56 protein-coding genes (2 of these 56 cut by a window edge) are annotated in these 57,671 nt (G+C 40.9%); 11 read left to right on the top strand and 45 right to left on the bottom strand.

Annotation, left to right across the window (positions count from 1 at the left end):
* From I6J03_RS17405 to I6J03_RS17375, 7 genes are all read right to left on the bottom strand, one after another.
* A protein-coding gene (locus I6J03_RS17405) for a hypothetical protein (RefSeq protein WP_232279613.1) crosses the window boundary here: on the bottom strand, window positions 1-110 show its 5' end (the start). 613 nt of this gene lie to the left of the window's left edge; 110 of the gene's 723 nt are visible here — the first part of the coding sequence; the start codon lies at window positions 108-110; its stop codon lies beyond the left edge, outside the window.
* Between the two features lie 180 nt (window positions 111-290).
* The gene (locus I6J03_RS17400; RefSeq protein ID WP_003003637.1) at window positions 291-596 is read right to left on the bottom strand and encodes a hypothetical protein; all 306 of its coding nucleotides are present in this window, start codon (window positions 594-596) and stop codon (window positions 291-293) included.
* A gap of 121 nt (window positions 597-717) precedes the next feature.
* Window positions 718-888 carry a hypothetical protein gene (locus I6J03_RS17395; protein WP_003003639.1) on the bottom strand — a complete coding sequence of 57 codons (171 nt, stop codon included), beginning with the start codon at window positions 886-888 and terminating at the stop codon, window positions 718-720.
* A complete protein-coding gene (locus I6J03_RS17390; protein WP_003003640.1) occupies window positions 881-1,375 on the bottom strand; it encodes a hypothetical protein in 495 nt (164 codons plus the stop codon). The genes I6J03_RS17395 and I6J03_RS17390 overlap by 8 nt, the downstream gene beginning before the upstream one ends.
* 13 nt (window positions 1,376-1,388) lie before the next feature.
* Window positions 1,389-2,180 carry a hypothetical protein gene (locus I6J03_RS17385; protein WP_157600384.1) on the bottom strand — a complete coding sequence of 264 codons (792 nt, stop codon included), beginning with the start codon at window positions 2,178-2,180 and terminating at the stop codon, window positions 1,389-1,391.
* A 111-nt stretch (window positions 2,181-2,291) separates the two neighbouring features.
* Window positions 2,292-2,798: a hypothetical protein gene (locus tag I6J03_RS17380; RefSeq protein WP_003003644.1), complete on the bottom strand. Its 507-nt coding sequence runs from the start codon at window positions 2,796-2,798 to the stop codon at window positions 2,292-2,294.
* A 214-nt stretch (window positions 2,799-3,012) separates the two neighbouring features.
* Window positions 3,013-3,588: a CAP domain-containing protein gene (locus I6J03_RS17375; RefSeq protein WP_003003646.1), complete on the bottom strand. Its 576-nt coding sequence runs from the start codon at window positions 3,586-3,588 to the stop codon at window positions 3,013-3,015.
* A gap of 398 nt (window positions 3,589-3,986) precedes the next feature.
* Between I6J03_RS17375 and I6J03_RS17370 the strand changes: the two genes are divergently transcribed.
* Together I6J03_RS17370 and I6J03_RS17365 are read left to right on the top strand one after the other, a co-directional pair.
* Complete coding sequence (locus tag I6J03_RS17370; protein ID WP_003003649.1) at window positions 3,987-5,009, top strand: LLM class flavin-dependent oxidoreductase; 1,023 nt, start codon at window positions 3,987-3,989, stop codon at window positions 5,007-5,009.
* A gap of 13 nt (window positions 5,010-5,022) precedes the next feature.
* Window positions 5,023-6,105: an NAD(P)-binding domain-containing protein gene (locus I6J03_RS17365; RefSeq protein WP_003003651.1), complete on the top strand. Its 1,083-nt coding sequence runs from the start codon at window positions 5,023-5,025 to the stop codon at window positions 6,103-6,105.
* A gap of 136 nt (window positions 6,106-6,241) precedes the next feature.
* Here I6J03_RS17365 and I6J03_RS17360 read toward each other — a convergent pair whose 3' ends face one another.
* Window positions 6,242-6,937, bottom strand: a complete 696-nt coding sequence (locus tag I6J03_RS17360; protein ID WP_002996408.1) for a DUF3667 domain-containing protein — start codon at window positions 6,935-6,937, stop codon at window positions 6,242-6,244.
* Between the two features lie 105 nt (window positions 6,938-7,042).
* A complete protein-coding gene (locus I6J03_RS17355) occupies window positions 7,043-7,315 on the bottom strand; it encodes a hypothetical protein (protein WP_003003652.1) in 273 nt (90 codons plus the stop codon).
* A gap of 209 nt (window positions 7,316-7,524) precedes the next feature.
* Between I6J03_RS17355 and I6J03_RS17350 the strand changes: the two genes are divergently transcribed.
* Window positions 7,525-7,935 (top strand): hypothetical protein, encoded by a 411-nt coding sequence (locus I6J03_RS17350; protein WP_003003654.1) that lies wholly within the window; start codon window positions 7,525-7,527, stop codon window positions 7,933-7,935.
* Window positions 7,936-7,955: 20 nt separating this feature from the next.
* Here the strand turns inward: I6J03_RS17350 and I6J03_RS17345 are convergent, their stop codons facing one another.
* The 5 genes from I6J03_RS17345 to I6J03_RS17325 form a co-directional block, all read right to left on the bottom strand.
* Window positions 7,956-8,324, bottom strand: a complete 369-nt coding sequence (locus tag I6J03_RS17345; RefSeq protein WP_003003656.1) for an ArsC/Spx/MgsR family protein — start codon at window positions 8,322-8,324, stop codon at window positions 7,956-7,958.
* A gap of 178 nt (window positions 8,325-8,502) precedes the next feature.
* Window positions 8,503-8,904 carry a VOC family protein gene (locus tag I6J03_RS17340; RefSeq protein ID WP_003003658.1) on the bottom strand — a complete coding sequence of 134 codons (402 nt, stop codon included), beginning with the start codon at window positions 8,902-8,904 and terminating at the stop codon, window positions 8,503-8,505.
* 12 nt (window positions 8,905-8,916) lie between these two features.
* A complete protein-coding gene (locus I6J03_RS17335; RefSeq protein ID WP_003003661.1) occupies window positions 8,917-9,366 on the bottom strand; it encodes an SRPBCC family protein in 450 nt (149 codons plus the stop codon).
* 63 nt (window positions 9,367-9,429) lie between these two features.
* A complete protein-coding gene (locus I6J03_RS17330) occupies window positions 9,430-9,816 on the bottom strand; it encodes a DoxX family protein (protein WP_003003663.1) in 387 nt (128 codons plus the stop codon).
* A gap of 35 nt (window positions 9,817-9,851) precedes the next feature.
* Window positions 9,852-10,274, bottom strand: a complete 423-nt coding sequence (locus I6J03_RS17325; RefSeq protein ID WP_002996416.1) for an SRPBCC family protein — start codon at window positions 10,272-10,274, stop codon at window positions 9,852-9,854.
* Window positions 10,275-10,412: 138 nt separating this feature from the next.
* Here I6J03_RS17325 and I6J03_RS17320 point away from each other — a divergent pair, with 138 nt between their 5' ends.
* Window positions 10,413-11,390 (top strand): GlxA family transcriptional regulator, encoded by a 978-nt coding sequence (locus tag I6J03_RS17320; protein WP_003003667.1) that lies wholly within the window; start codon window positions 10,413-10,415, stop codon window positions 11,388-11,390.
* Window positions 11,391-11,421: 31 nt separating this feature from the next.
* Here I6J03_RS17320 and I6J03_RS17315 read toward each other — a convergent pair whose 3' ends face one another.
* From I6J03_RS17315 to I6J03_RS17280, 8 genes are all read right to left on the bottom strand, one after another.
* Window positions 11,422-12,003, bottom strand: coding sequence for a YdeI/OmpD-associated family protein (locus I6J03_RS17315; protein WP_201693865.1), 582 nt, complete (start codon window positions 12,001-12,003; stop codon window positions 11,422-11,424).
* Window positions 12,004-12,029: 26 nt separating this feature from the next.
* On the bottom strand, window positions 12,030-12,425 hold the full coding sequence (locus I6J03_RS17310) for a DoxX family protein (RefSeq protein WP_232279614.1): 396 nt from the start codon (window positions 12,423-12,425) through the stop codon (window positions 12,030-12,032).
* A 7-nt stretch (window positions 12,426-12,432) separates the two neighbouring features.
* Window positions 12,433-12,897, bottom strand: coding sequence for an SRPBCC family protein (locus tag I6J03_RS17305; RefSeq protein WP_201693864.1), 465 nt, complete (start codon window positions 12,895-12,897; stop codon window positions 12,433-12,435).
* A 1-nt stretch (window position 12,898) separates the two neighbouring features.
* On the bottom strand, window positions 12,899-13,219 hold the full coding sequence (locus tag I6J03_RS17300; RefSeq protein ID WP_003003678.1) for an ArsR/SmtB family transcription factor: 321 nt from the start codon (window positions 13,217-13,219) through the stop codon (window positions 12,899-12,901).
* A gap of 224 nt (window positions 13,220-13,443) precedes the next feature.
* On the bottom strand, window positions 13,444-15,504 hold the full coding sequence (locus tag I6J03_RS17295) for a glycoside hydrolase domain-containing protein (protein ID WP_236586195.1): 2,061 nt from the start codon (window positions 15,502-15,504) through the stop codon (window positions 13,444-13,446).
* Between the two features lie 99 nt (window positions 15,505-15,603).
* Complete coding sequence (locus I6J03_RS17290) at window positions 15,604-16,845, bottom strand: YdcF family protein (RefSeq protein ID WP_003003685.1); 1,242 nt, start codon at window positions 16,843-16,845, stop codon at window positions 15,604-15,606.
* A 13-nt stretch (window positions 16,846-16,858) separates the two neighbouring features.
* Complete coding sequence (locus tag I6J03_RS17285; RefSeq protein ID WP_003003688.1) at window positions 16,859-18,379, bottom strand: RagB/SusD family nutrient uptake outer membrane protein; 1,521 nt, start codon at window positions 18,377-18,379, stop codon at window positions 16,859-16,861.
* 74 nt (window positions 18,380-18,453) lie between these two features.
* Window positions 18,454-21,714: a SusC/RagA family TonB-linked outer membrane protein gene (locus I6J03_RS17280; RefSeq protein ID WP_003003689.1), complete on the bottom strand. Its 3,261-nt coding sequence runs from the start codon at window positions 21,712-21,714 to the stop codon at window positions 18,454-18,456.
* A gap of 393 nt (window positions 21,715-22,107) precedes the next feature.
* On the opposite strand from I6J03_RS17280, the gene I6J03_RS17275 reads away from it, so the two are divergent.
* Window positions 22,108-23,442, top strand: a complete 1,335-nt coding sequence (locus I6J03_RS17275; RefSeq protein ID WP_003003691.1) for a GH1 family beta-glucosidase — start codon at window positions 22,108-22,110, stop codon at window positions 23,440-23,442.
* Between the two features lie 56 nt (window positions 23,443-23,498).
* Here I6J03_RS17275 and I6J03_RS17270 read toward each other — a convergent pair whose 3' ends face one another.
* The 19 genes from I6J03_RS17270 to I6J03_RS17180 form a co-directional block, all read right to left on the bottom strand.
* Window positions 23,499-24,017 carry a methylated-DNA--[protein]-cysteine S-methyltransferase gene (locus tag I6J03_RS17270; protein WP_003003693.1) on the bottom strand — a complete coding sequence of 173 codons (519 nt, stop codon included), beginning with the start codon at window positions 24,015-24,017 and terminating at the stop codon, window positions 23,499-23,501.
* Between the two features lie 406 nt (window positions 24,018-24,423).
* The gene (gene tnpA / locus I6J03_RS17265) at window positions 24,424-24,876 is read right to left on the bottom strand and encodes an IS200/IS605 family transposase (protein ID WP_003003696.1); all 453 of its coding nucleotides are present in this window, start codon (window positions 24,874-24,876) and stop codon (window positions 24,424-24,426) included.
* 79 nt (window positions 24,877-24,955) lie between these two features.
* A complete protein-coding gene (locus I6J03_RS17260; protein ID WP_003003698.1) occupies window positions 24,956-25,600 on the bottom strand; it encodes an NAD-dependent epimerase/dehydratase family protein in 645 nt (214 codons plus the stop codon).
* A 133-nt stretch (window positions 25,601-25,733) separates the two neighbouring features.
* Window positions 25,734-26,327 (bottom strand): HD domain-containing protein, encoded by a 594-nt coding sequence (locus I6J03_RS17255; protein ID WP_003003700.1) that lies wholly within the window; start codon window positions 26,325-26,327, stop codon window positions 25,734-25,736.
* 81 nt (window positions 26,328-26,408) lie between these two features.
* Window positions 26,409-27,683 carry a serine hydrolase domain-containing protein gene (locus I6J03_RS17250; protein WP_039989554.1) on the bottom strand — a complete coding sequence of 425 codons (1,275 nt, stop codon included), beginning with the start codon at window positions 27,681-27,683 and terminating at the stop codon, window positions 26,409-26,411.
* Between the two features lie 114 nt (window positions 27,684-27,797).
* Window positions 27,798-28,385: a helix-turn-helix domain-containing protein gene (locus I6J03_RS17245; protein WP_003003704.1), complete on the bottom strand. Its 588-nt coding sequence runs from the start codon at window positions 28,383-28,385 to the stop codon at window positions 27,798-27,800.
* A gap of 103 nt (window positions 28,386-28,488) precedes the next feature.
* Window positions 28,489-29,148: a hypothetical protein gene (locus tag I6J03_RS17240; RefSeq protein WP_003003706.1), complete on the bottom strand. Its 660-nt coding sequence runs from the start codon at window positions 29,146-29,148 to the stop codon at window positions 28,489-28,491.
* Window positions 29,149-29,153: 5 nt separating this feature from the next.
* Window positions 29,154-30,446, bottom strand: coding sequence for a TolC family protein (locus I6J03_RS17235; RefSeq protein ID WP_003003708.1), 1,293 nt, complete (start codon window positions 30,444-30,446; stop codon window positions 29,154-29,156).
* An 11-nt stretch (window positions 30,447-30,457) separates the two neighbouring features.
* Window positions 30,458-33,565, bottom strand: coding sequence for an efflux RND transporter permease subunit (locus tag I6J03_RS17230; protein WP_003003710.1), 3,108 nt, complete (start codon window positions 33,563-33,565; stop codon window positions 30,458-30,460).
* Window positions 33,566-33,574: 9 nt separating this feature from the next.
* Entirely contained in the window at window positions 33,575-34,681 is a 1,107-nt protein-coding gene (locus I6J03_RS17225; protein ID WP_003003712.1) for an efflux RND transporter periplasmic adaptor subunit, read from the bottom strand.
* Window positions 34,682-34,779: 98 nt separating this feature from the next.
* A complete protein-coding gene (mgtA, locus tag I6J03_RS17220) occupies window positions 34,780-37,485 on the bottom strand; it encodes a magnesium-translocating P-type ATPase (protein ID WP_003003713.1) in 2,706 nt (901 codons plus the stop codon).
* Between the two features lie 113 nt (window positions 37,486-37,598).
* On the bottom strand, window positions 37,599-38,303 hold the full coding sequence (locus I6J03_RS17215; RefSeq protein WP_201693862.1) for an MgtC/SapB family protein: 705 nt from the start codon (window positions 38,301-38,303) through the stop codon (window positions 37,599-37,601).
* 829 nt (window positions 38,304-39,132) lie between these two features.
* The gene (locus I6J03_RS17210; protein ID WP_003003720.1) at window positions 39,133-40,509 is read right to left on the bottom strand and encodes a sensor histidine kinase; all 1,377 of its coding nucleotides are present in this window, start codon (window positions 40,507-40,509) and stop codon (window positions 39,133-39,135) included.
* Window positions 40,509-41,189, bottom strand: coding sequence for a response regulator transcription factor (locus I6J03_RS17205; RefSeq protein ID WP_003003722.1), 681 nt, complete (start codon window positions 41,187-41,189; stop codon window positions 40,509-40,511). Before I6J03_RS17205 ends, I6J03_RS17210 begins: the two co-directional genes overlap by 1 nt.
* A 153-nt stretch (window positions 41,190-41,342) precedes the next feature.
* Entirely contained in the window at window positions 41,343-42,614 is a 1,272-nt protein-coding gene (bioA, locus tag I6J03_RS17200) for an adenosylmethionine--8-amino-7-oxononanoate transaminase (protein ID WP_003003726.1), read from the bottom strand.
* Window positions 42,599-43,591, bottom strand: a complete 993-nt coding sequence (gene bioB, locus I6J03_RS17195; protein WP_003003728.1) for a biotin synthase BioB — start codon at window positions 43,589-43,591, stop codon at window positions 42,599-42,601. Before bioB ends, bioA begins: the two co-directional genes overlap by 16 nt.
* Before the next feature lie 67 nt (window positions 43,592-43,658).
* A complete protein-coding gene (gene bioD, locus I6J03_RS17190) occupies window positions 43,659-44,279 on the bottom strand; it encodes a dethiobiotin synthase (RefSeq protein WP_003003729.1) in 621 nt (206 codons plus the stop codon).
* A gap of 36 nt (window positions 44,280-44,315) precedes the next feature.
* On the bottom strand, window positions 44,316-45,428 hold the full coding sequence (locus I6J03_RS17185) for an aminotransferase class I/II-fold pyridoxal phosphate-dependent enzyme (protein ID WP_003003731.1): 1,113 nt from the start codon (window positions 45,426-45,428) through the stop codon (window positions 44,316-44,318).
* Window positions 45,418-46,029, bottom strand: coding sequence for a hypothetical protein (locus I6J03_RS17180; RefSeq protein WP_039989557.1), 612 nt, complete (start codon window positions 46,027-46,029; stop codon window positions 45,418-45,420). The genes I6J03_RS17185 and I6J03_RS17180 overlap by 11 nt, the downstream gene beginning before the upstream one ends.
* 69 nt (window positions 46,030-46,098) lie before the next feature.
* On the opposite strand from I6J03_RS17180, the gene I6J03_RS17175 reads away from it, so the two are divergent.
* On the top strand, window positions 46,099-47,586 hold the full coding sequence (locus tag I6J03_RS17175; protein ID WP_003003735.1) for an aminotransferase-like domain-containing protein: 1,488 nt from the start codon (window positions 46,099-46,101) through the stop codon (window positions 47,584-47,586).
* Window positions 47,587-48,409: 823 nt separating this feature from the next.
* On the opposite strand, the gene I6J03_RS17170 is transcribed toward I6J03_RS17175, so the two are convergent.
* The 4 genes from I6J03_RS17170 to I6J03_RS17155 all read right to left on the bottom strand — a co-directional run bounded on the left by I6J03_RS17170 (window position 48,410) and on the right by I6J03_RS17155 (window position 53,714).
* Window positions 48,410-49,912: an alpha-L-fucosidase gene (locus I6J03_RS17170; RefSeq protein WP_232279616.1), complete on the bottom strand. Its 1,503-nt coding sequence runs from the start codon at window positions 49,910-49,912 to the stop codon at window positions 48,410-48,412.
* An 8-nt stretch (window positions 49,913-49,920) separates the two neighbouring features.
* Window positions 49,921-51,528 carry a beta-N-acetylhexosaminidase gene (locus tag I6J03_RS17165; RefSeq protein WP_003003743.1) on the bottom strand — a complete coding sequence of 536 codons (1,608 nt, stop codon included), beginning with the start codon at window positions 51,526-51,528 and terminating at the stop codon, window positions 49,921-49,923.
* Window positions 51,529-51,741: 213 nt separating this feature from the next.
* On the bottom strand, window positions 51,742-53,178 hold the full coding sequence (locus I6J03_RS17160; RefSeq protein WP_003003745.1) for a dicarboxylate/amino acid:cation symporter: 1,437 nt from the start codon (window positions 53,176-53,178) through the stop codon (window positions 51,742-51,744).
* A gap of 185 nt (window positions 53,179-53,363) precedes the next feature.
* Window positions 53,364-53,714, bottom strand: coding sequence for a 4Fe-4S dicluster domain-containing protein (locus tag I6J03_RS17155; RefSeq protein ID WP_002994041.1), 351 nt, complete (start codon window positions 53,712-53,714; stop codon window positions 53,364-53,366).
* Between the two features lie 161 nt (window positions 53,715-53,875).
* On the opposite strand from I6J03_RS17155, the gene I6J03_RS17150 reads away from it, so the two are divergent.
* The 5 genes from I6J03_RS17150 to dnaJ form a co-directional block, all read left to right on the top strand.
* Window positions 53,876-54,889 carry an acyl-CoA reductase gene (locus I6J03_RS17150; protein WP_003003749.1) on the top strand — a complete coding sequence of 338 codons (1,014 nt, stop codon included), beginning with the start codon at window positions 53,876-53,878 and terminating at the stop codon, window positions 54,887-54,889.
* Between the two features lie 62 nt (window positions 54,890-54,951).
* On the top strand, window positions 54,952-55,155 hold the full coding sequence (locus I6J03_RS17145; RefSeq protein WP_003003751.1) for a hypothetical protein: 204 nt from the start codon (window positions 54,952-54,954) through the stop codon (window positions 55,153-55,155).
* Between the two features lie 7 nt (window positions 55,156-55,162).
* Complete coding sequence (locus tag I6J03_RS17140; RefSeq protein ID WP_002994038.1) at window positions 55,163-55,843, top strand: cell division ATP-binding protein FtsE; 681 nt, start codon at window positions 55,163-55,165, stop codon at window positions 55,841-55,843.
* A gap of 162 nt (window positions 55,844-56,005) precedes the next feature.
* Window positions 56,006-56,551: a nucleotide exchange factor GrpE gene (locus I6J03_RS17135; protein ID WP_003003755.1), complete on the top strand. Its 546-nt coding sequence runs from the start codon at window positions 56,006-56,008 to the stop codon at window positions 56,549-56,551.
* Window positions 56,552-56,562: 11 nt separating this feature from the next.
* Window positions 56,563-57,671: the 5' portion of a molecular chaperone DnaJ gene (dnaJ, locus tag I6J03_RS17130; RefSeq protein ID WP_003003759.1), read on the top strand. 37 nt of this gene lie beyond the right edge of the window; only the first 1,109 of its 1,146 coding nucleotides appear in the window; it begins with the start codon at window positions 56,563-56,565; its stop codon lies off the right edge, out of view.

The raw sequence follows: 57,671 nt of genomic DNA, 5'->3' as shown, positions 1-57,671 counted from the left end.
TTTGCCTTATAAAAATCTCCGGCTGCAGTTTCTTGTTCTACGCCCAAACCTGAGATCCTCCAGAGAAAGACCAAGGTTATTATCATCACACCTACAATGATGAAAATCATCTGCATATTGTTATTTTTGAAATTATCTTTACATGTATCTGAAGCTCATCAGTTCATTTCTCCGAACAGATACCATATTCTGATTTCCCTGTTTCCATTATCTCTAATATAAGATCCTTTACATAATAATCTGTAACATACACCGGAAATAATAAGGCATATGCTGCTTATACGCAAGAATTAATAAACAAACTGAAAAAAGTATCCGGCAAAAAGTATCAATACAATCAAAATCAAACTGATCAGAATCAGACTTGCATTTCGTTTTTTGTTTTCTTTCCTTTTATGAAACTGACAGGCTTCGTATATAAATAGACCAACACTGATAATTGACAAAGCGAGGGTCATCTGAAAGAAAGCAATTACACCTTCAAAATTATAATCTCCGTCATCGACAACCGTATGTTCTTGTATATAGTCACTCACGTAATAGATAACAACTAAAAGCAACAGCAGCAATATTACTCGTATACCAATATATTTCATCGGGTTAATATCTTTGTGTATTTAATTTTTGACGTCTGATACGGTATATTATAAAAATGATTATTATGCTGTATATGGAAACAACGATAGAAAAAAGCTGAAAAAATCCTTCTCCAACAGCTCAGCTCTCTCCGGAGCAATCAATTTCGCTTCCCCATATGTCAATACCTTTTTCTCCCTCATACATACATCCGGTACAGGCTAGATATTCGGGTACCACCAGTCCCAGATAGAAAAGTAATAAAAGAGCATATACTGCCAGCAAGAAGATGAAAAGGATTTTTCTAATCATTCCACCCTACTATGTTATCTGTTTCTATATAACTCGCTTCAGCTTTCATTTTTGGAATTATTTCTATTACCTGTTCATCTGCATATTCTTCCGGATCAAACATCTGCCTCACTTCGATTTCATAATAACCGTTATCCAGATTCATATACCAATCAGCCTGTTGTCTGAGTGGCAAAGTTTCATCATCAAACTGGGCGGCCATAGTGAGATCCGTATAGTTAACAAAATAGATCCTTCCGTTTGTCACTTTTATCTGTCTTTTGAATTCCTTATAGCTTTTCTGAGATGAGGGTTCACCTACAACCCGTAAAAGCCAATCCCCACCTTCGTCACTCACCTTCCACACTATACAATGCAGCCTGTTCATTTCACGAGCAAAGTGCGACTGCAATTGTTCCAGTGACCAGTCTTCATGCACAAAGGACCTGTAGGTATCATTATTCACTATTGCAAAGATGCCATCTTCATCATATACTTTTAGTTCCATTACCAGTTCATTTTTAGCGTTTCGTTTTATTTCCTTGTATTACGATCAGTTCAGGTGTAAAGATTTGTGGTTCAAATCTGATTTTCACTTCTTCTCTTTTGTCAATCCACTGTGCCCGTTTTTCCACGATGAAGCGCAGACGTTGTTCTGTGGTCAGATCAGGCAGTGTATACCATGTGGTATGCTCCCCTTCCAGACCCTCCATCTGTGTATAAGTTCCGGTAATCTTTACCTTATATTTTTTTTCAAACTGATCAATAAATACAGGATATTCCCCGATCAGATCCCACATCGGATCTTTAGGACAACATCTTGAACCATAACTTTCACGCCTGTATACCACCATCATATCAGCAGGAATGGAAGGTTTTGCATACGCTATATTTGGTTCTGCATCACCTGCCAGATAGGCACTGTCTATTTGTATTTTATCTGTATGTCGCGTTATCCTATAATAGTAATGAGCGATTAACGGCTCTGCACATACACCTGTTTCAAAGGTATCTGGTAAGTCCTGATTATATCTGCCATCAGGTACAATCAGGATAAATTGGCGGATAAAAGGATAAAAGCTTAACGGATTCTGAAATTGGGATAAAGGTACCCTTTCATTCAAATAGAATACGTAAGTAGCATCCGGGTTTTCAGCCAACGGAATATCCAACAGATAGTTACCGGATAATTCTGCTATGTCTTTCTGCTCCACAAAGATCACCTGATTATAAGCCTTTGCCAACCATTCCGGACGTGTGCTATCGGGTATGCGATGAGGTATATTATCTATTGTAGCTGTTTCTTTAGCCACAGATTGTGCAGGTGTATCTCTGCAGCTAGCATATATGATAATGATACAGGTACATAGAATGAATTTATCGAACAAGCTCTGCATAGGAAAAAGAATAATTTGCTGATATGTTTATCCTTCTGTATTTATTTTAATTCCGGCTTTATTAAGAAATTCAATCTGAACTTCTTGAGATTTGTCTGCAGCCTTATCAATACTTTCTTTTTTAATAATCAATTCCTTTCGAATAGCTTCTCTCGATACACTATCCTGTTCTTCTATATATTTGACGAGTAACGGGGCATATCCGTCACCAATTTCTGTCATATAAGCAATAGACGCATCGTGAAATTTATTGGCGATTTCACTATGTGTCAGCTCTTGTGCTTCTGCTTTTATTTGATTGGTGTATCTAATAAGACCATTTGCATTTTTCAGAGCCATGTCATAGGAAATCTCGTTATTGGCCTTACTGATATTATATTCTCCGTTCATGAGTTTTTCGTGGCTCTCATCCACTTTTTCCATACAGTTGAGAAACAGGCTGGACATTTTTTCATTGTATCCGTAATCGTATTTACCGCCACATGAGGTCAATACCAATAAAGCAATAATAGCTGAGAATAATGTTATCTTCATAGTTCTTTAAGTTTTATACTGCAAATAACAACTTCTTATGTAAAGTTGTTTAGCTCAATCAAAATTCGTTATGCTTCCTTTATTATTCGTTTGTAAAGAAGCTTTATATGCAATGTAATCGATGCAAAAAACGCACTACCAAATAGTTAGTGCGTTTATTAGATGACAAGCATTTTATATTTTCAGCAGGATACCCCTCTATGCTACTCTCTCTTTATTGTAATTGGGTTCCAAATAATTGTACCCAATAAAAACCGGATCCGGGCGAACGGGCTGCCCCCATTTCTTTGACACCTGACTGCATAATGTTCTTACAGTGTCCATAGCTGTTTATCCATGCTTCCACGACTTCCGCTTCCGTTCGCTGTCCTCTGGCAATATTTTCAGCTGCAAGGCGATAAGTGTATCCGTTATTGTTTAACCGCTGACCAAAGGTTTCCCCTTCGGGGCTGTTGTGTGAAAAATAATTTCTGGTTTCCATATCCTGTGCATGCTTCACTGCCGTACCTGCCAGTTTTTCATTCCAGATCAGCGCAGATACAGCGGGCATTTTGTCCACCTGTTTGGTATCTTTGTCTTTGCATTCACATCCAGCCACTCTTACTTTATTGACCAATTCCAGAATAAGTGTATTGTCAAGATTCGTCTGAATTTTAGATTGGTTTTTGTCTGTCCTGTGTTGGTCTACGGCTGTTTCAGTCTCTATAATATCTGCTGATTTTTCACAGGATATTGTACAAAGCCCCACATAAATACTCCCTAAGAGTATGAATAATCCCCTTTTGTTCATTTTTTATCGTTTTTTATAGTAAGTGTTTTTGTGTTTCAGGTTTACAAACAGGATTTGTATCCCCTTACATGTATATTTTTATGTATAAAATATGGCCATACTCAAATTATATAAGCATACTAACCTCCGGTCCTATCAGCGCCCAGCCCTATTTTTCAGCTGTAGAGATAGAAAGGAGTCTGATAATCCTGAAATAAACAGTTTGTTTTCCTGAATTTTCTCCGATTAGTCAGCTATTCTACAAATATCTATCCAAAATCTAAATCTGGGATTAACTTACTATTATAGCGGCTTTCAAAATTATTTTTATTTACATGCAAAGGACAATCTGCAGAAGCCGCAAAACAATAACATTTGTTAAATTTGACACATAGTTTATCTAATCTCATAGTGGAATCATGAAAAAAATAGGTTTTTTATCCTTTGGTCACTGGGCCAATCATCCTGCATATAGCACACAGACAGCTAGTGATACGCTGCTGCAGTCTATAGATCTGGCAGTAGCTGCAGAAGAACTGGGTATAGACGGTGCTTACTTCAGAGTACATCATTTTGCAAAGCAACTGGCTTCTCCTTTTCCGTTGCTTTCGGCTATCGGAGCCCGAACAAGCAAAATCGAGATCGGCACCGGTGTGATCGATATGCGCTATGAGAATCCGTTGTATATGGTGGAAGACGCCGGAGCGGCTGATCTGATATCGGGTGGGCGATTACAGTTAGGTATCAGCAGAGGTTCTCCCGAGCAGGTTATAGATGGCTGGCGATATTTCGGCTATTCACTATCTGAAGGTGAAACAGATGCAGACATGGGAAGACGCAAAGCACTTGAATTTCTGGAAAGACTCCAGGGTGTAGGTTTTGCCGAACCCAACCCCTATCCTATGTTTCCCAATCCACCAGGCCTGTTACGCCTGGAGCCTCATTCCGAAGGCTTAAGGGATCGTATCTGGTGGGGTGCGGCATCGAATGCCACAGCAGTGTGGGCAGCACAAAACGGGATGCTTCTTCAAAGCTCTACCCTTAAATACGACGAAAGCGGAAAACCTTTTCATGTACAGCAGGCAGAACAGATCAGGTTATATAAAGAGGCCTGGAAAGAAGCCGGACATACACGTGAACCCCGTGTATCGGTGAGTCGGTCTATCTTTACACTGGTCAATGATCAGGATCGTTATTATTTTGGACATGAGGCTGACAGAGACGATAAAATCGGCATGATTGAAGCAGATAAACGTGCTATTTTTGGCAGAAGTTATGCTGCAGAACCGGATCAGCTGATTCGTGAACTGGCACAGGATGAGGCTATACAGGAGGCAGACACGCTCTTGCTGACTATTCCTAATACATTGGGAGTAGAGTATAATGTACATGTACTCTCTTCTTTTCTGGAACATGTAGCACCGGGACTTGGTTGGCGGTAATCCCGAGACGTGTATGGTAAAAAACCTCCGCTTTAAAACTAAAATTGTTGTTATAGGTGCCGGTCAGGCTGGCCTGTCATCAGCTTATCATCTCAAAAAACTGGGTCTGGAAATCGGCCGGGATTTTATTATTCTGGACGAAGCTCCTCATCCGGGTGGTGCATGGCAATTCAGATGGCCTTCGCTTACATTGAGTACAGTCAATAAAATTCATGATCTGCCGGGGATGTCTTTTGAAGAAACACTGGAGACAGATGAAAAGGAAGTACAAGCCAATGTCGCTGTTCCACATTATTTTGATGCCTATGAAAAGAAATTCGGATTGCAGATATATCGCCCTTTGAAGGTCGAAAATGTATATAAATATGAAAATAGATTTTACATAGACACAAGTGAAACGCTTTTCTCCGCCTTGGGTATTATAAATGCTACAGGTACCTGGGAAAATCCTTACATCCCGGAATATCCGGGACAAAGTTCATTTACAGGCGAGCAGTTGCATACCAAAGACTTCCGTAATGCGGATTATTTCCGCAACAAACATGTTGTTATTGTTGGTGGTGGTATTTCTGCCATCCAGCTACTGGATGAGATCTCTAAAGTTACTACTACGACATGGGTTACCCGTCGTCCCCCGGTATTCAGAGAAGGACCGTTTGATGATGCTGCCGGACATGAAGCTGTGGCTATGGTAGATGAGCGGGTAAGGCAGGGATTAATACCACTATCTGTAGTATCTGTAACCGGTCTGCCCTATTCTGAAGCTGTCCGGAATATGGAAAAACGTGGTATTCTACATCGCTTTCCGATGTTTAGTGAAATAACGGCTTCCGGTGTAAAATGGGAAGACGGAAGAGAACAAAAGGCAGATGTCATTCTTTGGAATACGGGTTTTAAAGGATCACTGGAACATTTGAACCCTGTAGTTCCAAGAGAGGAAGGTGGTGGAATCCTGATGGATGGAAGACTGGCAACCAGAGTTGCGAAAGAACCCCGGATTCATTTGGTAGGATACGGTCCTTCTGCTTCTACAATCGGAGCCAACCGTGCCGGGGGTGCTGCTGCCCGAGAACTGATCAAAACATTAGAATTGTAATCTTTATCTAAGAAGAAAGAGTTTAATCCCAATAACTGGATCACTATTTTCTTCTATTTCAGATAGATTATGGAAACATTATACTTGCGCAGGTACAAAATGAGGTTTTATCTCTTTACGTATACTATTACAGTGACTACAATATAAATTTAAGCAAATAAGCGATGCTGACTAATGTTGCCAGATAAGTGGCGTTACCAAGGAAATAAACAAAAAAAGATTTGATATAATTAATTGCTTTTTTCTCTCCAAAAAACTGGCCTATAGCCCATATAATATATACAAAGTAAACAATAATTCCAAAAACTGCCACATTTTCACTCTGAACAATATTAGCAACGATTATAAAAAATGCAAAAATCAATAATGCTTCACCCAAGACAAAAGACAAGAGCACTAAAATCTCGAAAATATTATATTTGTATTTTCTATAAAATACCTTAATCCATAAAGAAATAAAAATACCCATGATCAGTTGAGAATAACCCATATTCTTATTTGTCCATGCTCCGATTTCTTTTGAACGTATCTTTCCTTTTAATATTTCCATTGTATCAATATTAAAAAAAGACAAATGTATATGTAGAAAGCTCATTAACAGTAAAAATACCACAGAAGAAACAACCAAAAACAATACGGGTTTTACATATTTATCTCTATTCTCAAATAAAAACTCTCTAATGGATTTCCCAGGTCTTAATAACAGATTTTTAATTGTAAAAGGAAATCCCTTTTCAAAGTGAATCAGATGCTGAATCTCATGTGAAATATAATTGCTATTAATTCTTTTCAATTTCTGGTCTTCAAAATTGCCAGCCTTTTCCTGTTTCATTAGTTACTATTATGTTTTAAATTGAGTTACTGTTAATGTTTTTACTGTATGTAAAACACCTTCCTGTCTGTGAATGGCGTGATCAGACGCAGCCTATTTACAGTTTTATTTCCATTCATAAGAAAGTGCCCGTACTATATTAGCAATTGCCTTATCTGGCAAATCATAGTGCTTCTCAATATAAGTATGGCTCGCTTTACATCCTAAAGTTAAGTCACTGTACTTCCATAATGCAGCGTCACCTGCCTCTTTCCATATTTTGTTGAACAGATTTACTTCGTCTATGCTTAATATCTTATTATAGGAAACAAATCCGTGAAATGTCCACGGCTGCGACCAGTCATCAAAACTTATTATTTTGTCTTCAAGATTTTTCATAATATGGATAACAACGTATAAATATGCGAAAGTTTTCACAAAACACACAAACTATAATGTATCTGTCCATTTATGAACAACTTATATTTTCAGATCATACAAAATAAGATCGTAAACAATAAGTGTTTATCATCCGGCTTCTTTTTCAATTTGTTTATAATATATTTGAGCATTAATCAGGTTTTTTAAATTAAATCATTTATATATCCATGAAAGCCAGAAGAGCCTTTTTCATCAGTCTTGTATCTGTTATTATCGGTTCCTTACAAATGGCATTTTTTCTACCTGGTGGTGTATCCTGTATTGATGGTACAAGCTCTTTACTGGATGGAATTTTATTCTATATGCCAATCCAGTTTGCTGGTGTTTTCTTACTGAGTCTGCTGAATAAGAAAACAGCAGATTACTTTCTTTTGGTGGGAGTCTTGTTATTTTGGCTATGGGTTAATAAAGTCGAATTTACCAGCAGGTATGCCTGCTGGTCCACCTACACAGATACTGAAATTATCAAAGCCGTATTGCTGAAATCGGCTCTTACCTGCGGGGTCTCCATTGCCTTGTTAGGTGTATTTGTGAACTGGTACAACCGATTATCTATTAAGACCGGAAACAGAGAATAAGAATTGTCCTCTTGATTTTTTTAGGTTAGGTCTCGTTCTCCCCCATCTCTCAGCAAATCAATTACCCGCTCTATCGGACGACCAATCACGGCCTTACCATTTCTGACAACTATAGGCCGCTCTATAAGAACCGGATATTGCAGCATAATATCGATCCATTCATCGTCCGTATACAAAACATCTTTAAACTTTTCCTCAAATACAGTTTCATTACGTCTGATCAGTTCTATAGGTTTGAGTTGAAGCATATCCAGGAGTAGGGTGAGTTCCTCTTTATCTGGCGTATCCGTTATATATTCCTGTACATCTAATTCCGTAGTATAAGCTTTCAACAGGTCAAGTGCAGCCCGGCTTTTGCTACACACATTATTATGGTATATTTTGATCATGATATGATTTAGCAGTATTGAGTTTCAAAAGAAACCTGATTATTTTTTGCTCTCAAATGTACAAAAAAGAGCTTGAAGGTCATCAAAACGGCACAAAATGAACTGGTCCGGAACTATTATCCGAACCAGCTCAGGTATTTTTAGTTAGTGAAAGTGTCTTACTTTATCAGCATCAAAACTAAACAGCCAGCAGCCATCTCACATCATAGCGGTCGGTCACTTCAATAAGAGATATCGCTTCATCGTTCTTTGCATCAGTTTTCTTCTGTCTGGGCATCAGTTTTTCCAAAAGCAACTTTCGGGATTCAGCGCTATTACATAACATAAAAACGGCAAGATAATTACCGGTTTGCCGGCCTTCATCCGGCACCAGATCTGAACCGTAGATAGTAACACTATCAGAAATCAGCGAACCGCTAATGACCGGGATTTTGGCAAAGCCATCCAGATGCTTATCCATCATCTGAAAATGCAGTTCGCCTCCAAAACAGGTTTGGTAGTATGTCAGCGCTTCTTTACAGTTACCTGCAAAAGAGATAAACACGCCACTTTGAAAGCGATTATGCGAGTGATGTAACATCTGTTTTTAAAATTAGGCATCCGGTATCTGTGGCTCTACAAGTCTGATCATCTTGTCCAGCGATTCCTGCCAGCCCAGATAGCACATCTCTACGGGTATCATATCAGGAATACCACTCTGTTCGATATGAATCTCTGTACCACAGGAAACCTGACGCAACGAGACTGTAGTTGTCATTTCTCCCGGCATATTAGGGTCATCAAACTTGTCGCTGTATTTAATAGATTCATTGGGAATAATTTCCTGGTATTCACCACCAAAGGAATGTCCGTTGCCGGTACTGAAATTTATAAAAGTCATCCTGAATTTTCCTCCTACTTTGAATTCCATTTCCTGTACCGTACATAGAAAACCATAGGGCGGTATCCAGGTGGCATGTGCAACCGGATCTGCAAAAGCGCGAAATACTTTTTCGGGACTTGCTTTAATTACCCTGTGCAGGGAAACTTTGTTTGTTTTCATCTTGATTGAGATTTTAATCGTGAATAATCAATTATTTTATCAGATAGCGGGATTAATAAATCATTATCCCGTAACGGCTTTCCTATGAACAATACGCGGATTATAACAGTAGGAAAGAATAAGTATAGCTAATACTGCCAGCGGCATGATCATGTATGCTATTACCTGATCAACATATGCATGACTGATAAATGCAAAAATCAGACTAAAAGTGAGTCCTGCATATGCCCATTCTTTTACCTTTACCGGAACAGACGGCAAAGAAATAGCGATCACTCCTAATACTTTACAGATAATGAGGGTATACGCAAAGTAATCAGGATAGCCTAAAGGTTTTGTTCCGGCATTTACATATTGAGGTGCAAAAAGCAGTGTACCAAGAGGCATAACACCTTCCCATAGAATGAGAATAGTGGTTGCTATCCAGAATATTATTTTGTTCTTTTTCATAAGTATATAATTTTGCTCTCTAAGAGTTCGTAAATCTAATATGCGGATTCTACATATTTTTTGAAATTGCTTAATATAGCCTGCCAACCTTGTTTCTGAAACTCGGGATCGTTCTCCGTTTCTGCATCAAAGGTCGTTGTAATTATTGTTGTGTCTCCTTTGCTGCTGAATAATGTACTGACCTCGCGTCCGTCAGCCATTGTATAACTGATCTTTTCATGCAAGTCGACCTGCTGATAAGTGCCTTCGAAATCAAAGCCAAAACTTCCATCCCTCGCTTCCATACGGTTACTGAATTTACCATTCACGCGCAGATCATTTTTGCTCGACGGGCAGTGCCAGCTTGGATCGGCAGCATTCCACTGCATAATGTCCGCTGGTGTATTCCAGGCTTTCCATACTATTTCTACGGGAGCATCTATTGTCGCTTCTACAGTGATTTGTGGTTGTGTTTTCATTTTTATCAATTTATTGTTTATAATGTTATTACAAAGTTGCGACAGTTTTTGGAATTCCCAACATTGTAAAAACGTCAACTTTAGGGGTAGATTACGACAAAAACTATATGTATCTTTACCTGACTAAATTAACAGATCATGCAAATTTCCGTTTTCGTTCCTCAATACGGTACAATAGAAGGCATCACCCCCGCCTTCCGAACATTTCATACGGCTAACGAATTTCTTACTGTATTTGGTAAAAAGCCGGTATTTGAAGTAGAATATGTAGGGTTGCAGGAATATGTTCCGGCTAACAGCGGAGAATACAGTATCAGAACTAATCGCTTACTGCAGGATGTGAGTCGTACAGATCTCCTTATTATTCCTCCCGTATTTGGCAGTATAGATTCCGGTATAGCTGCTAATGCAGAGGCTATTCCTTATTTCACCAGACTGTATATGCAGGGAACCAGTCTGGCGAGTTTGTGCGTAGGTGCTTTTTTACTGGCGGAAACAGGATTGCTTTCAGGCAAAAAGTGTTCTACCCACTGGGCGTATATCAATGAGTTTAAAGAAAAATATCCGGACATTGAAATCGAAGACGGTGCAGTAATAACAGCACATGATAATATCTACAGTAGTGGCGGTGCGAGTAGTTTGTGGAATCTGATTCTCTATCTCGTTGAAAAATATTCAGACAGAGAAACGGCGGTATTAATCGCAAAATATTTTGCACTCGATATCAGCAGGGACAGCCAGTCTCAGTTTGCTATTTTCAGGGGACAACGTAATCATGATGATGCCGATATACAGAAAGTACAGGATTATGTAGAAAAGCACTATGAAGATAAGATCACGATTGATGATCTCGCAAACCTCAGTAGTATGGGACGTAGGACCTTTGAAAGACGGTTTAAAGAGGCAACCAACAATACGCCTGTTGAATACATCCAGCGCGTCAGAATAGAAGCTGCTAAAAAATTCTTCGAAGCTTCCCGAAAGAATGTATCGGAAGTCATGTATGATGTGGGTTACAGCGATACTAAGGCCTTCCGGGATATTTTTAAGAAGATAACGGGGCTGACACCGATAGAGTACAGAAATAAATTTGCAAAGGTGACCAGTGAGATCTGATGATGATCAGCTCCTCTTAACGATGTCTGCACTAATCATCCAATCCTTTACCATCTAAAATATGCTGGTAGTATTTTTCAATTCTTGATTCCCTTGTTACGGCTTGCTTCGCCTGATTAAAATAAAATAAATATCCCTTTTGTCGTCCGGGTGTCAGGGTATGAAATGCTTTTTTCAGTGCTGTATCTTCTTCCATAGCACGTTGAAATTCATCAGGGACAGGATAATCAGCTGTTTTTTTCATCTCCACTTTTTTTCCTGATTTCTCAATTTCAACAGCTTCCCGTATATAAGCGGTTATAACAGATCGCAGTACTGTAATCTGTTCACTGTTCGTGAATCTGATTTGTCTCGCAGACTGTACATTTTCAGTTTGCTGGATTAAGATATTCTCCGGATCAGTCATCAGAGCTCCTTTATGGAATAATAATGCACAGTATTCTTTGAAGCCATGAATAAGGACAATATTCTTTCCGTTTAAGGTATAACAGGGATGCATCCATTTAAAATCTTCCAGAAGGTCTGTATTTTCAGTGATGATTTCGCGCAGTAAATGGAATTCTGTACTCCATTTTTGGTTGCGTTCAAAAAAGTGATCGGCAGCTGTATTCATAAGAATTGATTTATATTTTGTCTGACTTAAATTTTTCGTTCAGCAGGTCTGAAATACCAGGATATAAGGATTAGCAGTATAAAGATAAAAGATGCAATGGCTTGCGAAAACGCATCTCCCGCAGCAATATGTGAGAGAGTCGCTCCGGACATGGCAAAAAAGAATCCTGCATAAGCCCATTCCTTAAGTAATTTAAATCCCGGAATCAGAATAGCTATGACACCTGCTATTTTCCAGGAACCTAAAATATACATCAGGTAGACCGGATAACCAAGATGAGCTATACCTTCGGCACTTTTTTGTGCGCCGGATAATTGTGCCAGACCACCTGATAGCATTCCTGCAGCCAGTAATCCCGTAGCAATCCAATACAAGACTTTCCGTAATCTTGAAGCTCTGGTAAAGTTTGTTTCTCCTGTCATAATCGTATTATATAAGTTTATTGCATATGTTTTGCAATCTGTCATGTGCCAGACTAATACCCTGAGCAAAAGGCATCTGCAGCAATTGATCCCGATGTGCTACTGACTTAAAAATAATCTGCATGGTAAGCTGACTGCTATCCTCCGTGATTTCTTCAAATGACAGGTATTCTAGCTGAACAGGAAAAGAGCTGTTTTCCATCTCAAAAGTTCGCGTAATCCTTTGATTGGGAATAAACTCGTGAATTGTTCCGTTTGCACGAAAGACCACACTTCCATTATGAGATGTTTCGAAAGCATAGGAACCATGCGGCCTGCTTTCCAGTTTCAATACTTTTGTCCCCATCCACTGTTCCACAATGTGGGCCTCTTCATAAGCCTTGAAAAGCAGACCGACAGGAAGATCAAAGGTCCTTGTAATAATAATTTCCTGTTTACCGTCTTCAGCACTGACTTTTGTTTTATATTCCATTTTATTTGGTTTTATATTGTTTCATAATGGCTTCCAGTTTATTAAAACGTTCCTCCCACATCTGACGAAACGGCTCAATAAAATCAGCTATTTCTTTCATTTTGTCCGGATTAAGCTGATAAGTAATCTCTCTGCCATTTTGTTCTGATGTCAACAGCTCGCACTCGGTCAGGATCTGCAGGTGTCTGGAAACAGTAGGCCTGGCGGTATCAAAGTTGGAAGCAATAGCTCCTGCTGTCATGGATTGTGTTGCTACTAAAAGAAGTATCGCTCTTCTGGTCGGATCTGCAACGGCTTGAAAAACATCTCTTCTTAAGTTCATTATATGGATTATTTAAATGTTACTGTAAAACTTCAGCACTTCAATATGTAGTCAAATGGCTACAAATATAAGCGTAGCCATTTGACTACACAAATTTTTGTGAAAATAATTTTTAGGATATATGGATGGATAAGAGGGTTTTAGACTTAATTTATAAAGAGTAAGGCAGGATTGAGATTTACAAAGAACACTAACACGACTCAAAAGACGTGTTAGTGTCCGGATTAAGGCTGGATATTTTTACCCGTAATCCAGATATTTTCATTACCATACGCAGAAGGTTCGGCACTGGCTTCAATTTCTAAAAGCCCTCCCCGGCTAATCTCTTCATGTGATAACCATAAGCGTTTAATATCTTTACCGTTGAGTTTTACGCCTGCGATATATTTGTTCTGACTGCCAAAATTATGCACCCGGATCTGCAATGTATTATCTGCTCTACGGAGATTGATTTCCGGAAATAAAGGGACACTGAGATAGTATACAGGATGGCCGATCACAGGTTGGTGCAATCCTAAGGCTGTAAGCACAAACCATCCGGACATAGCACCAGCATCATCGTCCATTGTCCGGATATACGCTTTAGGTTCATTCTTATAAATCCGGTCTATAAAAGGATCTATTCCTCTGCTGTTATCATTGAAGTAATATTGGATAACAGTATCTACGGCCAGCTGATGAACCAGAGACTGATATTTCCAGGGTTTTTCACTGGCATAATACAGTGTAGGTGACTGCATATCCGGTTCATTGGCTCTGTTGAAATAATGTTGATCAAAGAATTCATCCAGTTGCTCTGTAAATGCTTTTTTCCCTCCTGCCAAATCTACCAGTCCGCCGATATCAAAGGGTACATTCCAGCGGTACTGTCTGATCGTTCCCTGATACATATTTCTTGCAGACATACGATCTACATCATTTCGGGACAAATCTTTGAATTCCTTCTTCCAGACAGCTTTGTAACTATTGGCTCTATGTTCATAATGTGCGCTGTCTTTGTCAAAAAGCTGTCCCATAGCCCACATATCGTAAGCCGCTTCTAAAGCTTTATCCGGTTTTGAGAAATCAAACCGTGCTGTATCACTGATCAGTGAATCTTTTACAGCATCAAAATGGATATCGTATCCTTTATTCCTTGCATCCAGCAGAACTACCGCCGCATGTTCGGTACGAACTGAATTGGCGGGTTCATTAGGGCCTGCAAAATCATACTTGCCGTATCGGTAAAGGTCAGAAATGGATGATACCACATCCTGATAGAGCTGTGGATAGAGCAGTTCCAGTAAAGGCAACTGTGTTTTATAATTATCCCATATAGCCCAGCCATGATATCGTTTTCCTTTAGCCGAGTGCATCTTTCCATCTGTCCCTGCGTACTGACCGTTTGCTTCTGAGATCTGATAAGGGGACTGAAGCGTACGATAAAACAGCGAATAAAACAGTTTTTCTCTTTCCGGATCACCTTTTACTTTTATGCGGGAGAGATAGGTATCCCATTGCTGCTGAGATGCATTCCTGATATCGCTATATGAACGGTCAGCATTACGCTGAAGCGTCTCTACGGCTTTTTGTACACTGACTGCTGAAAAAGCAATCTGTATCGTGACTTTTTCGCTGTTTTCTTCCAGATGAAGGGTTAGCTGATTACCTTTCCCCTCCCAGATATGAGATGAAGAAACTTTAATGGCATAGTGGATAGTATATATCCCTACTCCGCATGTAGTACGGGCCCTGACTGATCCTTTGAGCATACCCTTTGCATCCATATCGTATGTATTGGATACGAAAGCACCATTGAAAGCATGAGCAAGGTCTATACTGAATCCTTTTTTGCCTTTGGGAAAGCTGTACTCATGAATGCCAAAATTTTCATCTACAGCAAAAGCAGCTTTTATTTTATTCTTTAATCCGATTTCATAAAATCCGGGACCAGCTTGCTCAGTCACTTTTAATAAAGGCTGTTGATCATCCTGCCCGCCCAGAAAAGGCTTGACAAGAATCAGTCCTCCACTCCCCTTACAACCCACTCCTTCAAATCTGTTGTGCGTGAATCCCAGTATTTCTTTTGCCAGATACTCATACCCCATATGCAATGTCGGATAAGTCTGTGGTGCTATACTCATCTGATGAAAAGGAGATGATGCAGCAGGTGACATTTGTCCGTGGTCCCCTGAAGAACCTAAAAATACATTTGTCAGTGATGATTTGGATTGTCCGTATACGAATTGCTGCGAACTTAGGATTAGCAGAATACAAGTAGAAAACTGGCTAAGAAAATTTTTCATAGATACTAAAAGCAGGTCGATCAAGACCTGCAAAATACTTTTAATTTTTTATACTTAATAGCTTATGCGTCAAAAAACTGCTACATGCTACTTTGTTATTCAGGGATCCATAGGTTCATCCGGATCAATAGTCAATGCTTCTTCCCGTGGTTTGAATTCGATAATGACTTCACTGATTCGTTTTCCTAATACATAGGGTACGTATCCCAGCTCCCTTACACATCGGTCTGCCATCTTTTCAACGGCATCGATATGAGGTACACTACTGTTGACGATCGCATACTTATCTGTCGGAAATCCATAATGTAATAAGATACGAGCCGTATTGCGCATATTGGTGGTTGTATGTCTGGCATGTGGATCAATAAGAATAGCTTCTTCCGGCACATTCAATACCTGCATCAGATACTTTTTCATCTCTATAGCTTCTATATAGCGTGTTTTGTAAGGATGTACACAGCCGCCGGATACGACAATAAAAGGAGCCAGCCCCTGAAAGTAACTTCTGGCAGCCATCCGGCAACGCAGCATTCCGCCCGGACTGATAGGCTGATCATATACCTCCGGTCCGGCTCCTAATGTCAAAAGCAGACTATAAGGATAGCGTCCAAAGTCTGTCTTGCGGACTGCATCGTAAGCCTTCTTGTTCTCCAGTTGCATCAATGGTTCTAATTGTGCGGCATCCCAACGTTCATTGACCTCTAATAACCGTACTGCCGTCCACAGGGATTCATAAAAAGCTTCTTCAGGGTTGCGCACATCTTTAAGAATATCCTGCGCTACGTCTTTGAGCAGATACAGATGTGCTTTTTTTGTGACATCAAAAGAGATGGAATCAATCTTAGGATAGTTGGGTTTCTTTGCGCCGGCATATACATCTATTACGTAATTTATTGCATTCAGATCCTGACGAAGTGCTTTTGCCAGATAGGCACTCTCCACGCTTGATACATCCATGCCGTAGGTGCACGAAGGGATCAGCTTATTCTTCACCAGTGCTTTCAATTCCTTATCCGTTTGAAGTCTCTTGCTAAAAACAGTGACAATGGTTTCCACCTCCTGTTCATTCCATCTGAATGCACGGAGAAAACAGGTTACATCTTTGCAATTAGCAGATTCGATATATCGCACATGCCTTTTTTCCAACATACTGTGTATATCCGGATCGGACAAAATACGATTGCTAAGACCGGAATCCTGAGCCAACAGAGATGTAGCATAATAGTTTTTTGCAATTACCCAATCCTGAGGTGTCTGATAAGCCGAAAAATCCTGAGCCCCGGAGACATGACTAAAGCATGTCCCCAGTGTCAGGAGTATTAATTTAAGAATAGTTTTCATAATACAGAAGAACTTAATATCCTTGATTTTGATACATTTTCTCCGGATTCAGCTTGTATTCATCAAACGGAATCGGATAGTAACGGTCTTTGGTAGAGATATTAGATATTTTGGCGTTGCCGTAATCAGCCTGTTCTTTCTTCCTGAAGTAGGTGACCAGCTCCTGAGCATTGTAATTGCGGATCAGATCAAACCAACGGTGATTTTCAAAAGCGAGTTCGACTCTGCGCTCATGCAGGATGGCATCTTTCAAAGTAGGATATTTGGTATTGTAGGTGTTATTAGCTTTCGAAACGGCATAGGAAGGTAAACCTGCCCGTTCTCTCACCTCATCCAGTAATACGATAGCTTCAGCATCTTTTCCAAGGCGCATTTTGGTTTCTGCCAACAGCAGCATGACATCAGCATAGCGGATCAGTATCCAGTCATTACCTCCAAAGCCCTGCTTACCGGCATTATTACTGTTATCTCTGAATTTTGTAATAAACCAGTCATTGACCTGAGTACTTGCAGCAAATTTGATGGAAAAGGCCTTCCGGATATCGTTATCCTCATAGTCTTTTACCAGATCTCTTTTGACATTTCCTCCAATGCCTGTAGATGTAAACTGAGAATTGATCGTTTCACCTCTTGCCTGATTATTACGTGCAATACTGGAACTGTAGTTCTGATCTCCCTGCAGATATTGAACCTGAAAGATCAACTCCTTACATGTATTTTTTTTCGTCACATCGAAGACATCTGCATAGGGTATTTCATTTAGTTTACCAAAGGTACGCATGCCGTATGCTGCAGTCAGATGTTGTTCTGCCTTTAGAAAATTTTCATTGGCATTGCCCGCTAAGGTCGCTCCCATGGTCAGATAGACTTGTCCCAACAGCGCATTGATGGCAGCTTTAGAGGCACGCCCTACGGCATATTGCCCTTGCTGATCAGGCAGATTACTGGTCAGCGCATCGGACAGATCTGTTACTATTTGCTGATAAACTACGCTTTCTTTCTGACGAAAAGCAAGTTCATTTGCCTGCTCTTTGGTTGTAATTTCTACCGTAGACAAAGGGATATCTCCAAACTTGCGAACCATATGAAAGTACAATAAAGCACGGACGAATTTTGCTTCTGCAATATAGCGCTGTTTCAATGCCGGATCAGCAAAGGTCACTTTATCGATATTGGATAATAATGTATTACATCTTGCAATCCCGTCATACATGGTAGACCAATGTGTCTTGAGATAAGAGTTGCTGGCCAGTATCGAAAAATCATTAAACTGAAAAGGTTCCCCTGCATTAGACTGATTGTCATCACGTCCTGTATTATCCGAACGTTCCTCACTATAAAGGGTACTGGATTCACCTATACTGCTCCCCGAGCGCAGTGCCTGATAGAGTCCGTTAACGGCTAACAAGACATCATTCTCAGTTTTGAAATAAGATCCTACGGACACCGCATTCGGATCTTGCTGATTTAAAAAATCTTTTTGACAGGAAGTAATCCCCAAAAGAACAAAAGGTAATAAATATCTCTTTTTCATTAGTATATGCTGTTTTAGTGAATACAGGAATCAGGTGTTTAAAGATTCCTGTATCCATCTCTGTTATATCTTTATTAGAATGTCACTTTTAATCCCAGATTGTACGATCTGACCAGTGGATACAAGCCATAATCTACTCCCGGAGTGAGGTTACCGCGCTGGTCGTAATCCGGCTCGGGATTGTATCCTTTATACTTGGTGATTGTAAACGGATTATCCACACTTGCATAAATCCGGACTCCGGAAAGCATAAGTTTTTGTGCTGTTTCTTTCGGCAGACTGTATCCGAGAATAATATTGGTCATACGCAGAAAAGATCCGTCCTGCAGGTAAAAGGATGAAAGACGTGTACTGTTACTTTGCGTACCACCTCTAGCTGCACGGTAGACAGTACCATTTCCCGGATTAGAAGACGATCTCCAGCGTTGTGCCACGTCAGCATACTGGTTGCCGGATCCTTCCATATTATACAGGTAATAGTCATAACCATCCAATACCTTGTTACCCTGAGAACCATTAAAAGAAGCTCTCAGATCAAAATTTTTATAGCTGGTATTTAAGGCAAATCCATAGGTAAAGTCCGGGTGCGGATTTCCGATAATACGTTTATCCTGATCATTAACAACGCCATTGCCGTCTACGTCTTCAAAATAGAGGTCTCCGGGCTGCAACGGATTTGTGGAGGCCGCTGAAGGTGCTACAGTTTTATAGTTTTCTTCGGTAGCGATTCCGAGTACCTTGAATCCGTAAAACATACCGATCGGACTTCCCTCCTGCGTGATATGGGTAATATAAGAACGTTCTGCTCCGTTAGTCATAATAGTAGAAGCTCCTCCAAGATCCAGCACTTTATTGCGGTTCACATTGATATTACCGCTAAACCCAAGTTCGAAGTCATTTTTACGAATAAGCGTAGCATCGATCTGCACATCGAAACCTTTATTCTGGACCTTACTATCCGGCAGGTTGGTAAAAATTGTTGTCGCTCCGGAAATTGCAGTAATAGGTTGATTAAACAAGAGATTAAAAGAGCGGCTGAGATAGAAGTTGGTCATTACATTCAGGCGTCCGCGCAGTAATCCCAGATCAAGCCCTGCATTATACTGTGAAGTGGATTCCCACCCCAGATTAGGATCCCGCAGATCATCCGGCCACAATGCTGTAGCAACCTTATCAGCAATGATAACTCCGCCCGGTGAATTGTAAGCGGTTATCGCTCTGTAGTCCGGAATATTATTGTTTCCGCTTTTACCCCAGCTTGCTCTAAACTTCATAGTAGATCCTGCTCCTAACCAATTGTCGTAGAATTCTTCATTTGATACTGTCCAGCCGGCAGATACCGATGGGAAAGTTCCCCACTTGCTGTTAGGCCCGAATCGGGAAGAACCATCTGTACGGAAAGAGGCGGACAGGAAGTATTTGGAATCGTAACTGTAGTTGACACGACTAAAATATGACTGTAGGGTCGTGATACGTTTGAAAGTCTCTCCGTTATCCTTGAGCAACCGGAAGTTGGAAGGATCTGCTCCTTTGTTGGTGATCTCGCCTATCGCATCATTCTGGAATCCATTGGCGCGAACGGTCATCTGGTCGATGTCTGTCCGCTGTGCAGAATAGCCCAGCAATACATTTAACTGATGTTTTTCCTGAAATGTCTTGTTGTAATTAAGAGTAGCTTCGACAAGTTTATCAATTTCACTTCTGGTACGTGCATCCGCATACGCAGCTGTTTTTGCAAGATCCGAGTAAGGCGCATTGTTGCCATCCGAAATACTGGTTGGACGGTAGTAATCGTATTTCTCATCGTAAGTGGAAAGTCCCCCGTTGATCTTCAGATTTAATCCTTCAATAATGGAGAAATCCGCAAAAGCATTATACAATCCTCTTTTTCCTCTTTTATTGTTTTTGATTTCGGTAACATAGGCCAGCGGATTTTCAGGATTCTGTATTCCATAGTTGTTAGCTGACAGATTAGCCATTAAGTATTTGGCATAACTGCCATCTTCATTGTATACCGGTAAGGTAGGCAGATAGATCAAAGCTGCCATGGAAGGACTCCGATCGTATCGCCCTGTAGTCACCTCATTATTATCATTGTAGGTAAACGATACGTTGGCTCCTACAGTAAGTCGTTTACTGACTTTCGAATCCATATTGGCCCGGAAGTTAAATACTTTCTGGTCTGTTCCCAGCATGATCCCTTCCTGATTCTGATAAGATCCGCTCAGGAAATAGCGGCTTTTATCATTTCCGCCGTATACGGATAAATTGTGACGTTGGAAAGGTGCATTTCTGTATAAGGCATCCTGCCAGTCTGTATCATATTTAGATGCTTTGGCTGTACCTGTCGCAAAATCATAATATTCTTCAGGAATGGTGACTGAGCCCGCATTTCCTACTGCATCTACTCTGGCCTTGTTATTGTCCAGTCGTCTCTGATCAGTCCAGGTCACACCCTTCGTGGCAAGCAAATCTCTGTAGGTATTATTTCTGCCATCAATCAGCAAATCGATAAATTCTCCAGCATTCAACACATCTATTTTTTTGGATAGCTGGCCAAATCCTCCAAGTACTTCATAATCTATATTGCTACGTCCTTCTTTACCTCGTTTGGTCGTGATCAACACTACACCTCCGGCCGCTCTGGAACCGTAGATCGCAGCTGAAGCTGCATCTTTCAGAACGTCAATTGTCTCAATATCATTGGGATTGATATTGAGATTGTTGCCTGCAGGATAGCCATCAATAACATACAATGGGTCCGAGCCGGCATTGATAGATCCCATTCCCCGAACTCTTATTTTGGTCCCGTCATATGGTGCACCGCTGGTCTGCATCACCTGCACACCTGCGACCTTACCCACCAAAGCCTGTGAAAGTTTGGGTGAAGTCAGATTCAGTTCTTCAGCTTTTACACTCGCTATCGCGCCGGTCACATCTGCTTTACGAACTTTCTGATATCCGATAGATACCAGGACTTCATCTATCTGCTGTCCTTCGGCCTCTAATGTAACTGTTAATCCCTGAAGGGAAGAGACGACCTGACGAACCTCTTTGTATCCGATATAGCGGATAGAAATAGTATCTCCTACTGTACCTGCCAGCGAGAAATTTCCTTTTTCGTCTGTCTGAAAACGTTGCTGTGTACGGATATTCGTGATGGTAGCTCCGGCAACGGGCTTACCATCGATATCTACTACTTTTCCTGAAATCTGTTGTTGATTTTTTAACTCTATTTTCAACAGTCCGATCTTCAGGGCACTTGCTTCAGCGGTTAATGAAACTGTGGTTAATGGCAGTAGAAGCCATAATAGTTTGGTTGATTTAAAGTACATGTTTTTATTTTTTCAACTTAAATAGATTTGTGTCAAATCTAATCCTCTCGTGTTAAGCGAGTGTTGGGTTTGGTTTATAGAATGGTTAACCCTTTGTTACTATATTAATAAATCATGAAAACTGTGTGATCATGAAGTCTGCATAGCGAGCTGAAAACTTAATATTCCCTTAATATTGGATATACAAAAACTGCGTAACTTTATAATGTAAGTATATGTAATACTGTTATTTAAAACATCAGCATTATGAAAACGATCGTTTATTTTTTTCAGAAGATGGTCTTCCGTCTGTTTCTAACACAGTTCAGCTCGTTCTATTCTCCGCTTAGGTTTCATAAAAACTAAACGGTATATTCGAAAAATGTTTGTGTTATTAATTAATCTTCAGTGTAAATGCTTTTGACGAAGGAGGCCTTTGGCAAAGATTTTATCTGGGGAGTATCAACTGCGGCGTATCAAATAGAAGGTGCACATAATCTGGATGGAAAGGGTCTTTCTATTTGGGATAAGTTTGTCCGGAAAAAAAACAAGATTTTTCAGAATCATCATGGGGAGATTGCATGCGATCATTACAACCGCTATGTAGATGACCTGCATCTGATGTACAGCCTGAATATCCGTAACTATAGATTTTCTATCTCCTGGAGCCGTATTCTTCCCAATGGAACTGGTGAAATCAATCAGGCCGGAATTGACTTTTACAACAGACTTATTGATTTGTCTCTGGAGCTGGGAATTACTCCCTGGGTCACTTTATATCATTGGGATCTTCCTCTTGAACTCGAAAAAAAAGGCGGATGGGTAAACCGGGATATCAAAGACTGGTTTGGAGAATATGTAGCTATATGTGTAAGAAATTTTGGTGATCGGGTAAAAAACTGGATGGTCTTGAATGAGCCTACGGTATTCAGTGCTGCGGGTTATTTCTTTGGTGTACATGCTCCCGGCAGAAAAGGTATAGATTGTTTTCTGGCAGCAGCCCATCATGCTGCTTTGGCTCAGGCACACGGTGCGCGTATCATCAAAGCCCTGCACCCGGATGCTACAGTAGGCACTACATTTTCATGTTCACACGTTGAACCTTTCACCAACAGGGAAAAGGATATAATAGCTGCTAAAAAAGCAGATGTATTGCTCAACAGGTTATTTATAGAACCTTTACTGGGGATGGGCTATCCTACGAAAGAGATCAGAGTATTGAGAAGGATTGAAAAATATATCAAACCAAATGATGAAAATAACCTGAAATTCGATATGGATTTTATCGGTATTCAGAATTACACAAGGGAAATCATACGTCATTCTTTCTTCGTTCCCTTTTTACAGGCAAAAATAGTTACTGCTAAAGAGCGTAAGGTAGAAATGACAGCCATGAACTGGGAAGTGTATCCGGAATCCATGTACCACATGCTGAAAAAATTTCAGGCTTACGAGAATATTCCGCCTCTGATCATCACAGAAAACGGCGCTGCTTTTCCTGACTTGCCGGAGAATGAACGGGTACATGATCCTAAAAGAGCACAATATATGCAGGATATATTGCAACAGGTATTACGTGCTAAAAACGAGGGCGTAAATGTCAACGGATATTTTGTATGGACTTTTCTGGATAATTTTGAATGGGCAGAAGGATATCACCCCCGATTCGGATTGGTGTATGTAGATTTCCGGACGCAGCAACGTATTATCAAGTCCTCCGGACACTGGTATGCTGATTTTATTAAATAAACTGCTCTGCCTCTCACCTACTTTGCTATAAAACCGGAGCTGTATGTATAGCTTGTTTATTGGTCAAAAAGAGAAGGCATTTTGTATTTATTTTCCAGATTCAGCAAAATAGTTTTATTGGCGATGCCACCTGCAAAACCAACCATTTTACCGGTTGCTCCTACTATTCGGTGACAAGGAACAATAATTGCGACCGGATTTTTATTTAGAGCACCTCCTACTGCTCTTACCGCTTTGATATCGCCTAATATTTTTGCTAATCCGCCATAGGTTATGGTCTTACCAAAAGGTACATTCAACAAGGCTTTCCATACTTTCTTCTGAAATTCTGTCCCTGAAAAATCAAGGGAGATATCAAAAGTCGTTCTTGTTTTTGCGAAATATTCAGTCAGCTGTTGTTCTGTCTTTAAGAGTATTGGATTTTGATCATTTCTTTCCGGAGCGGAAAGTTTCGTTCGTGTATAGTCTTCTCCTTCCCATAAGATGGCTGCAAGACCGGCATCTGTAGCAACAAGTCTGATTACCCCAAGTACGGAGGGCATATCTTTATACTCTGATTTCTTATTACTTTCCATTTCTTACGATCTCGTTTCCACTATAATTCATAGGGCTCAATATAGACAAGTCTTACAGGCTTATATTCTATTTAAATCCAGATGCGAAACATAGTTCAACATTATACAACCCTTACAGGATTTTTTTCATTAGATCCCAATGCGATGCATAGAGCTCAATATAGAAAAGCCCTACTGGCTTATATTCTATTTAAATCCAGATGCGAAACATGCTGTTCAACATTATACAACCCTTACAGGATTTTTTTCATTAGACCCCAATGCGATACATAGGGCTCAATATAGACAAGCCTTACAGACTTGTCTTATTTCCAGATAAAAGGCTGAAGGCCTTTCCTATATCAACCCAAGGTTTATCTTGAGGGCTTCATACAATATTTAGTTGCGCCCTGAAAGGGCAGCATATCTATGTCCATAGATAATCTTCATCGAAATCAATCTCATATTCTTTTAAAAATGCTACATATTCATCCTGAAATGATTTTGTTTTATGGTGTTCCTTTTGGTTTTCAATATACTTTTTTACCCGACCTACTACCGATTGACTTACTGAATAACCTGCATAACCTCCTTGCCAGGCAAACTGCTGATAGTTTGCACCTTTGGATTTTATCCAGCGGCTGCTGTTTCGTTTTATTTCTTCTACAAGTTTTGCCAGAGCTATATTTTTTGACATTATTGTCAAGATATGAATATGATCTTGTGTATCATTAATTTTTACAGGTACAGAATCATTTTCTTTGATAATCCCTCCGATATAAGCGTACAGTTCTTTTTCAACCTCCGGCTGGATTAGCGGCTGGTTATACTTTGTATGAAAAATAATGTGTACATACATTTTTGACAAAGACTGTGACATATCTGTTTATTTATTCGAATGTACCTGAAGCTCATCTTCATGCATCAGCATAAATCAATCAGGTTACACACCAGCATCCTTACTTTGCTAATTGTATAATATCATCAACCTCTAAAATCTGTTTTGGATAACCTTTAGATACAGCATGGATCATGGCCCGGCCAACATCTGCGAGTTTCAAAGTCTTTGCTGAGATAAACGGAGCAATCAGCGGCCCCATTATTTTGTATATTGTTTTTACGTTGACCTGTCCCTTTGTCGCTTTCATTATAGCCGGACGGAAATTGTACTGACCTTTAAAGGGTAGTTTCATCAGTTCATTTTCGGTTCTTCCCTTTACTCTTGCCCACATTACCTTTCCCTGTTCTGTACTGTCGGTCCGGTTTCCGGATACATAGATAAAAATCATTTCCGGGTTGATGGCAGAAAGTGTTCTGGCAAACGGAATAACAAAATCGTAAGTCTTTTTAGTAAAGCTTTCTTCGTTTTCCCCTACTGAGCTTACTCCTGCACAGAAAAAGCAACCGTCGTAACCGGTCAACAGATCTGCATGGTCTTCTATTTCTGAAAAATCTTTTAAAATCAGTTCTTTTAGTTTTGGATGTGATAATGGATAGTTTTTCCTTCCAATTATCAATACTCCCACCACGGCGGTGTTATTAAGACATTCCAAGAGTACGCCTTCGCCTACCATTCCTGTTGCACCTGTAATGATTACTTTCATCTGTGTATAATTTGGTTTTATTAAGGTAATGAAATTATCAGATTTTCACCCTCCATTAAATTGGTTTTTATATTCAGGAATGCGTGGCATCGCTTTATTAATCTTTTTTAATTTCCGGGAATGAGCACTTAGTCTATTCTTTCTTCAAAACTCCGTTTTTAACACCTTCGTTGATCAGCGTTTCGGCGTATTCCCAGATCTTTTCAGCCCCTTCTTTTATGATACTTTTCTTTGTATACACTTTCGTATAATTCACACCCGGTTCATTCCATGTTCCACCATTATTAGAACTATTTTGCAGAAGAGGTTCCAGTCTGTCCATTGCTCTGGCAAATTTAGCTTCAGGAGTCTCTCCTGCTTCAAACTCTTCCCATACTGCGATAAGTTCTTCTCCCTGTTCCAGAGGTAACAGACCGAAAATACGATTGGCTGCCCGTCTTTCTTCATCGGTATTACTATGATTTTTCTGCATATCATAAATAAAGGTATCGCCGGCATCTATCTCTACAATATCATGAATTAGCACCATTTTCAGGACTTTCAATAAATCAATCTTTTCATTGGAATGGCCTGCCAGCACAATAGCCATTAATGCCAGATGCCAGCTGTGCTCTGCATCGTTTTCATTCCGGTCACTATTGAATAGCTTGGTTTTACGTTGAATATACTTGATTTTATCAATCTCTTTAATAAAATCTATTTGCTTTAATAGCTCTGCTGAAAACATATCCAGATGTTTTTTTTAGTAATTCTGATTGTATTCGACAAAGATAAATTATTTGCAAAGATCAGTCCAACAATCTGCTGTCTACCTGTAATTATACGGGTAGTATTCTTCCCATTTCCATGGTGTGAATGTATCAGCAATCAATGTCTCCAGAAGTTCTTTGAAGACTTTTGAACCGTTGACACTATTGGTCATTATGATAATAGAAACTCCTTTATCTATAAAATTAATATTATAGTTTTTCCATGCATCATCTCCTCCTTCCTTGAAAAATGCTCTTCCATATTTAGTCCTCATTAATCCCCATCCCAGTCCGTAAGCCAGATGAATAGCTTTATTATCTGCAGTTGTTTCCGTAGTAATCGGTGGAAACTGAGTTTTAGAATGAATGTCTATCTGTGGAGAAATCATTTGCTCAAAATACTTCTTTTCCAACCCTTTACCTTGTGTAACATATGCAATAAAACGTGTGTAATCTGCAATAGTCGTGACCATAGAACCACCAGCAACAGCTGCAGTTCGCTTTCTCTTAACATTCTGCTGGCCTTTTTCATTATGTCCGATGACCAGTTTATCTCCAAAATTATCATGCCATATATACCCTGATCTTGTCATACCAATAGGCTTGAAAATCTTTTCTGTGGCCAGTTCATCCAGGTTCTTACCAGTAATTTCCTCTACAGCTAACTGCAGTAGCTTGAATCCTTCTCCTGAATAAGCATATTGTTTACCGGGCTGAAAATATATACGTATCACTCCTACTGAATCAAATACCGGATTAGAATCTCTGGGGTCAAACCATCTTACATTGGGTAAACCTGTAGTATGACTCAGACACATACGCGCAGTAATTAGCTTCCATCTGTCATCATTTTTTAAATCTGAAAAATAGGGATACTCAGGCAAAGGGTTTTTTAAGTACTGATAAAGAGGTTTGTCCAGATCCAGTTGCCTTTCCTGAACAAGCAGCATACTGAGATATCCGAAGACAGCTTTACTAAAAGAAGCCGCATATATAAGAGTGGTCGTATCCATTAACTCGTTTTGGATTTCGTCCCGATAGCCATATGATTTAATGAATACAGGTTTGTTGTGATTGAGAATTGCCAGATTAAGTCCGGGGATATCTGCACTATCCATCACAGCACGTACTTTATGATCAATCTCAGATATGGTTAATGTGCTTCGATCTAATCGGGTAATATGGTCTTGCTGTCCATAAGACAGCTGAACGCAGCATATAAGTACGAGTATCAGTCGATATGGCTTGGCACAACAAGCCAAAAAAAGATTCCGTCCCGACAATAGTTGTACAGCTGACCGGAAGTAAAATAGTGTTAAAACAGATTGCTTCATTTTGCTTTTTTTTTTATTCAAAGTTCTTGCATCATACCGATGCTGTCAACGACACAGTGACGACATATAGACGACAGATGAGGCTGTTTGAATTAAAAGAGATGACAAAAGCAGTTATTCAGGGGAATTCTCAGGAACAGGTTTAAGAAAAGGAAAAAAACAATAATACCTTGGTTTTAGATTTTTAAAGCTACGGATACCATTGACAACACAGAGTATAATAGCAGTAACAGTCGTAAGAACCAGTAGAAAAAAACCAACAGGAAAATAGATAACCAGTAATACAATGGCTAAAAGCATTAAGATTGTAATTGTAAATTGAAAGTTTAAAGAGATACGGCCATGAACATCATACTGCAGATTTTTTTGTTTACAGTATATCCAGAGAAAAAGGGGAAACAATATATTCCCAAATGGGAATATAAGTCCTGTGAGCGGTAGGAAATGAAAAAGTGAAACCATCTCGTTTGAAGCCTGGGTATCCTTGTTGTTCTTCCGGATTTCGGCACTTAACTCTTCTATACTGATATCCAGAGCTTCAGCTATTCTTTGTAAAGTGTAGCCTTGTGGAATCACCTCTCCTTTTTCTATACGTTGAATCGTACGTGTGGTCAGCCCGGCTAATTCAGCCAGTTTTTGCTGGGTCAGCCCTTTGTCAGATCTCTTTTGTGACAGGTTAAAACTGGTTCTGTTTTCTTTCATAAAGACTCATAATTCCTTTAAAACAAAGATAATTATATTCCTTAAAAAGGATTTCATAAAAGATGGTCAGAATATAAGTTTAGAAACTTCATCTGACTTTCCTTTAAAACAACCTGTACCCGACAGCAAGTGATGTATACTTACTATATACTTGCTGTTGTTGCTGTTCTGCTGTATTTTCTGTCAATGCTATAAATCCTTGTGTATAGCGAAGTCCGATATGTAGCTTTGAGGATAGCGTATACGCTAAAGTACCGCTTATTCCAAGATCCCATTTATGCAGATATCCGCCGGAAGAAGCAGAACTTCCATATATAGTATGATCTTTGAAGAGATTTCCCTGCAGATCTTTACGTTGAATTGATCCACCCGACACTATCCCCCAATACGGTCCGGCACTGACCTGCAGATTCTTATAATGGAAGGCAGGACTTAAGGGATATAACTGTATAATCTGACGATTTAGCTTACTCTTGTATACAGGCTGATTTCCATCATTTAAGTGAAGAATGACGGTTGTGGGTGAATATAAAACTTCATGCTTCAATCCAAAAGATGTTGTTATCGGATTAAAAACAGACAAGCCAATGATGACATTACAGCCACGCTGAACTGTTCCGCTATTTGAAAGATTTTCTAACTGATTACCTGACAACATATTTCTGCTGATGCCTGCTGTCAGATCTAAAGTAGGTCTGTCTTGTGCCTTTGCAACTATTAAATTGCATAGCATGGCAATGATTCCTGTTATTTTCCTGATCATGATTTTTAAAAATTAATATCCCATATTCCTGCTGCACGTTCCACTTCGATCAGTGAAACTGCATATTGAAAAAGAGCTTCCTGATAATTGATCTGAACAGCATTGTATGAGCGCTGTGCTTCCAGTAATTCAAGGAGTGTAGTTTCTCCTCTTTTGTAACTGTACATCCTGCCCTGAAGGATTTTACCGGAATCTTCTAATATTCCGTTTTCGAACTGCATGAGTGTTTTACGGGCAGTGGTATAGGTATTCCAGACTTGTGAAACTTCAGTTGCAATCTGCAATTCAGTATGTCGGTACAATACTTCCGTTTGTTGTAGTTCCCATTGTGCCTGCTTCAGATCTCCTTTGTAACGGTTTGAAAATTTCAGCGGAACCGACAGACCCAGCGTTACCGCATTAACGGATGGTGTCGGTGCGACTACATTGGAGACTTGTGATGTACTGCCAACACCCAGATTTATACCCAGGTCAATCCGGCGATTGGCTTTAGCCAGTTTTAACATCTTTTCTGAAACCGTTTTATTACGCAGTGCAGCGATAAGGTCTGCCCTATTATGAAGCGCCTCATTCAATAAGCCTTCATAGTGAAAACTTCTTTCCAATACAGGTATCTTCAGGGTTTGTATGGACAAGGTGTCATGAAGTTGTTTCCCCATAAATAACCCCAGTCGGATCAGGCTGTTTTTCCATTCATATTCTGTCTGATACACTTCATTACGCATACTCCGGGCTTCTAACTGGCTTTGAAGCGCATCCACACGTGATATCTGTCCCAATGCATAGCGCACACTGTCTGCATCAGCAATACCTTTCATATTATTAAATGAATCATACTGCACTTGCAGCAGCTGTTTATTTTTCACACCTTCCAGATAGGCCAATGTCGCATCGGCCCGAAGATTTTGATAATATTGCTGCAGGAGTGCTTTTGTCATTTCCGAATGACTGTATGCCAGCTCCTGACGAGCTCTGCGCTTCCCGCCCAATTCAACAGTCCATTCCAGTGACGTGCTGAGTCCGTATCCCATCTTCATTCTGCGCTGCCCGTTGTCTGTTGCTGACACCTGTAATTGAGGATCAGGAAATACAGCTGCCAGCTCGATTGCAGCTTCAGCCAGATTGAGATTGAATCGCTCAGCTGTGTATTCCAGATTAGAATGACTTACAGTCTGCATAAAGTCCGTGTAGGATAAGGTGTACTGATGACCTCCTGTAATAAGCTGTGCCAGACTATTTTCGTGTATCAGCATTACACACAATATGGCCAGCCAGGGGTATTTTATTGTAAAAATCATTGTTTAGTATGTTAGGAGGTATGAGTAATATTATATCTTTCATTTTTTTCTCTTTTCTTCTCAATCAGGTAATACAGCGCAGGCAAGGCGTATAAGGTGATGACAGTAGAAAACAGCAGACCGTAAACGATAACCGTAGCCAATGGGCGCTGTACATCACTGCCGATACCTGTAGCCAGTGATGCCGGAAACAGCCCTAATATGGCGACTGTAGCAGTCATCAGCACCGGTCGAAAACGGTGTTTTGCACCTATAGTCACTGCATCGTAAAGGCTTTTTCCCTGCTTTCTTAGCTCATTGAAGTGAGAAATCATCAATACTCCATTTTGAATGGCGACGCCAAACAGTGCTATAAATCCTACAGCGGATGAAACATTAAGACTCATTCCCCGGATTTCCAGCGCCAGCATTCCTCCGAATAGTGCTAACGGTACAATACTCATAAGCAAGCCTGCCTGCGAAAATTTACCGAATGCTCCATACAGAAGGATAAACATTAAGGCCAGCGCCAGCGGGATAATGATCGCAAGATGACCGAAAGCTCGTTTTTGGTTTTCGAACTGTCCTCCCCATTTGATGGTAAATTTTTCATGATCATACCTGACCTGTCTTTCGATTTCGGACTGCGCTTCTTTCAGAAAGCTGGTCAGATCAGCTCCCCGCAGATTGAGTTTTACGGTGAGGTGTCTCTTGTTCATTTCTCTGGAGATGGTACTTTCTCCGGTATTCAGCCGCACATCTGCTACCTGAGCCAAAGGTATTTTAGCTCCGGAAACATTGGTAAGCATGAGATTACTGATCTTTTCGGGTGTATTGCGACTATCATCCTTATACCGACAGATGATATCGTACACTTTATCCTGCACGAATATTTGAGAGACAGCTTTCCCTCCCAGAGCTACTTCTATCAGTTCAGTAACGTCTTCGACGTTGAGTCCGTATTGTGCTATTTTATCTCTGGAGGCAATAATCTGTATCTGTGGCAGCGGTGGCTCCTGATCGATGGCGAGATCTACAGCTCCCTTCACCTGCTGCAGGGTTTTCATTACATCTTCTGCAATCCGTCTTGTTTCTTTGAAATCATTACCATATATCTTAACTACAAGTTCACTGTGTGCTCCGGAAATCTTATCCATCACACCATCAATCATCGGTTGTGAAAATCCCACGCTGTAACCCGGCATTTTTTCATAGCGGTTTGCCAGTTCCTGTATAAGATGCTCTTTTCGCTTACCTTTTGGCCATTGGTTATACGGCTTGATTCCGATACTACATTCAAAATGCGGAGGCGTCCAGGCATCAGTCCCATCGTCGTTGCGACCGGCCTGAACCATTACATAAGTGACTTCCTCCTGTTGTAAGGTTACTCTGCGAAATTCATTACTCATCTCTTTGGACTTCTCTACTGTAATTCCTGAAGGGAGAGATACCTGTAACCAAATAGACCCTTCATCCAACGGCGGGAGGAAGTCTTTACCAATCCGAACGGTCATGGTCACCGCGAGTATCAGGATCATACCCAGTGGCAACAGCACCTTTACAGGGCTTAGCATTATTTTACTTATGCGGCTGTAATAGCAATCAGCAAGGTGCTCCAGCCATTTATTGTGATACATCTTCTGTGGTTTGCGGTACAGAAGATAGGCCATTCCGGGAATCAGAAAAAGTGCCACTAACAATGCTCCAAAGAGAGCATAGCCTACCGTAAAGGCCATTGGTGTAAAGAGTTTTTTCTCTACCCGCTCAAAAGCGAATAAGGGCAGATAGGCTGTAATGATAATGATCACTGAGAAAAATACGGGGCGTGCGACTGCCCGTACACGCTCTGCAATATTTTTTTCAGTAAGGTATTCCTTTTGATTGTCTTCTCTCTTCTTTAGTATGGTTTCGATCATCACGATAGCACCATCGGCTATAATTCCAAAATCTATCGCTCCAAGTGACAACAGATTAGCCGGAATATGAGTCAGTTTCATCAATATAAAGGCTATAAACAGAGAAACCGGAATAGTCAATGCGACCAGTATCGCTCCCCGCCAGCTACCCAGAAACAATATCAGAACGATAATAACCAGCAACATCCCTTCCATCAGCGTATGAGAGACGGTAGAAAGTGTAGTATTGACCAGATCTGTACGATCGAGAAAAGTATGTATACGAACACCTTTCGGAAGACCAGTACTATTGAGCTCGTCTACGGCCTGCTGTATACCCTGCAATACCTGTGACGGATTCTGATGTTTCAACAGCAAGACTATTCCTTCTATTCCGTCAGCATAGTCTGCTCCGCGCTTGTCTGAATATCCGAGTGCACCTTTGCGCTCGAGATTACCATACCGTACACTTCCGATATCCTCCAGATAGATAGCTGTACCATTTACAGACTTGACAACGACACGAGCTATATCTTTGAGATCTTTCACTAATCCTATTCCTCTTACCACATAGGCCTGATCCCCCCTGTTGACTACACTTCCGCCGGCATTTGCATTGTTTTTACCGATGGCTTCTACCACTTCATTAAGAGACAGATTATATTGCTGTAGCTTATGTGGATCGAGTTCGATCTGATACTGTGTGGTAATACCTCCGAAATTGGTTACATCTGCAACTCCTGCGACTTGTTTGATGCGCGGAATAACTGTGAAATTTTGAAGATCGGTCAGCTCACGCAGGTCGTGTGAATTGCTTTCTAATATATAACGGTATATTTCGCCTGTAGGTGAAGTCAGCGGATCCAGTCCGGGTACTGCACCATAAGGGAGGGAAACTTCCTGCAACCGCTCCTGAATACGGGTCCGGGCAAAATAATCATCTACACCATCTTCGAATACGAGCGTCACCATAGACAGTCCGAATGTACTTTTGCTTCGCATCACATGCATTCCGGGCAGCCCGTTGATGGCTCTTTCAATAGGAATAGTTATTTGCTGTTCGATCTCTTCGGCTGCTAATCCCGGCACCTGGGTCACAATCTGGGATGTCACATCTCCAATATCAGGATAGGCTTCTATAGATAATTTTGTCCACGAATAGTAACCAAATACAGATAATAGGACAAAGAGTGCCAGTAACAGCCATCTTTTTACAATGGTGGTTTCAAATATATTTGTTTGCATATGGGTAGGTTATTTAGCGTCAAGCAGATAGAATGCGCCCTCAGAAATAATATAATCTTGTGTTGTAAGCCCGGAAAGGATGTGAATCTTATCCTGATCAGTATCTCCGGTCTTTACCGTTTTCTTAATGTATTTGTGGTCTCCGACCCTAACAAATACATAGCTCTGTTCATTAAACTGGAGTAAGGATGTGGATGGAATAAAAATGGTCTTGCGGGATTCACTCTTAAATTCTGCGGTGATAAACATACCCGGCTTCAGCGCATGATCTTTGTTTTCACATTCGATCAGTACCTGAATACTTCTTGCATCTTCCTCTACAGCTTCATTGATATGATATACTTTCCCTTTGATAATACGATCGGGCAAAGCAGCAGATCTCACCTGAACTTCTCCGTTGATACGTATATGCTGAATATCTTTTTCTTTAATCATTCCCACTATCCATACTTTATCCAGTTCGGCTATTTTCACATGTGCCGGATCATCTGATTTGAGGTAATGTCCGCTTACGACATCATGCCATATAACTTCACCTGCTATTGGAGAAGTGACAACCAGAGACTGTCCCAGTCTGAGTTTGTCTACATTTACGCCAAATACCTGCAAAGCTTCTTTGGTATTCTGGTATTCTTTTTCCTTTATATCATAGTTGACCTTTGCCTCTTCCATATCTCGTTCGGCTCCTACGCCGTGCTGCAAAAGATCACGTTGACGTTTCAGTGCAATACCTGCATATTGGTATTCGGATCTTGCCTGAAAAAACAGTTTCTGAGCATCTGTAAATTCGGGCGATATAAGTTCAAAAAGTACTGTTCCCGGACTCGTTCGCTGACCTAACTGCAGGTGAACCTTGCTGATTCTTCCCGAATATGGCGGAGCGATTTCAGCGTACTGATTTGGGATCACTTTTACGAATCCGTCTGTTGTCAGTGTCTGCTGATAGTCTTCTTCCTCCACTTTTATAACTTTGATCTTGTCTTTCAAACGACTTTCATCAGGAATTATAATGGTATCGCCCTTGTTCGTAAAATCGATGTAAGTAGTTTCTGCCGGTTGATGGCTACAGGATAGCAACATAACTGCCCCTGCAATGAAGAGGATCATCTTTTTCATTACCTTTTTCTTGCTATATAGTTTTAACTTTTCAGGTTGGTCCTTCCAACCCTTTTATGTAATTATGTCTTGTCTGACCAGAAAACGATAACCGCTCGTTATAACCATTCCTGAAATCTGCGGATATACCACCTCTTTACAACCTGCGTCAGCAAACAGTAGCTAAACAGAATACCGATGAGCCACGGAAAATAGGTCCAGGGCAAAGGTTGCATCCCTAATGCAGAGGCGACTGGCAGAAACGGAATAAGCATGCCTGTCACTATAATCAAAGAAGTCATAGCTACAACGGGAGCTGTAGCCCAGCTTTGTATAAACGGTACTTTACGTGTACGAATCATATGGATAATCAGGGTTTGCGACAATAGCCCTTCTACAAACCAACCGCTCTGAAACAAAGATTGATGCTCAGGACTGTTAGCTTTGAATACATAAAACATAACGGCAAACGTTATAAAATCAAATACAGAACTGATAGGCCCTATACATAACATAAAGCGTTGCAAGCCTCGTGCATCCCATTTCTTTGGTTCAGCCAGAAAATCTTTATCCATACTATCCCAGGGAATGGTCACTTGAGAGACATCGTATAACAGATTCTGAACCAGGAGCTGGACGGGAAGCATAGGTAGAAAAGGCAGAAATGCACTGGCTCCCAGCATACTAAACATGTTACCGAAATTACTGCTTGCGGTCATTTTGATATATTTGACTATGTTGCCAAAAGTTCTTCTGCCGTAAATGACGCCCTTTCTCAATATGGTGAGATCTTTTTCCAATAAAATAATATCAGCGCTTTCTTTGGCAATATCCACTGCAGTATCAACGCTGATGCCGACATCGGATTCTTTGAGAGCGGCCGCATCATTGATTCCATCTCCCATAAAACCTACGGTGTGTCCCTTCTCACGCAGCGCCTGCACGACTCTTACTTTTTGCAGGGGACTGAGTTTGGCAAATACAGAGATATCGTCTACCTGTGTTTTCAATTCTTCTGCAGACAGCATATCGAGTTCATCACCCAGCATGATGTTACGGATCGGAATTCCAACATCCCGACATATTTTACGGGTCACGATATCATTGTCTCCGGTCAGCACTTTTATAGCTATCCCCAATTCTTGTAAACCTTTTATACTTGGTGCTGCGGAAGGTTTGGCCGGATCCAGAAAACCTATAAAACCGGTCAGTATAAGTTTGTTCTCATCTTCAACAGCATAAGTAAGCGGATGGTTGCCTTCAAATTCGCGTATGGCAACCAGCAACACCCTCAATCCCTCTTCATTGAGCTTCCGTGCTGTACGCATTACCTGATCGCGCATTGTGTCGTTCATCTGCACAATATTATCCTGCTCGGTATGAATACTGCGATCCTCCCCCGGATCGAATGTATGTGTACAGAGGCTGAGCATTTCCTCTACGGCTCCTTTGCAGATCAGCAAGTGGCAGCCGTTTGCATTTTTCAGGACAACCGACATTCTTCGCCGCTGAAAATCAAACGGGATTTCATCAATCTTTACGTAATGTTCTTCAACCTTGAGATAATCATGTAATTCTACATGTTCTAACACTGCTTTATCAAGCAGATTTTTCAACCCCATCTGATGATAGCTATTCAGATAAGCCCATTTCAATACTTCATCATCTTCGGCTCCGTATACATTAAGATGTTTTTCCAATACGATCTTATCCATCGTAAGCGTACCGGTCTTATCTGTACACAGTACATCCATTGCACCTATATTCTGTATAGCATTCAATCTTTTTACGATCACTTTACGTTTGCTCATGTTCAGTGCTCCTTTGGCCAGATTAGCAGTTACGATCATCGGTAGCATTTCGGGAGTAAGTCCCACAGCCACTGCCACCGCAAACAGTAAGGCATTCATCCAGTCATCTTTGAGCAGACCATTGATGAGCAAAATAACCGGAACCATAACAAGCATAAACCGGATAAGGAGGAAGCTTACCTTATTGACTCCTTTATCAAAAGCTGTCTCCGGACGTTCGCCCACAATTGTTTTGCTGATAGTCCCGAAGTAAGTGGAACTACCTGTTGCTACTACAATTGCGGATGCCGAGCCACTGATCACATTAGTTCCCATAAAACAGATATTGGAAATTTCGATGGGAGAACACTGATCGGCATGTGGAACCGATAACCAGTTCTTTTCTACAGGAAGCGCTTCTCCTGTGAGCATGGATTCACTCACAAAGAGGTCTTTGCAATGCAATATTCTGCAATCGGCTGGAATCATATCGCCGGCGGACAGAAAAATAACATCTCCCGGAACTAATTCTTCAATAAGCAGTTCCTGCTTGCCGTTATATCTACGCAACACAGTTGACGTGGTCTTTACCATACTTTTGAGTTGTTCTGCAGCCCTATTACTTCTGAACTCCTGCACAAATCGCATCAATGCACTGATTATCATCATCGTGAATACTACTATTACAGTCTTGTAATCGCGTTCCTCAGGTAATGCCATCCATATATCCAACACAAAAGATATCAGAGCAATCACAAGTAAAATCAATATAAACGGGTTAGCAAAAGCTTGTATAAGCTGTTTTAACCAGGAAGGTGCACGATCATGCTGTATGACATTTTTCCCAAACCGCTGTATCCTGTCCTTTGCTGTAGCGGACGTGATGCCTTCGGCAGAACTCTCCAGCATAGCATAGATAAACTGGTCTTCCTGCATGGCGATATTCTGCAGTTTGATAGTTGTCCCATCATTCATTCCTGATCTGCTCAACATTTCTTTCGATTTTTTATGCAGGGTTGTAGTATTGTTTTTCATTTTTCACTCCTTTATTACGAACCGGAATTACATTTTTTTAAAATAAATTTAATTACCTGATTATATGATATATAAATTAAATATTGAAAACTATCACTTTAACAAAATAACAGCTATAAATCACTTTGCGTACCTATAATCTCCCAACTCACTTTCATTACTTTTTCTTCAATCGTCAACAGACTGGCGACACGTTCCATAAAGCTGTCTTGCTGAGATGCTGCATGTATCTCCGCTGTAATAATAGCCTTCTGTGGATCTTCATAATCATCACTGCTCAATGATTTAAGCAGTAGCTTCTCATGATTGCCCAGTTGCTGAAGCAGAAGGATACGGATATGATTCTCTACTTCTGCTCTGCAGATAATCGAAAACCGGTAATCTGTCTGAATTACGGCAGATTTGATATAATGAGATTGTCCGATGCGTTGACCAAGCGGACGCATAAGCAGATGGATCAATACAACAAAAAAACTGAGAATAATAGCTTCTTCATATAATCCGACGCCCACAAGCGAGCCAATTGCAGCAGAACACCAGATGGTAGCAGCGGTATTAAGCCCCTGTACACTCATCCCGTCTTTCATAATTACTCCGGCGCCGAGAAAACCAATTCCGCTGATAATATATGAAGCGACTCTTCCGGTAGCATCTCCTCCAATACTGATAGACAACAATATAAAAGCAGTTGAACCCAAAGAAACTAGTGTGTTGGTACGGAGACCGGCGCTCTTCTGTCTCCATTGACGTTCAAAACCTATGGAAGCTCCCAATAACAGAGATAGGGCCAGACGAATAGTAAAATCGAGTGTGTTCATCGTTCTTTTGTATAATACAAACAGGAGCTTAGGTACGCTCCTTCAAGAACGATACGGATTAAGCTGTCAGCTTGTGAGTAAGATAATAGGGACCTGAATCCATGTTGTTTTTATTTTTTTGACGTTGCAAAAGTAAAACAGCTCCTGTAAGGGAGCTGTTAGAGATCTTTTAGAAAAATATTAGAATTTGATTAGAATCTGTTTCAGGGTAACTTGGTCGCGTCTGCCGGTATCCTCACCGGCAGTATGGTAATTTCAGTTCTATCATTTGGCGGGGACGCCAAACGACGCTGTTAAATATTTAAGTTGATGTAGGCGTCATAATCCTTCTCTCCTTTTAAAGGAGAGATGCCCGAAGGGCAGAAAGGTTAATCTGTAGAAGGCCCTAACCCTCTCCTTAAAAATGAGAGGGAATAAGTTTTAACAGGATAACTATTTCTGGTCGCGTCTGCCGGTGTCCTCACCGGCAGTATGGTAATTTCAGTTCTATCATTTGGCGGGGACGCCAAATGACGCGGTTAAATATTTAAGTTGATGTAGGCACCATAATCCTTCTCTCCTTCGGAGATATCCCGATTTATCGGGAGAAAGGTTAATCCATAGAAGTTCAGAACCTCTCCCTAACCCTTCCGACGAGTCGAAACAGGTTTTCCTTAGAAATGAGAGGGAGCAAGTTTCGTAAAAAAACGTCGTTATAACACTTCTCTCCTTTTAAAGGAGAGATGCCCGAAGGGCAGAGAGGTTAATCTGTAGAAGTTTAAAACCTCTCCCTAACCCTTTCGACGAGTTGAACAAGTTCTTCTTAAAAAGTGGAGGGAATTATCTTCTATCAAGTATTCATCAGTACCGGGAGTGTCACCGTAAATGTTGTACCTGCTTCAGTAGAGGAGGCGACAGTAATATCTCCTTTGTGCAGAGAAATAATTTTCTTAGTAAGTGGCAATCCTATTCCGTTACCTTCTGCAAACATTTTATTTTGTCCCCTAAAGAAAGGTGTAAAAATATGCTTCAGATCTTCTTCCGGAATGCCAATACCCTGATCCGAAAAACGTAATGTTATACTGGTGTATGTAAAGGAAACCGTAAGCCGGCACTGTTTATCGTCTGAGAACTTACAACCATTCTCAAACAAATTAGCAAATGCGACCATCAGCAGGTAACTATTGCCGTTTACAGATATTTGCTTATCATTCTCAAAATCGTTTTCAAAATTAATGGATATCTTATAATCCTTATTTCCTTTCTGTACCTGTAACTGTGCATCCAGTAAGATTTCATCCACACGCACTGATTTAAAAGAGATTTCTACAGGGTCGTAAGTAGCTTTTGCAAAATCCAAAAGGCTGTTCGACAAGCGGCCTAATTTTTTTGCATCATTCAGGGTATTTCGGATCACTTCCTGATATTCTGCTATACTTCTTTCTCTGGAGGTAGACAATTCCAGTTCGGCGGTAATAGCAGCCAGCGGCGTACGAAGTTCATGTGCTACATTTGATACAAACTGTTTTTGGGCATCAAATGAGTTTTCAAGTCTGTTTAACAGATCATTGAATGTCTCTGCGAGCTCCGTAAGTTCATCTTTCGCATGACCTGTATCTAATCTCATATGCAGGCTGGTTGTAGAGATTTGACGTGCCCTCTCAGTCATTTCACGTACAGGGGCAAATGCCCTTCGTGAAAAGAACCGCCCTGCCACATAGATAAAAAGGATAGATACCACAAATACAAGAATACTAACCCAAAGCATATTAGCCAGTTTATTATAGCCGTATTGATCGTAGGCTGCGGCCGTAATTATATACGTTTTACCCTTGTACACATGCCTTATACCTATCACCTGCCAGTCGTTAAGGTAAAACTGTACTTCACCTTTATTGTAAATCTGATCAATCATCGACAGGTTCTCTTTGACGACATCAATATCTACAGCATCATGATAGAGAAGTTGAAAATCATGAGTATAGATAGCTACTTCTACCTCATTGATTATCTTACGGTTATTATGATATATATTTTGCAGAGTTCGCACATCTACTCCTGCGACGAAAAATAAATTAGCTTTGGTAACTGCTTCTTTTTTTAACAAAGCATAGAATTCCTTTTGCCGGTTTTGCTTGGCAGAAAAATACAGGACCGCCCCAAAAATCAGCAGTATAGTCGCTGTGATAAGTGTAAACAACAGGGTCAGTCTCGCTCTTGCTCCCATTACGCATTTCTTAAAATAAATCCCATTCCCGGCTTGGTATGAATAAGTTTGTGATCAAAGCCCTTATCTATTTTTTTACGGAGGTAATTAATATATACATCAATAAAATTGGTACCTGTATCAAAATGTGTTTCCCACACATGTTCCGCTATATCGGATCGGGACAGCACCTTTTCGGGATGACTTAAAAAATACTGAAGCAGGTTAAATTCTTTGGGTGTAAGTTCGATTTCTATACCGGCCCGCTTCACCATCTTGGTATTGAGGTTCATTTCCAGATCATGATATTTCAATACGAAAGATGCAACACTGGCAGATTGATCCTTACGTTTCAATAAAGCACGTATACGGGCAATCAGCTCCCTCATTTCAAAAGGCTTGACCAGGTAATCATCTGCTCCCGCATCAAATCCTTCTACTTTATTATCTGTGGTACCCAATGCCGTCAGCATAATAATAGGAAGATCCGGTTTCAGTTGGCGCACTTCTTTACACAAGTCTAATCCGTCAATCTTTGGCAGAATAATATCAGTGATAATGAGGCTAAAATCATGTTGTAAGGCTAATTTCTTACCAGACATTCCATCGTAGGCCAGCATCGTCTGAAATCCCTGCTCCTGGACAGCGCGTTCAATCAGTTCTGCTACTCTGAGATCATCTTCAATAATAAGGATATCCATGCTTGTATATTTTCAGTATCAAATTTCGGCATTATTCTTAAGATAGACCAATAAAGTTGATGTCCAAAAATAAATGTGGCTCTTGACATTCACGAAGAAGCTCCTGATACCTTCCTGAATATCACTTACCTCCCCATGCAAAATGCGTATATCTTATAAGGAATCTAATGCTTCCAGTATCGTCTCATAGATATAACCCAGATCATCATCTGTTATACAGTATGGAGGAACCAGATAAATAATATTGCCTAAAGGTCGAAGCAGAATACCTTTGCTCAGAAAATAAGGATACAGTTTATCGTGCATATCACTGAAATAGGAAGTCTCTTCTCCTATTCTCCATTCCAATGCCAGAATGGTCCCCTGCTGTCTGACGGCTTCTACCTGAGGATGTAATCGTAAAGTTGCAGCAAAGCGTTCATGTTGCAATACTATACGTTGAATATTCTCTAAAGTACACTCTTGCAGCAGAAGCTCCATACTGGCCAAAGCCGCTGTACAGGCCAGCGGACTGGCCGTGAAAGAGTGACCATGAAAAAGAGCCTTTTTCTTATCATCGGAATAAAAAGCTTCATATATTACATCCGAACAGGTCGTCAGTCCTAAAGGCATAGTTCCTCCGGTCAGTCCTTTAGAGAAACACATCACATCAGGATATGCAGACAGATAATCCGCAGCAAACAGACGTCCTGTACGACCAAAGCCTACAAATATTTCATCCTGTATCAGCAATATACCTTTGTTACGGCAATACTCCATCAGTATACTCAGATCCTCAGGGTCATGCATTAACATTCCCGCAGCGCCCTGCACAAGAGGTTCATATACAAAACAAGCCAGCTCATGTGCATACTGATCGATAGTAGCAAACAGCGTGTTTATATTCGTTTCCGTAGGGACATCAATAAAAATCACCTCGAAGAGCATATCCCCAAAGGGAGCTGTCCACACTCCCCTTCCGCTGACAGACATAGCCCCAAATGTATCGCCGTGATAGGAATTTTTAAAAGCCAGTATCTTAGTTCTTTTCAGTCCCTGATTATAGTAATACTGTATACACATTTTGAGCGCTACTTCTATAGCGGTGGAGCCATTATCCGTATAGAATACTTTCTGCTGATTAGACGGAAGCAGCCTGAGCAGATTCTCAGACAGTCTGATGGCCGGCTCATGCGTAAATCCGGCAAATATCACCTGCTCCAGTGTAAGCAACTGCTCAGAGACACGTTTGGCAATGTAAGGATGGGCATGTCCATGCAAAGTAACCCACCAGGAAGAGACCGCATCAATATAACGATTGCCCTTATCATCATAAAGATATGCACCGTTGCCGCGGACAATAGGTATAATATCTTCCGCACCTTTCATCTGCGTATACGGATGCCAGTTGACTTTTCGGTCTCGTACTCTTAATGTACCTGACATGAACTTTCGCTTTTTTTGTTTTCCATAGGTTTTAATCCCAGATTCCGGAACATCTGCATATCTTCCGATACTCCCGGGTTGGGTGTTACAAGCAAGGTTTCGCGTTCTCCTGTAAAAATAGAATTGGCACCTGCCATAAAACACCAGGCTTGCTCTGTCTCCGTCATCTCAATACGTCCGGCACTAAGGCGCACGACGGATGCCGGCATGACAATACGGGCTGTAGCAATCATACGCACCATATCCCATATATCGACTTTAGGATTATGTTCTAAAGGTGTTCCTTTCACTCTTGCCAATGCATTGACAGGAACGGATTCAGGATGTTTTGGCATAGTAGCCAATGTCAGTAACATGGATATACGATCTTTATGTGTTTCTCCAAGACCTATAATACCTCCTGAACAGACAGTAATACCAGCTTTACGCACATGATTGATCGTATTGATACGGTTATCAAACTTACGTGTCGAGATAATCTCCTCATAATACTGTTCTGAAGTATCCAGATTATGATTATAGGCATGTAATCCCGCATCTCTTAACCGTAAGGCCTGCTCTTCGGTCAACATACCTAAAGTACAACAGACCTCAAGTCCCAGATCATTTACTCCCTTTACCATATCGATGACACGGTCAAAATCCCGGTTATCACGAACTTCCCTCCAGGCAGCCGCCATACAAAAACGGGTTGAACCCGATTTTTTTGCTTTCTGTGCGTGAGCAATAACGGTCTCAGTCGGCAACAAAGCTTGTACTTTGATATCTGTATGATACCGGGCTGCCTGTCCGCAATAGGAACAATCTTCAGGGCACCCTCCTGTTTTGACAGACAGTAATGTGCACACCTGAACTTCTGATGCACGGTGCCATTCTCTGTGCACCGTAGCTGCACGATAGACCAATTCAAGCAACGGCTGATCATAGATTTCCTGAATCTCTTCTTTCGTCCAGTTGTTTCTGATTGCTGTATTCATAATTCTTCTAATAATTTATATTTTTTTAATATTTCCGAGGCACATATATCTCTATTGTACCCTATAACTAATTAATCTTATCAATCTGGTCACAGCATACACGATCCACCTCCTGAGAACTTAAAGATTCCAGATCCGGTATGCGCAAAATGGCCGTTGCTGAACCTACAGCTCTGCAGATAATCCTTTCGCTATGCGGATTGAATGATCCGTTGAGTATCAGATAACGAATCGGTATATTCCGTTGTTGGAGAGCCGTAAGAGAAAGTAAACTGTGATTGATACATCCCAGATAATCCCTGACCACAAGAGCTGCGGGAATAGATAGTTTAGAAATCAGATCAATGATAAACGCTTCCTCATTGAGCGGAACGAACAATCCGCCGGCACCTTCCACCACCAATGGCCGTGGAGTGTCCGGAAGTTCGAAATCTTCCAAAGCTATCTGCAGATTTTCGGCTGCTGCAGATTCATGAGGAGAAGCTGCTAATCGTAATCTGTAGCGCTCGGGGTGAATAACAGCATGCTTACCTGCCAACTCCCGCACCAGCATGCTGTCTGAATAATGGAGATCTCCGGATTGTATAGGTTTCCAATAATCAGCCCCCCATAGTCTGGCCAATACAGCTGCACAAACAGTCTTCCCAATACCCGTCCCTATTCCGCTAATAAAAATCTGTTGCTTCATGTCGTAAATGCTCTATTTCTGATGGCTCAATGCTATCTATAGTATACTATTAATTTCTGCTGTGAGTAAATCTATTTCCTCTTCTGTATTATACTGATGGAGACAGATGCGGAGACGCTCCTGACCTTCCTGTACTGCAGGACTATGGACAGCATAGGTCTGTAGTCCCTTCTTCTGAAGTTGTTGCTGCAGATGGATCAATACCTTATGCTGCGGAATGATAACTGCCTGAATAGGACTCATCGGATCTGAAACGGAAGGAATCTTCTTTTGACCGAAATAAGCTACCCGTCTTTTCAATTGAGCTGAAAGTTCAGAATGTGTATTCAAAAACGTATATCCCAATCGTATATGACGTACAAACAGATCCGGACAAGCGGTACTGTATATAAAAGGAGAAGCAAAATTGATAAGGTAAGATTTGAGCACCTTGTCACCTAATACAGCAGCGCCATGAGCTCCTAAAGCTTTACCATAGGTAATCACTGTTGCAAAGATGTACTTTTGTAAACCGTACTGATGTACCAGACCATATCCGAAGACTCCAAATGCGTGTGCCTCATCTACTATAAGCGCAGCCTCATATCTTCGGGTCAACACGACAAGCTCATTCAGGGGAGCAAAATCACCATCCATGGAGTATAAGCTCTCCACCACTACATAAATCTGACCGCCGGCTCTTCTAAGCTTATCTTCCAGACTATTCAGATCATTATGCCTGAATTTCCACTTTTGAGCTGCTGATAATCCTGCACCGTCATGTACTGACCGATGAATCCGTTCGTCCATAATAATGGTATCTCCACGGCCGGGCAAAGCAGATAAGAGTGCCAGATTGGCCAGATAACCGGAGTCAAATAAAAGGCCGGCTGTATACCCGTGCAATGCAGCAATTTCTTGTTCTGCCTGCATTTTTTCATAAGAATTGCCACTGATCAGCCTCGATCCTGTAGCGCCGCCCAGGATCGAAGGATCAGCATATATCTTTTCTGCCAGTTGCTTATGGATAACAGAATTGCGGGCCAGCCCCATATAATCATTGGAAAAAAAATCAATTCCTTGCTCAGGAATCTTCAAACTTCTCAGATTACCCTTATCTGCTCTTAACTTCAGCTTATGGTTCAGAAGATCCCAAAGACTATTTATCATGCTTTACATCCAGCGCTATGGCTGCTACCCATTCTTCGAATAATTGCTGTTCCAGATCCTGTATCTTCTTGGCATGTACTTCCCAGTCGGATGCAAAGCCTTCCAACTGATGGATCATTTCTTCCAGATGTCCCTCTTCTTCCAGAATAATAGATTTGACCATAACCTTACTCTTGGATGCATCCAGTACCTGCTGATAAATCGGATATAAATCATCTGCGCGCACTTCAATTGCATATGTCACAAATAAATAAGCTGCGTATTTGAGTTCATTATCCCGTAAACCAAAGGTATTTTTGAGGTAACGGCAGGCATGTATATCCAACTGTTGCAGATAATGCCGTGTACAGGCTGAGGCAATAAGCTCTTCACCCCTGTATGTTTTACAAGTATGGATATTAGTCTTCGCAATCTGCTTTTTGAGATAATAGGCATGACGATGCTCTTCAGCGGCATGTTTTAGTTGTATCAGATTTACATCTGTTGTATGTTCACAGGCAGATATTTTTCGCGCTCCTGCATTTTCCATAAAGGAAAGCGTATTCAGCCATTTCGCATGAAGCACATCATTATCCACAATGTGTTGAAGTAGATTGTACATATCGAACTCTTTAATTTGGGTCAAATGTAGTATCTTGCCGGACATTAAATATGTACCAGTTTTTATATTATGGCTAGTCCGGTTAGTGTTCCATATCAAAGTTTTATTCAAATTGATCGAAATTTAGACAGTTCTGTATACTTACAGATCAGTAATCAACTGATAAATGCTATACAACGAGGTTTTCTGACTGCAGGAACTAAATTGCCCGGCACCCGGACTTTAGGAAACTTACTGCAGATCCACAGAAACACCATAGTCGCTGCCTACGACGAATTACACGCACAAGGCTGGGTGGAAATGCGTCCTAACCAAGGCACATTTGTGCTCGCCAAATCCGATGATAAACCTCAGAAAATCCGGTCTGCCCAACAAAATCAACTTGCCGTATACCCCTCTTCTACCGGATATTCATTCCGAAAATCTATTCTACTGGACAATCCATTTGAACATTCAGCCTGTGAATATGTCTTTAATGACGGTATACCAGATATACGGCTTACACAGATAGACCATCTTTCCAGTTTATACAGTGCCAATCTGAAACGTAAGAGCAACCGTAAGAAATTAGGGTACTACAATCATGACGGAAGCGAATATTTCAAAAAGAATTTATCCAATTACCTCAATCTGTCCCGTGGTCTGCATATTTCAAAAGATAATATTCTGATCACACGCAGCACAGAAATGAGTGTATACATTGTGTCTGAAATTCTGCTTTCTGCTGGAGAAATAGTATTAGTGGGTGAGATGAGTTATTTTTCGGTCAATATGATCTTTCAAAAATCCGGAGCACATATTATGTCTGTACCTATAGACCAAGAAGGTATAGATGTGGATGCCGTCCGGGAAATATGTGAACGACAACGGGTACGCATGCTGTATATCACACCTCACCACCACTATCCTACTACAGTCACCCTCAGTGCAGAGCGTCGTATTGCATTGTTAGATCTGGCCTCCCAATTCGGATTTATTATACTGGAAGACGATTATGACTATGACTTTCACTACGACAAAGCTCCTGTACTTCCCTTAGCCAGTGCCGATACAAATGGTATGGTCGTCTATATCGGTTCTTTTGGCAAATCTCTGGCACCGGGATTCCGGACAGGTTTTATTGTTGCTCCGCAAAATCTGATGATTGAAATGCGAAAACATCTGGGTATTATTGACCGACAAGGGGATATTATGATGGAACAGGTCCTGGGAGAAATGATAGAAGAAGGAGATATTCATCGCTACCTCAAAAAATCGCTTAAAGTATATCAGGAGCGCAGAGATTATTTCACTTCCCTTCTGGAACAACAGCTGCATGAATATCTGGATTTCAGAAAACCTTCGGGAGGACTTGCTGTATGGGCGACCTGGAAACAGCCGATCAATCTCCTGCAATTAAGCCGCTCCTGTGCCAGAAACAATCTTTTTATCCCGCGCACACTACTATACCAAAATTCATCACTTACAGCTACACGACTCGGTTTTGGACATTTTACAATCGAAGAAATGGAAGAAAGTATAGCGATACTTCATCAGGCTGTACTATCTCAGCAGTAAAACTTACGAAGTTTGACCGGACTACTCTTCTCTCCTTTTCAACCAACTGCGTTGACTGCTGTCCACACCGGCAACCTATAGCGGCACAAGCAATATGCTTGCGCCAGAGAAGGCTAACAAGACCGTAGTGTGTTATACAGTTGGTGAGGACACCAACTGACGCAAAAAGAGAGCTTGCTATTATTGAAAAAGACACAAGCAACATACTTACGTCAGAAAAAGTCAAACGGTTAAACCGGATTAATTCTCTCCTTGCTAAGGAGAGATGCCCGAAGGGCAGAGAGGTTAATAATCCTATCTGTATAGCAGACTGCTGATGTAGACTCCAACAGACGCACCAACTGCGTTGACTGCTATCCACACCGGCAACCTATAGGGGCACAAGCAATATGCTTGCGCCAGAGAAGGCTAACAAGACCGTAGTGTGTTATACAGTTGGTGAGAACACCAACTGACGCAAAAAGAGAGCTTGCTATTATTGAAAAAGACACAAGCAACATACTTACGTCAGAAAAAGTCAAACGGTTAAACCGGATTAATTCTCTCCTTGCTAAGGAGAGATGCCCGAAGGGCAGAGAGGTTAATAATCCTATCTGTATAGCAGACTGCTGATGTAGACTCCAACAGACGCCTATAGCGGCACAAGCAATATGCTTGCGCCAGAAAAAGCTAACAAGATCGTAGTGTGTTATACAGTTGGTGGGGACACCAACTGACGCAGGAGAGATGATCCTATCTTCACTTAGAGAATAAATAAAAGAGCCAGATTTGAACATATTCAAATCTGGCCCATCACTATTCAAAAGTCCGGTATAACGGTCACTTACATTTTAGCGTCCATAAGTTTATCCGTTTTGACACCACCTTTTACAGTAGCGATCTTAATAACAAAAGGCTTCTCGGATTGGAAATCTTTAGGCAGAATAACATCAAAATAGGCATTCTTATCCAGATCCAATCCGATATCACTGCGTTTTAATTCTAACGACTGACCATTGATCAATAAAGAAGCACTGGCAGGTATTTCGGTAGCCTTCTTATCGATAGCTATGCGTACAATATTATTAACAGGTCTGTTAAACACAGTCAGGTACACCTGCTCATTTTTACGTGTAAAGTATCCGTATTTAGAAGGTGAAAGTCCGGCATATCTGACACCATATACCGCCTCAGAATTGATCTTCATCCAATCGCCCAGCTCTTTCGCCAATTTATCTTCTCCCGGATGCATTTTACCGTTGCCATCAGGACCAAAGTTGAGTACAAAATTACCCCCCATAGATACAGAATGCATAAGCATATCAATAAGATCATCCGAAGTCTTGGTGTATAATCCCGTCCAGTCTTTCATATATCCCCAACCATTAGGCGGAATAGTCATGACACAATCCCAGTCCCGGCCTTCCAGCCAGCTGTATTCTTCAGGCAGTTTACGTTCCCAACCTTGTTCATAGTCACCTAACATATCTCCGTTTGAATCAAAATGACGCTTTCCGAATTCATCATTCCGAAAACGGCTGCCGATAATCAGACCGGGATGTTTTTCACGTAATTCTTTCTCCAGCTTATAGGTAAAATCATAGCTCTTGATCCAGGACTGATCCCAGGTACCGTCAAACCAAAATCCCTTTATCTGCGGATAGTTTTTCAACAATTCGAGTAATTGATTTTTAGTATACGTCAGAAACTTCGCATACTTTGCCTTCTCTTCTTCCGTTTTAGGTTCTTTCCCCATATAGTCAGGATTATTCCATTCCAGAATAGAAAAATACAAATACACATCAATACCTTCAGCTGTGTATGCATCCACTACCTGCTTTACGATATCTTTCTTATAAGGCGATTTTGTAATATTATAATCTGTATATTTTGTAGGCCACAATGCAAATCCGTCATGATGTTTGGTCGTGAAGATCACGTATCGGGCTCCCATATCTTTTGCCTGCTTTGCCCACTGTCTGGCATCAAAGTCTTTAGGATTAAACTGCTTGTAAAGATTGTCATATGTATTTTTCCAATCTTTAGGTGCAGTAGATCCGCCCCATGTGCGTATCCATTCGGATGCCGCGGCGCCACCCCGTGCACTTACTCCTTCCCACTCATTTCCGGGAATAGCATACAATCCCCAATGGATAAACTGTCCCAGACCATACTGGCGAAAACGCTCCATAGCCTCATCCGTACGATGAGCAGGTGTTAACGGTCCGTATTTGACTTCGATTCTTTCTTTTGGTTTTTCCTTAGGGCCGGTCCATTGTGCGTGTGCTGAAAGCGTACTGAGCAAACCTGCACCAGCCAGTAAGGCTATATACAATTTGTTTTTCATATTCATTATTATTCAGGGTTATCGATATAGGCGCGCTGTGTTTTGTAAACGACAGGCTCCGGATTGGTCTTATTAAAAGGATCAAAATAATACAGATCTGCTGCCCTGTACAATTTGAGATGAGCGGGAAGGTAATCGCAAAAACGGTCAAAGCTCTTCACTTTATCTGTACTCCATGCGACTTCTGCCATAGCTGCAAGTCTCGGAAAAATCAGATAATCCAGACGATTCGTATTGGTTACAGTCTCTGTCCAGAGATTCGCCTGTATTCCCAATATCTGATCTTTGCGTACTGTCAATGAATCGTATTTTGACGGGCGGAAATGATACACATCTGAAAGAGCATTGAAACCTTTACCCCATTTACGTCCGTACCGGTGACTCTCTTCCTGTACAAAATCAAAATAAAGCGGAAGACGTGGACATAATATGGCAGGATATCCGTTTTGAAGCACTGTTGTCAACTGATCCGGCTTGTCATGGCGCCACCACATCAGGATGGTCTTATCCTTGGGCAATCCGGCATCAGCCATCTCATCCCATGCCAGCACCTTAGCTCCCATACTATAAACGCTATCTGCCATACGGCGCATAAAATAGGTTTCCACCTGCTTGTTATCCGCCAGCTGATATTTAGCTTTCAGTTCCTTAATTTGTGCATCATTGTTCCATGCTTCACTCCCGAAAGAGACTTCATCTCCTCCGAGATGTAACATCCGGGCGGGAAAAAGCACATTTGCTTCTTTGAGGATATGGTTCAGATATCCGTAGGTACCTTCTTCACCCGGATGAAATGTAAAATCAGGGTGTTTATCATTTCCACCTCCGCTGTATTGCGGATAAGCCCGGTTAGCAGCGGTGGCATGTCCAGGCATATCTATCTCCGGAATTACTTCGATATTACGATCGGCCGCATAGCGTACAATCTCCTCTATATCCGCTTGCTGATAATACTGCGCTGCTGCAGTGGCATTCGTAAACGATCCTACTCCCCCGACCAGGGTAAGCAAAGGATAACGCAATATTTCGAGACGCCATGCAGGTTCATCTGTCAGATGCCAGTGAAATTTATTCAGTTTATAAAAAGCCATCCAATCGAGTAAGGATTTGACCTTTTGCTTCCCAAAGAAATGCCTTGACTCATCCAGCATAAAACCACGCCAGCCATATGCAGGCTGATCTTTAATTTCACAATAAGGCAGTTCCATTACCTTGGAAGAAGTCGTGAGGATCATCTGAAGTAAACTAACCGCCCCGTATAATGCTCCATTACCCGTAGATGCACGTATCTCTACTTTATCTTTAGCGACACGGATTACATAACCTTCCTCAGACACTTTCGTATCTGATATAAAATGAATAAGCGCTTTATTGTAGTCGTCACTTCTGAACCAGGTGGCTGATTTATTTTTCAATATCTCCCGCTGAAGATATTGCAAAGCACCTGCAAATTGTGTACCTGAAGACCAGATATTCGCAGACTGCTGCAATTTCAAAAAACCGTCTCCGATCAGCACAGATTGTGGCTGCGGTATAATCCGGATACTATTCTGTACCTGTGCAGCGCATACGCATGTAAAGCATAAAAGAAAGCTAAAAATCAAATATTTACGCATAGATAATCACAGTTAGGACTTATAATCTGGTTTAACATTCTTTAAATATATCAATTATGTCCCTGAGTTCGCTTCACACAAACGTTTGCACAATTTCCGAAAACGTTATCGTGTAGCATTTGTTACATTGCTGACAGGCCACATTTGCAATATATCCATAAAAAAAGGACCCGTTGCGTACGAGTCCTTTCTCTATTATATTCAGAATGACGACTAAAGTGCGTCCGGATCATCGGTACGATAAGGCGCATCTTCATCAAATTCCCCTTCCCACTTCGCAACAACGACAGTAGCCAGACAGTTACCGATCACATTGACAGATGTACGGGCCATATCCATTAACTCATCAATACCTAATATAGCGGCAATGACAAATACCGGAAGACCAAACTGATCTGCTGTAGCAATCAGGATAATCAGCGATGCACGAGGTACCGCAGCTACGCCCTTGGAGGTAATCATCAGCGTAAACGCAATCATCAACTGTTGTCCGAATGATAAATGCATACCTGCTGCCTGTGCCACAAAAATAGCAGCCAGAGACAGATAAAGTGAAGTCCCATCCAGATTGAAACTATATCCTGTAGGAATTACAAAGGAAACGATACGACGAGGAACACCAAAGCGCTCCATAGCACTCATTGCCTTAGGCAATGCCGCATCCGAACTGGTCGTTGCGAAAGCAATGGACACAGGTTCCTTGATTGCATTAATAAACTTCAGAACAGGTATTTTCAGGTATAATGCCACCGGAAGTAATACCAAAAGCAAAAAGAATATGAGCGCCATATACAGTGTTGCCAGCAGCATAAACAGATTCTTGAGTATATCCACTCCGAGATGCCCGACAGTATAAGCCATCGCTGCCCCCACTCCGACCGGAGCAAAATACATGATGATATTGGTAAACTTAAACATAGCTTCAGAAAGACTTTCCGTAAAGTTTACCAGCGGCTTTCGTTTCTTTTCTTCTACCAAAGCCAGACCTATACCAAACAGTACGGAGAACACCACAATCTGTAAGACCTGATTTTCATACACTGATTTTACAATATTTTCCGGAAACAAATCTCTGAAAAATGCAGTAAACTTATATACTCCGTGTACACTCTCCGGCAAATGATTCAATGAGTTCTGATCCGGATTTTCTTTCTTTACAGGAAGCTCTTCATGGGGCATATGCTGTATATCTATACCTACACCGGCATGTGTAATATTGATAGCTGCCAGACCTATAAAAATAGCACAGGTAGTAGCACAAAAGAAATAAAGCATGGATTTCCAGGCCATACGACCTACCTGCTTCAAATCCGAATGTCCCGCAATCCCGTAGACTAATGTCGCAAATAGAATAGGTCCTACAATAGTTTTTACCAATTTGATAAATCCTTTGCTCAAAGGCTGTAAGGCAATTGCAAAATTAGGAAAATCAATTCCTACAAAAATTCCGAGAATCATACAGGTAAGAATCCATGAAGTTAGATTCTTACGTTGAAAAGCATTAATAACTAAAACAACCCCAACAACCCACCGAACTACCATCATTACATCAGGAGAAATACTCACCCAATTAAATTCGTAGAGAACTGTTAATATAGTGGCTATTGAAAGAACTGCAAAGGTCAAAAGACCCATTTTTGATTTAAACATTCAGTATTTATTAAGGTTATTTAATGAACAAAAATAAAAAATATGGCAGTACCGACAAACTTTATTCGCGGATTATCCCTTTTACTGTACATTATTTTATCGCAAGTCGATAAAAACAAGGGCCAACAAAAAAGGCTTATCCCATTAGAAATAAGCCTTTTATATACAAATAGATAAAATCTTTATTATTCGCCGTGAAGCCATGCTTTCTTAGCCAGTAACTCTTCTTCTGTCTCTCTGATATCTTCATCATCCACACAACAGTCTACCGGACATACCGCTGCACACTGTGGCTCATCATGAAAACCTACACATTCCGTACACTTATCAGAGACGATATAATAAACCTCATTAGATATGGCATCCTGTGTCTCGTTAGCATCCAATGTAACACCATCTCCAAAATCGATAACTCCGTCCAAAGAAGTTCCTTCCGAAAATTTCCAGCTTACTCCTGCATCATATATTGCATTATTCGGGCACTCTGGTTCACAAGCACCACAATTAATACATTCGTCTGTAATTTTAATTGCCATTTATAACCTCTCAATTATGATAAATAAACTATTTTTGCATTGCAAAGATAATACATTAGATTTTTAATCGTATAGAATTAAAGTAATATTCAGTAAGTGAATCCTTTGCTGCGACAAAGATATGACAATTTGATGTTTTTAACATATAAGAATTAAAGATTTTGACAAAAGAACAACGCATTCATGCATTTGCGGAGCTGGGAAAGCAGCTCCTTAACCCCTCTTCAGAATTTTCAGAGATAATGACAAGAGCAGAGACCAGAAACTCATGGTATACGGTCTCCAATGTTCAGAATGCCGTGACCGCCATTGCGAATAATCTGACAACAGAGCAGCTCAGCAACTGGCTGGCTCCCTATCCCGATATCACTACTGACAAAACTGTGGGAATGGTATTGGCAGGAAATATACCCTTAGTAGGCTTCAATGATATTCTGTGTGTCCTTATTGCCGGATTCAAGGCTCAGATAAAGGTCTCATCCGATGATGCAGGACTTACTTCAGCTGTTTTACAGCTGCTGATTACAATCGAGCCACGTTTCTCCGATGCTATACACATTGCAGAAAGACTTTCAGATTTCGATCTGGTCATCGCCACAGGAAGTGACAACAGCTCCCGTTATTTTGAATATTATTTTGGTAAAAAACCACATATTATCCGTAAAAACAGAAACTCTGTAGCGGTAATTTCAGGATCGGAGACGAAAGAGCAACTGGAAGGTCTGGGACATGATATCTTTGATTATTTTGGATTAGGATGTCGCTCCGTATCCAAGATACTGATACCGAAAGATTATGATGTAGCACATTTATTTGAAGGTATAGCATCATTTGAGGCTATACAGCATCATAATAAATATGTAAACAATTATGATTACAACAAATCCTTATATCTCATCAACCGGGATAAACATTATGACAATGGATTTGTTTTGCTGAAGCAGGACACACGTACAGCCTCCCCTCTTGCAGTTGTTTTCTATGAGGAATATGACAATATAGCAGATGTAGAGAACTATCTGAATAAACATGCGGAGCAGATCCAATGTGTCACATCGGCACTTGATCTTCAGGTGAATGTACCGCTGTTTGCATTAGGAGATAGTCAGTGCCCTGCGTTGGATGATTACGCAGATGGTGTCAACACGCTGGAGTTTTTATTTGCAAACGCTTAAGGATAGCTTTATTTTAGCATTCATAAGTCTGGTTTATCAAAAAATTCTAACTTTGTATAGATATGTATATCGTTAAAGTAAAAGGAGTCGCTAAAATACCGGATTACGTACAGCTCAGAGACGACGAGTTTACGCTGCTGGCTTACTTTAGAGTCGATAGACCCGACAAATCTTTAGAAAAAATTGGCCTTGGGGATAAAGCTGCATATATTATGCAGGTTGTGCAGGAGCTTCCTTTTGGTCAGATTAAGAAATTAGAATTATAAGCATAAGATGATAGGAAATACCGTAATTACGCTCAAAAACGTTGATATCTACCAACAAAAACATTTAGTTCTGTCCAATGTCAATCTCAAAATAGATCAGGGAGAGTTCCTTTACCTTATCGGTCAGTCCGGTAGTGGTAAAAGTAGTCTGCTGAAGATTATCTACGGAGATCTGTACATTGGTAACGGAGAAGGGATGGTAGCAGGATTCGACCTGAGAAAACTACATGACAATGATGTACCTTACCTCAGACGTAAATTAGGCATTGTCTTTCAGGATTTTCACCTTCTTAATGATCGTACTATTGAAAAGAATCTGGAATTTGCACTCAAAGCGACCGGATGGACAGATAAAGGATTGATTCAGGGCAGAATGCTGGATGTACTGGAAAAAGTAGGTCTGCGCTCCAAATTAAAGAAAATGCCGCATGAACTGTCCGGAGGTGAGCAGCAACGTGTCGTTATAGCAAGAGCACTGCTGAACAATCCGGAGATTATTCTTGCGGATGAGCCTACCGGAAACCTTGACCCTGCCACGTCTGAAGAAATCGTACTGTTGCTGCGTGACATTGCTTCTTCGGGTACTGCTGTGCTGATGGCTACACACGATTACCAGATCATACGCAATATGCCTGCCCGCATCCTCAAAACTTCGGATGGCGCATTGCATGACAATGTGGAAATATAGTCGCACTGACGACATGACATAAAAGGCTGTAATCCGACAGTTTGTTAGTTCATTTTAATTTAAACTGACAAGCTGTCGGATTTTTTTCGTTTGGCAATAACTTTGAGCCAGCATCAGCAGGTATTTTAACAACTTAAAGTATTATTATATTCTATAGCGATCATGAGTGAAAAAGAACATATAAATGGTGAGCACGAAGCTCCGCAAGAAGAAAATCAACCCATTGAAAACACTTCTGGTGAACAAGAAGAAAACACAGCAAATGAGGTAACACTGGAACAGCAGTTAGCAAATGCACAGGATAAATACACCCGTCTGTTTGCTGAATTTGACAACTACAAAAAACGTACTTCAAGAGAACGTGTAGAACTGATCCAATCAGCAGGTAAAGATGTTATCGCTAAATTACTCTCTGTACTGGACGATTTTGACCGTGCGCTGAAATCCATGGAAACAGCTCAGGATGTACAATCTGTAAAAGAAGGTATTGAGCTGGTCAATAATAAATTCAGAAAAACACTGGAACAGGAAGGATTAAAAGAGATGGATGTCCTTGGACAACCTTTTGATGCAGACCTTCAGGAAGCTATCACATCAATCCCTGCACCTTCTGCAGACCTCAAAGATAAAGTCGTGGATGTAATTGAAAAAGGTTATTATCTCAACGACAAAGTAATCCGTTATGCAAAAGTGGTAGTAGGAAAATAATAAGGAAGACGATGTCAAAAAGAGATTATTATGATGTATTAGGCGTGGCACGCGGAGCAGATGCTTCGGAGATCAAGTCTGCATACCGTAAACTGGCCATCAAATATCACCCGGACAAAAATCCGGATAATAAAGAGGCTGAAGAAAAATTTAAAGAAGCCGCTGAGGCTTACGAAATACTGAGTAACCCCGAAAAACGTCAGCGTTATGACCAATTCGGTCATGCCGGCAATTCGGCTTCCGGATTTGGCGGTGGCGGTATGAATATGGATGACATATTCAGTCAGTTTGGCGATATTTTCGGAGGCGGTAATCCTTTTGAAAGTTTCTTTGGCGGAGGTTCACGCGGCGGTGGCAGACGTGTACAGAAAGGTACTAATCTGCGCATCAAAGTAAAACTCACATTGGATGAAATTGCCAAGGGAGTAGAGAAAAAAGTTAAAGTAAACAAACAGGTAAGCTGTACTACATGTAACGGTACAGGAGCAAAAGATAAATCTTCTTATCATACCTGTAATACCTGTGGAGGATCAGGCTCTGTAAGACGCGTTACCAATACGATATTAGGACAGATGCAGACAACAAGCACCTGCCCGACATGTAATGGTGAAGGTGTAGAGATCACTGCAAAATGTACGACCTGTAAAGGTGAAGGACTGACAAGAGGAGAAGAAACAATCTCTATAAATATTCCTGCAGGTGTAAGCGAAGGTATGCAGCTTTCCATGAGTGGGAAAGGTAATGCAGCTCCCAGAGGCGGTATACCGGGTGATCTGATCATTCTGGTCGAAGAAGTTCCTCATGAGCAGCTAAAACGTGATGGAATCAATGTGATCTACGATCTGTATATCAACTTTGCAGATGCAGCACTGGGTACATCTGTAGAAATTCCAACTATAGATGGAAAAGCAAAGATCAAAATCGACCCGGGAACACAGGGCGGCAAAATCCTGCGTCTGAAAGGCAAAGGTATTCCCGAAGTAAATTCTTACCACAAGGGAGATCAGCTGATCTACGTCAATGTATGGACGCCTAAGGCAGTCTCTTCAGAAGAAAAAGCTCTTTTGGAAAAATTAAGAGAATCGCCGAACTTCAAACCACAACCCGGAAGAAGTGAAAA

Origin of the sequence: Sphingobacterium spiritivorum, assembly GCF_016724845.1 — a bacterium.
Taxonomy (GTDB): Bacteria; Bacteroidota; Bacteroidia; order Sphingobacteriales; family Sphingobacteriaceae; genus Sphingobacterium; species Sphingobacterium spiritivorum_A.
This window is presented reverse-complemented; position numbering and strand designations above follow the sequence as displayed.

Excerpts from the sequence above, each read along its gene's own strand:
- I6J03_RS17400 (WP_003003637.1), bottom strand. The coding sequence starts at position 596 with ATGAAATATATTGGTATACGAGTAATATTGCTGCTGTTGCTTTTAGTT.
- I6J03_RS17395 (WP_003003639.1), bottom strand. The coding sequence starts at position 888 with ATGATTAGAAAAATCCTTTTCATCTTCTTGCTGGCAGTATATGCTCTT.
- I6J03_RS17390 (WP_003003640.1), bottom strand. The coding sequence starts at position 1,375 with ATGGAACTAAAAGTATATGATGAAGATGGCATCTTTGCAATAGTGAAT.
- I6J03_RS17380 (WP_003003644.1), bottom strand. The coding sequence starts at position 2,798 with ATGAAGATAACATTATTCTCAGCTATTATTGCTTTATTGGTATTGACC.
- I6J03_RS17375 (WP_003003646.1), bottom strand. The coding sequence starts at position 3,588 with ATGAACAAAAGGGGATTATTCATACTCTTAGGGAGTATTTATGTGGGG.
- I6J03_RS17370 (WP_003003649.1), top strand. The coding sequence starts at position 3,987 with ATGAAAAAAATAGGTTTTTTATCCTTTGGTCACTGGGCCAATCATCCT.
- I6J03_RS17365 (WP_003003651.1), top strand. The coding sequence starts at position 5,023 with ATGGTAAAAAACCTCCGCTTTAAAACTAAAATTGTTGTTATAGGTGCC.
- I6J03_RS17360 (WP_002996408.1), bottom strand. The coding sequence starts at position 6,937 with ATGAAACAGGAAAAGGCTGGCAATTTTGAAGACCAGAAATTGAAAAGA.
- I6J03_RS17355 (WP_003003652.1), bottom strand. The coding sequence starts at position 7,315 with ATGAAAAATCTTGAAGACAAAATAATAAGTTTTGATGACTGGTCGCAG.
- I6J03_RS17350 (WP_003003654.1), top strand. The coding sequence starts at position 7,525 with ATGAAAGCCAGAAGAGCCTTTTTCATCAGTCTTGTATCTGTTATTATC.
- I6J03_RS17345 (WP_003003656.1), bottom strand. The coding sequence starts at position 8,324 with ATGATCAAAATATACCATAATAATGTGTGTAGCAAAAGCCGGGCTGCA.
- I6J03_RS17340 (WP_003003658.1), bottom strand. The coding sequence starts at position 8,904 with ATGTTACATCACTCGCATAATCGCTTTCAAAGTGGCGTGTTTATCTCT.
- I6J03_RS17335 (WP_003003661.1), bottom strand. The coding sequence starts at position 9,366 with ATGAAAACAAACAAAGTTTCCCTGCACAGGGTAATTAAAGCAAGTCCC.
- I6J03_RS17330 (WP_003003663.1), bottom strand. The coding sequence starts at position 9,816 with ATGAAAAAGAACAAAATAATATTCTGGATAGCAACCACTATTCTCATT.
- I6J03_RS17325 (WP_002996416.1), bottom strand. The coding sequence starts at position 10,274 with ATGAAAACACAACCACAAATCACTGTAGAAGCGACAATAGATGCTCCC.
- I6J03_RS17320 (WP_003003667.1), top strand. The coding sequence starts at position 10,413 with ATGCAAATTTCCGTTTTCGTTCCTCAATACGGTACAATAGAAGGCATC.
- I6J03_RS17315 (WP_201693865.1), bottom strand. The coding sequence starts at position 12,003 with ATGAATACAGCTGCCGATCACTTTTTTGAACGCAACCAAAAATGGAGT.
- I6J03_RS17310 (WP_232279614.1), bottom strand. The coding sequence starts at position 12,425 with ATGACAGGAGAAACAAACTTTACCAGAGCTTCAAGATTACGGAAAGTC.
- I6J03_RS17305 (WP_201693864.1), bottom strand. The coding sequence starts at position 12,897 with ATGGAATATAAAACAAAAGTCAGTGCTGAAGACGGTAAACAGGAAATT.
- I6J03_RS17300 (WP_003003678.1), bottom strand. The coding sequence starts at position 13,219 with ATGAACTTAAGAAGAGATGTTTTTCAAGCCGTTGCAGATCCGACCAGA.
- I6J03_RS17295 (WP_236586195.1), bottom strand. The coding sequence starts at position 15,504 with ATGAAAAATTTTCTTAGCCAGTTTTCTACTTGTATTCTGCTAATCCTA.
- I6J03_RS17290 (WP_003003685.1), bottom strand. The coding sequence starts at position 16,845 with ATGAAAACTATTCTTAAATTAATACTCCTGACACTGGGGACATGCTTT.
- I6J03_RS17285 (WP_003003688.1), bottom strand. The coding sequence starts at position 18,379 with ATGAAAAAGAGATATTTATTACCTTTTGTTCTTTTGGGGATTACTTCC.
- I6J03_RS17280 (WP_003003689.1), bottom strand. The coding sequence starts at position 21,714 with ATGTACTTTAAATCAACCAAACTATTATGGCTTCTACTGCCATTAACC.
- I6J03_RS17275 (WP_003003691.1), top strand. The coding sequence starts at position 22,108 with ATGCTTTTGACGAAGGAGGCCTTTGGCAAAGATTTTATCTGGGGAGTA.
- I6J03_RS17270 (WP_003003693.1), bottom strand. The coding sequence starts at position 24,017 with ATGGAAAGTAATAAGAAATCAGAGTATAAAGATATGCCCTCCGTACTT.
- tnpA (WP_003003696.1), bottom strand. The coding sequence starts at position 24,876 with ATGTCACAGTCTTTGTCAAAAATGTATGTACACATTATTTTTCATACA.
- I6J03_RS17260 (WP_003003698.1), bottom strand. The coding sequence starts at position 25,600 with ATGAAAGTAATCATTACAGGTGCAACAGGAATGGTAGGCGAAGGCGTA.
- I6J03_RS17255 (WP_003003700.1), bottom strand. The coding sequence starts at position 26,327 with ATGTTTTCAGCAGAGCTATTAAAGCAAATAGATTTTATTAAAGAGATT.
- I6J03_RS17250 (WP_039989554.1), bottom strand. The coding sequence starts at position 27,683 with ATGAAGCAATCTGTTTTAACACTATTTTACTTCCGGTCAGCTGTACAA.
- I6J03_RS17245 (WP_003003704.1), bottom strand. The coding sequence starts at position 28,385 with ATGAAAGAAAACAGAACCAGTTTTAACCTGTCACAAAAGAGATCTGAC.
- I6J03_RS17240 (WP_003003706.1), bottom strand. The coding sequence starts at position 29,148 with ATGATCAGGAAAATAACAGGAATCATTGCCATGCTATGCAATTTAATA.
- I6J03_RS17235 (WP_003003708.1), bottom strand. The coding sequence starts at position 30,446 with ATGATTTTTACAATAAAATACCCCTGGCTGGCCATATTGTGTGTAATG.
- I6J03_RS17230 (WP_003003710.1), bottom strand. The coding sequence starts at position 33,565 with ATGCAAACAAATATATTTGAAACCACCATTGTAAAAAGATGGCTGTTA.
- I6J03_RS17225 (WP_003003712.1), bottom strand. The coding sequence starts at position 34,681 with ATGAAAAAGATGATCCTCTTCATTGCAGGGGCAGTTATGTTGCTATCC.
- mgtA (WP_003003713.1), bottom strand. The coding sequence starts at position 37,485 with ATGAAAAACAATACTACAACCCTGCATAAAAAATCGAAAGAAATGTTG.
- I6J03_RS17215 (WP_201693862.1), bottom strand. The coding sequence starts at position 38,303 with ATGAACACACTCGATTTTACTATTCGTCTGGCCCTATCTCTGTTATTG.
- I6J03_RS17210 (WP_003003720.1), bottom strand. The coding sequence starts at position 40,509 with ATGGGAGCAAGAGCGAGACTGACCCTGTTGTTTACACTTATCACAGCG.
- I6J03_RS17205 (WP_003003722.1), bottom strand. The coding sequence starts at position 41,189 with ATGGATATCCTTATTATTGAAGATGATCTCAGAGTAGCAGAACTGATT.
- bioA (WP_003003726.1), bottom strand. The coding sequence starts at position 42,614 with ATGTCAGGTACATTAAGAGTACGAGACCGAAAAGTCAACTGGCATCCG.
- bioB (WP_003003728.1), bottom strand. The coding sequence starts at position 43,591 with ATGAATACAGCAATCAGAAACAACTGGACGAAAGAAGAGATTCAGGAA.
- bioD (WP_003003729.1), bottom strand. The coding sequence starts at position 44,279 with ATGAAGCAACAGATTTTTATTAGCGGAATAGGGACGGGTATTGGGAAG.
- I6J03_RS17185 (WP_003003731.1), bottom strand. The coding sequence starts at position 45,428 with ATGATAAATAGTCTTTGGGATCTTCTGAACCATAAGCTGAAGTTAAGA.
- I6J03_RS17180 (WP_039989557.1), bottom strand. The coding sequence starts at position 46,029 with ATGTACAATCTACTTCAACACATTGTGGATAATGATGTGCTTCATGCG.
- I6J03_RS17175 (WP_003003735.1), top strand. The coding sequence starts at position 46,099 with ATGGCTAGTCCGGTTAGTGTTCCATATCAAAGTTTTATTCAAATTGAT.
- I6J03_RS17170 (WP_232279616.1), bottom strand. The coding sequence starts at position 49,912 with ATGAAAAACAAATTGTATATAGCCTTACTGGCTGGTGCAGGTTTGCTC.
- I6J03_RS17165 (WP_003003743.1), bottom strand. The coding sequence starts at position 51,528 with ATGCGTAAATATTTGATTTTTAGCTTTCTTTTATGCTTTACATGCGTA.
- I6J03_RS17160 (WP_003003745.1), bottom strand. The coding sequence starts at position 53,178 with ATGTTTAAATCAAAAATGGGTCTTTTGACCTTTGCAGTTCTTTCAATA.
- I6J03_RS17155 (WP_002994041.1), bottom strand. The coding sequence starts at position 53,714 with ATGGCAATTAAAATTACAGACGAATGTATTAATTGTGGTGCTTGTGAA.
- I6J03_RS17145 (WP_003003751.1), top strand. The coding sequence starts at position 54,952 with ATGTATATCGTTAAAGTAAAAGGAGTCGCTAAAATACCGGATTACGTA.
- I6J03_RS17140 (WP_002994038.1), top strand. The coding sequence starts at position 55,163 with ATGATAGGAAATACCGTAATTACGCTCAAAAACGTTGATATCTACCAA.
- I6J03_RS17135 (WP_003003755.1), top strand. The coding sequence starts at position 56,006 with ATGAGTGAAAAAGAACATATAAATGGTGAGCACGAAGCTCCGCAAGAA.